This is a genomic window from Acinetobacter parvus DSM 16617 = CIP 108168, assembly GCF_000368025.1.
GTDB lineage: Bacteria > Pseudomonadota > Gammaproteobacteria > Pseudomonadales > Moraxellaceae > Acinetobacter > Acinetobacter parvus.
Window position 1 is genome coordinate 230,557 of sequence record NZ_KB849211.1, and the last position, 48,481, is coordinate 279,037.

41 protein-coding genes, 1 tRNA gene and 14 pseudogenes are annotated in these 48,481 nt (G+C 41.4%); 27 read left to right on the forward strand and 29 right to left on the reverse strand.

The features are described 5' to 3' along the window. Together F988_RS03265 and F988_RS03270 are read left to right on the forward strand one after the other, a co-directional pair. Positions 1 to 579, forward strand: a pseudogene (locus F988_RS03265) (IS3-like element ISAba14 family transposase); the annotation flags it as partial. A gap of 88 nt (positions 580 to 667) precedes the next feature. After that, positions 668 to 1,012: a hypothetical protein gene (locus F988_RS03270; RefSeq protein ID WP_004681027.1), complete on the forward strand. Its 345-nt coding sequence runs from the start codon at positions 668 to 670 to the stop codon at positions 1,010 to 1,012. Positions 1,013 to 1,070: 58 nt separating this feature from the next. Here F988_RS03270 and F988_RS03275 read toward each other — a convergent pair whose 3' ends face one another. Further along, positions 1,071 to 1,682, reverse strand: coding sequence for a glutathione binding-like protein (locus F988_RS03275; protein WP_004681028.1), 612 nt, complete (start codon positions 1,680 to 1,682; stop codon positions 1,071 to 1,073). A 261-nt stretch (positions 1,683 to 1,943) separates the two neighbouring features. On the opposite strand from F988_RS03275, the gene trmB reads away from it, so the two are divergent. After that, positions 1,944 to 2,660 carry a tRNA (guanosine(46)-N7)-methyltransferase TrmB gene (gene trmB / locus F988_RS03280; RefSeq protein WP_004681029.1) on the forward strand — a complete coding sequence of 239 codons (717 nt, stop codon included), beginning with the start codon at positions 1,944 to 1,946 and terminating at the stop codon, positions 2,658 to 2,660. 62 nt (positions 2,661 to 2,722) lie between these two features. Here the strand turns inward: trmB and F988_RS03285 are convergent, their stop codons facing one another. The 10 genes and pseudogenes from F988_RS03285 to F988_RS03320 form a co-directional block, all read right to left on the reverse strand. Beyond that, positions 2,723 to 3,664, reverse strand: coding sequence for a Dyp-type peroxidase (locus tag F988_RS03285; RefSeq protein WP_004681030.1), 942 nt, complete (start codon positions 3,662 to 3,664; stop codon positions 2,723 to 2,725). Between the two features lie 87 nt (positions 3,665 to 3,751). Next, a pseudogene (locus F988_RS14970) lies at positions 3,752 to 3,861 on the reverse strand (formate dehydrogenase accessory sulfurtransferase FdhD); the annotation flags it as partial. Between the two features lie 229 nt (positions 3,862 to 4,090). Further along, positions 4,091 to 4,873 (reverse strand): Rossmann-like and DUF2520 domain-containing protein, encoded by a 783-nt coding sequence (locus F988_RS03290; protein ID WP_004681031.1) that lies wholly within the window; start codon positions 4,871 to 4,873, stop codon positions 4,091 to 4,093. A 128-nt stretch (positions 4,874 to 5,001) separates the two neighbouring features. Continuing rightward, positions 5,002 to 5,964: a hypothetical protein gene (locus F988_RS03295; RefSeq protein WP_004681032.1), complete on the reverse strand. Its 963-nt coding sequence runs from the start codon at positions 5,962 to 5,964 to the stop codon at positions 5,002 to 5,004. Next, positions 5,912 to 6,571, reverse strand: a complete 660-nt coding sequence (locus F988_RS03300) for an IS1595-like element ISAba36 family transposase (protein ID WP_000782406.1) — start codon at positions 6,569 to 6,571, stop codon at positions 5,912 to 5,914. The genes F988_RS03295 and F988_RS03300 overlap by 53 nt, the downstream gene beginning before the upstream one ends. A gap of 35 nt (positions 6,572 to 6,606) precedes the next feature. After that, positions 6,607 to 6,774: pseudogene (locus F988_RS14975) on the reverse strand (DUF1311 domain-containing protein); the annotation flags it as partial. Between the two features lie 274 nt (positions 6,775 to 7,048). Next, entirely contained in the window at positions 7,049 to 7,621 is a 573-nt protein-coding gene (locus F988_RS03305) for a hypothetical protein (RefSeq protein WP_004681034.1), read from the reverse strand. A gap of 184 nt (positions 7,622 to 7,805) precedes the next feature. Further along, entirely contained in the window at positions 7,806 to 9,038 is a 1,233-nt protein-coding gene (locus tag F988_RS03310; protein WP_004681036.1) for a dihydroorotase, read from the reverse strand. A 12-nt stretch (positions 9,039 to 9,050) separates the two neighbouring features. Then, positions 9,051 to 10,067 carry an aspartate carbamoyltransferase catalytic subunit gene (locus F988_RS03315; RefSeq protein WP_004681037.1) on the reverse strand — a complete coding sequence of 339 codons (1,017 nt, stop codon included), beginning with the start codon at positions 10,065 to 10,067 and terminating at the stop codon, positions 9,051 to 9,053. A 119-nt stretch (positions 10,068 to 10,186) separates the two neighbouring features. Continuing rightward, positions 10,187 to 10,561: a hypothetical protein gene (locus tag F988_RS03320; RefSeq protein WP_004681038.1), complete on the reverse strand. Its 375-nt coding sequence runs from the start codon at positions 10,559 to 10,561 to the stop codon at positions 10,187 to 10,189. A 248-nt stretch (positions 10,562 to 10,809) separates the two neighbouring features. On the opposite strand from F988_RS03320, the gene rlmKL reads away from it, so the two are divergent. Then, complete coding sequence (gene rlmKL / locus F988_RS03325) at positions 10,810 to 13,014, forward strand: bifunctional 23S rRNA (guanine(2069)-N(7))-methyltransferase RlmK/23S rRNA (guanine(2445)-N(2))-methyltransferase RlmL (RefSeq protein ID WP_004681040.1); 2,205 nt, start codon at positions 10,810 to 10,812, stop codon at positions 13,012 to 13,014. A 113-nt stretch (positions 13,015 to 13,127) separates the two neighbouring features. Here the strand turns inward: rlmKL and F988_RS03330 are convergent, their stop codons facing one another. Next, complete coding sequence (locus F988_RS03330) at positions 13,128 to 13,616, reverse strand: hypothetical protein (RefSeq protein ID WP_004681042.1); 489 nt, start codon at positions 13,614 to 13,616, stop codon at positions 13,128 to 13,130. A gap of 171 nt (positions 13,617 to 13,787) precedes the next feature. Beyond that, positions 13,788 to 16,367 (reverse strand): ATP-dependent chaperone ClpB, encoded by a 2,580-nt coding sequence (gene clpB, locus F988_RS03335; RefSeq protein ID WP_004681043.1) that lies wholly within the window; start codon positions 16,365 to 16,367, stop codon positions 13,788 to 13,790. A gap of 217 nt (positions 16,368 to 16,584) precedes the next feature. Here clpB and F988_RS14305 point away from each other — a divergent pair. Then, positions 16,585 to 16,722, forward strand: a pseudogene (locus F988_RS14305) (M23 family metallopeptidase); the annotation flags it as partial. Between the two features lie 62 nt (positions 16,723 to 16,784). On the opposite strand, the gene F988_RS03340 reads toward F988_RS14305, so the two are convergent. Next, the gene (locus tag F988_RS03340; protein ID WP_004681045.1) at positions 16,785 to 17,213 is read right to left on the reverse strand and encodes an OsmC family protein; all 429 of its coding nucleotides are present in this window, start codon (positions 17,211 to 17,213) and stop codon (positions 16,785 to 16,787) included. A 147-nt stretch (positions 17,214 to 17,360) separates the two neighbouring features. Here F988_RS03340 and crp point away from each other — a divergent pair, with 147 nt between their 5' ends. From crp to F988_RS03355, 3 genes are all read left to right on the forward strand, one after another. Further along, a complete protein-coding gene (gene crp, locus F988_RS03345; protein ID WP_004681047.1) occupies positions 17,361 to 18,068 on the forward strand; it encodes a cAMP-activated global transcriptional regulator CRP in 708 nt (235 codons plus the stop codon). Positions 18,069 to 18,284: 216 nt separating this feature from the next. Continuing rightward, the gene (locus tag F988_RS03350; RefSeq protein WP_004677951.1) at positions 18,285 to 19,061 is read left to right on the forward strand and encodes a M48 family metallopeptidase; all 777 of its coding nucleotides are present in this window, start codon (positions 18,285 to 18,287) and stop codon (positions 19,059 to 19,061) included. Positions 19,062 to 19,162: 101 nt separating this feature from the next. Further along, a complete protein-coding gene (locus tag F988_RS03355) occupies positions 19,163 to 20,191 on the forward strand; it encodes an IS701 family transposase (protein ID WP_082187168.1) in 1,029 nt (342 codons plus the stop codon). Between the two features lie 115 nt (positions 20,192 to 20,306). On the opposite strand, the pseudogene F988_RS14310 reads toward F988_RS03355, so the two are convergent. Then, positions 20,307 to 20,573: pseudogene (locus tag F988_RS14310) on the reverse strand (IS30 family transposase); the annotation flags it as partial. Positions 20,574 to 20,772: 199 nt separating this feature from the next. After that, complete coding sequence (locus F988_RS03365; protein WP_004681050.1) at positions 20,773 to 22,140, reverse strand: tyrosine-type recombinase/integrase; 1,368 nt, start codon at positions 22,138 to 22,140, stop codon at positions 20,773 to 20,775. A gap of 224 nt (positions 22,141 to 22,364) precedes the next feature. Between F988_RS03365 and mutS the strand changes: the two genes are divergently transcribed. The 5 genes and pseudogenes from mutS to F988_RS03385 all read left to right on the forward strand — a co-directional run bounded on the left by mutS (position 22,365) and on the right by F988_RS03385 (position 27,497). Beyond that, positions 22,365 to 25,037 carry a DNA mismatch repair protein MutS gene (mutS, locus tag F988_RS03370; protein WP_004681052.1) on the forward strand — a complete coding sequence of 891 codons (2,673 nt, stop codon included), beginning with the start codon at positions 22,365 to 22,367 and terminating at the stop codon, positions 25,035 to 25,037. Between the two features lie 9 nt (positions 25,038 to 25,046). Next, positions 25,047 to 25,211, forward strand: a pseudogene (locus F988_RS15675) (hypothetical protein). Positions 25,212 to 25,379: 168 nt separating this feature from the next. After that, the gene (fdxA, locus tag F988_RS03375; RefSeq protein WP_004639922.1) at positions 25,380 to 25,709 is read left to right on the forward strand and encodes a ferredoxin FdxA; all 330 of its coding nucleotides are present in this window, start codon (positions 25,380 to 25,382) and stop codon (positions 25,707 to 25,709) included. A gap of 130 nt (positions 25,710 to 25,839) precedes the next feature. After that, positions 25,840 to 26,559 (forward strand): M15 family metallopeptidase domain-containing protein, encoded by a 720-nt coding sequence (locus tag F988_RS03380; RefSeq protein WP_004681055.1) that lies wholly within the window; start codon positions 25,840 to 25,842, stop codon positions 26,557 to 26,559. Between the two features lie 269 nt (positions 26,560 to 26,828). Continuing rightward, positions 26,829 to 27,497, forward strand: coding sequence for an O-methyltransferase (locus F988_RS03385; protein ID WP_004681058.1), 669 nt, complete (start codon positions 26,829 to 26,831; stop codon positions 27,495 to 27,497). Between the two features lie 388 nt (positions 27,498 to 27,885). Here F988_RS03385 and F988_RS03390 read toward each other — a convergent pair whose 3' ends face one another. The 8 genes from F988_RS03390 to F988_RS03425 all read right to left on the reverse strand — a co-directional run bounded on the left by F988_RS03390 (position 27,886) and on the right by F988_RS03425 (position 33,592). After that, complete coding sequence (locus tag F988_RS03390; RefSeq protein ID WP_004681059.1) at positions 27,886 to 28,728, reverse strand: universal stress protein; 843 nt, start codon at positions 28,726 to 28,728, stop codon at positions 27,886 to 27,888. A 120-nt stretch (positions 28,729 to 28,848) separates the two neighbouring features. Continuing rightward, on the reverse strand, positions 28,849 to 29,460 hold the full coding sequence (locus F988_RS03395; protein WP_004681060.1) for an acyltransferase: 612 nt from the start codon (positions 29,458 to 29,460) through the stop codon (positions 28,849 to 28,851). Beyond that, entirely contained in the window at positions 29,453 to 30,052 is a 600-nt protein-coding gene (locus F988_RS03400) for an IMPACT family protein (protein WP_004681062.1), read from the reverse strand. Before F988_RS03400 ends, F988_RS03395 begins: the two co-directional genes overlap by 8 nt. Positions 30,053 to 30,204: 152 nt before the next feature. After that, the gene (lptB, locus tag F988_RS03405; RefSeq protein WP_004681065.1) at positions 30,205 to 30,951 is read right to left on the reverse strand and encodes an LPS export ABC transporter ATP-binding protein; all 747 of its coding nucleotides are present in this window, start codon (positions 30,949 to 30,951) and stop codon (positions 30,205 to 30,207) included. Then, positions 30,951 to 31,499 carry a lipopolysaccharide transport periplasmic protein LptA gene (gene lptA, locus F988_RS03410; protein ID WP_004677976.1) on the reverse strand — a complete coding sequence of 183 codons (549 nt, stop codon included), beginning with the start codon at positions 31,497 to 31,499 and terminating at the stop codon, positions 30,951 to 30,953. The genes lptB and lptA overlap by 1 nt, the downstream gene beginning before the upstream one ends. After that, the gene (gene lptC / locus F988_RS03415) at positions 31,483 to 32,031 is read right to left on the reverse strand and encodes an LPS export ABC transporter periplasmic protein LptC (RefSeq protein ID WP_004677979.1); all 549 of its coding nucleotides are present in this window, start codon (positions 32,029 to 32,031) and stop codon (positions 31,483 to 31,485) included. The genes lptA and lptC overlap by 17 nt, the downstream gene beginning before the upstream one ends. 40 nt (positions 32,032 to 32,071) lie before the next feature. Then, complete coding sequence (locus F988_RS03420; protein ID WP_004677981.1) at positions 32,072 to 32,611, reverse strand: KdsC family phosphatase; 540 nt, start codon at positions 32,609 to 32,611, stop codon at positions 32,072 to 32,074. Positions 32,612 to 32,614: 3 nt separating this feature from the next. Beyond that, a complete protein-coding gene (locus tag F988_RS03425; protein WP_004681067.1) occupies positions 32,615 to 33,592 on the reverse strand; it encodes a KpsF/GutQ family sugar-phosphate isomerase in 978 nt (325 codons plus the stop codon). Positions 33,593 to 33,929: 337 nt separating this feature from the next. Here F988_RS03425 and cysS point away from each other — a divergent pair, with 337 nt between their 5' ends. Both cysS and F988_RS03435 read left to right on the forward strand, forming a co-directional pair. Beyond that, a complete protein-coding gene (gene cysS, locus F988_RS03430; RefSeq protein WP_004681068.1) occupies positions 33,930 to 35,351 on the forward strand; it encodes a cysteine--tRNA ligase in 1,422 nt (473 codons plus the stop codon). 62 nt (positions 35,352 to 35,413) lie between these two features. Then, positions 35,414 to 35,489 (forward strand) — tRNA-Gly (locus F988_RS03435). Between the two features lie 245 nt (positions 35,490 to 35,734). Here the strand turns inward: F988_RS03435 and F988_RS03440 are convergent. After that, positions 35,735 to 35,983 carry a helix-turn-helix domain-containing protein gene (locus tag F988_RS03440; RefSeq protein WP_004644833.1) on the reverse strand — a complete coding sequence of 83 codons (249 nt, stop codon included), beginning with the start codon at positions 35,981 to 35,983 and terminating at the stop codon, positions 35,735 to 35,737. 116 nt (positions 35,984 to 36,099) lie between these two features. Here F988_RS03440 and F988_RS03445 point away from each other — a divergent pair, with 116 nt between their 5' ends. The 6 genes and pseudogenes from F988_RS03445 to F988_RS03465 form a co-directional block, all read left to right on the forward strand. After that, on the forward strand, positions 36,100 to 36,309 hold the full coding sequence (locus tag F988_RS03445; protein WP_004644831.1) for a hypothetical protein: 210 nt from the start codon (positions 36,100 to 36,102) through the stop codon (positions 36,307 to 36,309). Positions 36,310 to 36,321: 12 nt separating this feature from the next. Continuing rightward, positions 36,322 to 37,503 (forward strand): Arm DNA-binding domain-containing protein, encoded by a 1,182-nt coding sequence (locus F988_RS03450; protein WP_004644830.1) that lies wholly within the window; start codon positions 36,322 to 36,324, stop codon positions 37,501 to 37,503. After that, positions 37,496 to 37,744, forward strand: coding sequence for a hypothetical protein (locus F988_RS03455; protein WP_004644829.1), 249 nt, complete (start codon positions 37,496 to 37,498; stop codon positions 37,742 to 37,744). The genes F988_RS03450 and F988_RS03455 overlap by 8 nt, the downstream gene beginning before the upstream one ends. A gap of 191 nt (positions 37,745 to 37,935) precedes the next feature. Then, positions 37,936 to 38,472: pseudogene (locus F988_RS15680) on the forward strand (DnaA ATPase domain-containing protein); the annotation flags it as partial. Further along, positions 38,471 to 38,593, forward strand: a pseudogene (locus F988_RS15685) (ATP-binding protein); the annotation flags it as partial. The pseudogenes F988_RS15680 and F988_RS15685, both read left to right, overlap by 2 nt. A 74-nt stretch (positions 38,594 to 38,667) precedes the next feature. Next, positions 38,668 to 39,026, forward strand: a pseudogene (locus tag F988_RS03465) (replication initiation protein RepM); the annotation flags it as partial. 70 nt (positions 39,027 to 39,096) lie between these two features. Here the strand turns inward: F988_RS03465 and F988_RS03470 are convergent. From F988_RS03470 to F988_RS03485, 3 genes and pseudogenes are all read right to left on the reverse strand, one after another. Then, a pseudogene (locus tag F988_RS03470) lies at positions 39,097 to 39,312 on the reverse strand (type I restriction enzyme endonuclease domain-containing protein); the annotation flags it as partial. Between the two features lie 62 nt (positions 39,313 to 39,374). Beyond that, positions 39,375 to 40,519, reverse strand: a protein-coding gene (locus F988_RS14320) for an IS3-like element ISAba14 family transposase (protein WP_100834114.1) whose coding sequence is annotated in 2 segments (ribosomal slippage) — positions 39,375 to 40,255 and positions 40,255 to 40,519 — 1,146 coding nt in all. Because the reading frame shifts where the segments join, the coding sequence is not laid out codon by codon here. 40 nt (positions 40,520 to 40,559) lie between these two features. Continuing rightward, positions 40,560 to 41,645: pseudogene (locus F988_RS03485) on the reverse strand (type I restriction enzyme endonuclease domain-containing protein); the annotation flags it as partial. Between F988_RS03485 and F988_RS15690 the strand changes: the two are divergent. From F988_RS15690 to tnpC, 6 genes and pseudogenes are all read left to right on the forward strand, one after another. Next, a pseudogene (locus F988_RS15690) lies at positions 41,634 to 43,478 on the forward strand (VENN motif pre-toxin domain-containing protein); the annotation flags it as partial. The pseudogenes F988_RS03485 and F988_RS15690 sit on opposite strands and share 12 nt — an antisense overlap. Beyond that, positions 43,475 to 43,996 carry a hypothetical protein gene (locus F988_RS03495; RefSeq protein ID WP_004681077.1) on the forward strand — a complete coding sequence of 174 codons (522 nt, stop codon included), beginning with the start codon at positions 43,475 to 43,477 and terminating at the stop codon, positions 43,994 to 43,996. The pseudogene F988_RS15690 and the gene F988_RS03495, both read left to right, overlap by 4 nt. Before the next feature lie 104 nt (positions 43,997 to 44,100). After that, positions 44,101 to 44,427: pseudogene (locus F988_RS03500) on the forward strand (IS982 family transposase); the annotation flags it as partial. A gap of 85 nt (positions 44,428 to 44,512) precedes the next feature. Next, positions 44,513 to 44,896: a transposase gene (locus F988_RS03505; RefSeq protein WP_004681080.1), complete on the forward strand. Its 384-nt coding sequence runs from the start codon at positions 44,513 to 44,515 to the stop codon at positions 44,894 to 44,896. Then, positions 44,839 to 45,228 carry an IS66 family insertion sequence element accessory protein TnpB gene (gene tnpB, locus F988_RS03510; RefSeq protein WP_141629349.1) on the forward strand — a complete coding sequence of 130 codons (390 nt, stop codon included), beginning with the start codon at positions 44,839 to 44,841 and terminating at the stop codon, positions 45,226 to 45,228. The genes F988_RS03505 and tnpB overlap by 58 nt, the downstream gene beginning before the upstream one ends. 74 nt (positions 45,229 to 45,302) lie before the next feature. After that, on the forward strand, positions 45,303 to 46,949 hold the full coding sequence (tnpC, locus tag F988_RS03515) for an IS66 family transposase (RefSeq protein ID WP_004681082.1): 1,647 nt from the start codon (positions 45,303 to 45,305) through the stop codon (positions 46,947 to 46,949). Positions 46,950 to 47,056: 107 nt separating this feature from the next. Here the strand turns inward: tnpC and F988_RS03520 are convergent. Beyond that, positions 47,057 to 48,310: pseudogene (locus tag F988_RS03520) on the reverse strand (histidine-type phosphatase); the annotation flags it as partial. Positions 48,311 to 48,481: the final 171 nt, after the last annotated feature.

Sequence of the window (48,481 nt, forward strand, 5' to 3'; positions counted from 1 at the left end):
TTATATTGCAAACCAAATTTAAGCCAGGCTAATCAAGCTCACCGTAAATATCCATATCTGCTCAAAGGGTTGGCTATTCAGCGCAGTAATCAAGTGTGGTCTACGGATATAACGTATATCCCTATGGCAAAAGGCTTTGTTTATTTATGTGCTGTGATTGATTGGCATAGCCGCAAGGTACTTGCGCATAGGGTATCGATTAGTATGGAGGTGGATTTTTGTATTTCGGTTTTAAATGAAGCGATTGAAAAATATGGATCACCTGAAATATTGAATACAGACCAAGGCAGTCAGTTCACCAGTGATGCATTTATTGATGTATTGAAATCAAATGGCATTCAAATCAGTATGGATGGTAAAGGTCGATGGGTAGATAATGTGATGGTTGAACGATTATGGCGGAGCGTTAAATATGAAGAGGTGTATCTCAAAGCTTATAGCAGTGTCACAGATGCGAAAAAGCAATTAAGTGCATATTTTGAGTTTTATAATTTGAAACGACCTCATTCGAGTCTAGACAAAATGACACCAAATGAGTTTTACTATGATCAGCTACCCCAACAAAACAAGGTGGCTTAACTAGAGCGGAATATCACTTATAAATACGCTTTTAGTTGTTCAAACAAGTGGGACCACCTCTGGATGCCACAACGAAAAGGAACGAAAAATGAATAAATTACTTGTTACATTAGGTCTCGCTGCTACTGTTGCACTTGTGGGCTGTAATAAAGATAAAGCGCCTGAAACAGGTGCAACTACGGGTGAACATTTAGAAAACGCTGCTGAACAGGCTGGTGCTGACATCAAAGACGCAACAGCAACAGCAACTGACAATGTTGCGACCGCAGTTGATAATGCGGGTGATCAAATTGATGCTGCTGCCGATCATACTGCGAATGCGACTGCGGAAGCTGCTGCAAAAACTGAGGCTGCTGCCCGTGATGCAACCGCAAAAGTTGCTGGTGCGGTAGAGTCAGGCGCTGCTGATGTGAAAGAAAAAGCTCAACAATAAGATTTGTTGATGTAAAAAGCCTCTGGTCACAGAGGCTTTTTTTATGCGTATAGTGGAATTAAGCCAATAAGCCCTCATCACGCATGGCAATTTGTACAGACTGACGCTCAGCGACCTTGTTGCGCAAGGCAACAATATTTGGATATGGCGTTAAATCATGTTCGATATGATTTGACCAGTTTGTAATGACAAACAAATAGGCATCTGCTGGACCAAAATTATCATCCACCAGATAATCACACTCTGATTCAGCCAGATAGTTGTCAATATATTTCAATAAACGATCAACTTCAGTATAGGCCCTGTTTTTTTCATCATCGGTCAATTTGCCCGTGAAAAATACCGCATAGGCATCATGCAGCTCTGAGTTAAGATAACCCAGCCATTCAAGCACCTTTGCACGCCCCATGCCTGATGGAGGGATCAAGTCCTGTTTTGGATCGTGCTGTGCCAGAAACGGTAAAATGGCTACATTTTCAGTTAAGATCAAACCTGGGTTGATTTCCAATGCAGGAACATAACCTTTTGGATTGATTTCGTAATAGTCTGCACCTTTTGAAGTTTTATGTGTTTTTAAATCTACCCGTTCTAAATCAAAATCTACATTTATTTCATTTAAAATAATATGGGCCGCCAATGAGCAGGCACCTGGTGAATAATACAACTTCATGTTTGATCCTTGTTATTTAACATTAATGTTTTAAAATGCTTCATCCAAACTTTCAAGCTTTGTTTGTTACTGATTTGCAAAAAAGTATGTTTTTGTACTTTTCACGCATTTTAAGTTGCCATTGATGTGCTGTTTATAAAAATTCTATCCCGATGTTAAGCGCTAAACGTGACGATACCATGTCAAAATCTCACTAAAAATTTGACTTGATCAACTGAACACTTACAATACGGCATTTCTATAATTTATATCCCCAGAATCATGTCAAACGATCAGTTAGAAACGCAAATTACGGAACTTGACAATTTACCTGAGCATCGTGAAATTGTGACGTTTATGCGTCGTTCAGCTCCACTCAACACATCTCAACGCACTGCGCTCGAAGATTATCGTGGCTTAATTCTGGAATATCCTGTTGGCGACCTGCGTCAGCACTTTGAACAGCCAGAACGCCCACTGACTGTGGAAATTGGTTTTGGTATGGGCCGCTCACTGGTGCTTATGGCAAAGGCCAATCCTGAACGTAATTTTGTCGGTATTGAGGTGCACGTTCCTGGTATCGCACAATGTGTTTATGAAGCAGGTATGGCGGGATTAAAGAATTTACGGGTACTGGATGCAGATGCAATTCAGGTACTTCGTGAAATGCCTGACAATAGCATTAACTGTGTACAACTCTATTTCCCTGATCCGTGGCAGAAAAAGCGTCACTTCAAGCGTCGTTTCGTTATCCATGAGCGCATGCAGTTGGTTGAACAAAAGCTGGAGTTGGGTGGTACATTCCACGCGGCAACCGATTGGGAACCCTATGCGGAATGGATGCTGGACGTTCTGGATAATCGCCCGAATCTGGAAAATGTGGCAGGTAAAGGTCAAAGCTACCCTCGCCCTGACTGGCGACCAGTTACCAAATTCGAGCGCCGTGGTATTGAGTCTGGCCATAAAATTAATGATTTCCTGTTTAAGAAAATCAATTAACATCAGAATTTAATTCATAGCGGACAGATTACCGTCTGTCCCTACACCAAATGCAATATGCTTTAGTCACCCAAATCATCTAGAAAATCAAAGGTAGGTACAAAGAACAGGCTACCTGAAACGGCGGTACTAAAATCGAGTAAACGATCAATGTGACCATTTCCCTTACCGAGAAACATATTTTCCAGCATGGTCTTGGTAATATTGAATGAGCGCGAATAACCGATAAAGAACGTGCCATATTCCCCCTCGGTTGGATTGGAGAATGGCATATTGGCCCTTAGAATTTTTAACTCGTTGCCCTCTGCATCATGTGCCTTACTCACCACATTATGCGCATTTTGGGGCTTCACATCATCACCCAGTTCAACATCATCATATTTCTTTCGACCAATCACTTTTTCCTGTTCTTCAGTGGTCAGGCTTTTCCATATCTCCATGTTATGCAAATATTTCTGGATAAAGACATAACTACCACCAAGGAACTCGACATCTTCCTGTCCGACATAGGCAATATCCTTGGCAATTTCATGTTCAGGATTTTCCGTACCATCCACAAAACCAAGAATGGCACGACCATCAAAGTATCTAAAACCCTTGGTTTCGCTGATCGGATAGGTATGTTCCTTTAACTGATCATGCAGAATGGAAGCCAGTTCATAGCAAATCGCCATTTGGTTGGCACGAATATGAAAAAACAGGTCTCCTGTGGTTGCAACCGCTGTATGTCGAGGTCCCTTGAGTTCCTGAAACGGCACAAGCTCCTTAGGCTTATTCATTTCGGGAAATAAAAGGTCCCAGGCATGCGAACCAATCCCTACAGAAGCACTGAAATTTCCCTGCGGAAAACGGTTGGTCAGACTACGTACCAAAGCGGAGAAATTGGCCAAAAAGTCAATAATTTCTGAGTGATCAGGATTGGTATTGATGCCCAACACAATAAACAGGGCATTCTCACCTGAAAGATTATTGATCACAGGTTGTGGTCTTAAAGATATATTCATAATTTTTCGGAATGGATGAGTTCAGTTCGCTTATCCTACACATATCATTTTGTTTTAGGTATCAGCTCAAAAACAAATGTTTAAGATTTATTCAGTATATAAAACAAAACCATTGCCACGGCAGAAACTTGCCAAAGTGAGATTGACCTTTTTGCCATCTCAATTGTCATACTGGTTGGTGCAGAAATCGTTGCCAATGATGCATACAACACTGCTGAGCGTAGCCATTATTCTCTTGTTTATGCTTTTTTTGCTCTGAATTGTCCATGCGACCGTCCTCATCTGAGCTATTTTTATCTAAAATTCGCTTTAGATTGAACATGAAAAGGCAACATTTACTATGCTGAATATGTTCGATTGCATTAATGCATTCTGGAATATCCAAACGCCTCAGCCTAGATGACAGGCTTATTCATAAAGCTTAACTCATCCATTGATTTGGTGGTGTTTAAAAATCCCCTCACTCAGCAATACATAGATATTCTGTAAATCCTTACGATCTGCCTCAGCCAGCAACTGACCATGCATCTGTAGAATATTCTGGTCACCCCGCATGGCAGGCCCAGTTTGCATGGTTTTCGGATCATGCTTTGTGGCCTTGTCCGCAGTTTCCAGAATCAGGGGATAAAGCAGGCTAAAATCAACTTGTTCAGCCTCAACAATCTGCTGGGCCATGTCATAACAATAATTACTGAAATTACATGCAAACACTGCCGCCAGATGCAGGGTCTGACGCTGCTTGGAACTGTATTGATAAACTTGGCTACTTAGGCTATTTGCCAATTGTGTTAAAGCTTCCAAGTCTTGCTGCTCAGTTGCTTCCACAAACAATGGCGTTTCCAGCCAGTTCACTTCACGCTCAAAGCTAAAGGTTTGCAGTGGATAAAATACACCTGCCCGCGAATGTGTGTGCTCAATGACTGCTAGGCTGGTACTACCAGAGGTATGAACGATCAAATTTTGTGGTAAATATCCAGTAATTGAATAAATGACTTGGGAAATGGCCTGATCACTTACTGCAACAATTACTAGATCAACCTGTGGATCAAGCTGGCAGGGACTGTCGATTGCCTGTGCATCAAGCTGCTGCGCCAACTTTTGCGCATGGGCCAGCTTAGGGCTAAAGACCTGTACAATCTGATGTTGGTTCTGTAATGCCAACGCCAAATGGGTTGCCACACGCCCAGAACCAATGAGGGTGATTTTCATAGCAGCTCTCTATCAGGAAATTTGCTCAAGCATAGCAAAATGAAATACAAGAAATAAAATCGAGCTATGGATAGCTCGATTTTATGCAGAAATCTCAATCAACCCGTTTAAAAGTTAAAAAAGACCTGTTAATTAAACACATTATTCAAGTAAACCACACGCTCAACCGTACGCTTGGTGAAACATTGCGTATATTGCATATCCTGATTCTGCTGACGCATTGCATCATTCCAGTACCGTGCCTGCTTTTGATAGGTTTCCATATCTTTTTCAGCAATATCATAGACACTCTTTTGTGACAGCACCTTACAGTCCACATCGCGTTTTTCAAACCAGTCGGACTGGTCTTGCTGCAACTGTGCTTTTTGCTCAGGCGTAAATTGATCCCAAGCTTGATTTAAACGCTCAACCTGTTTGGCTTTTTCAGCATCTAACTCTTTTTTACGCACATCCATAGCTTTTTGTGCCAAGTCAGTTTGAGCAGACTCATTGGCATCATACTCTTGTTGATATGCTGCCCCTTCTTTTTCAATCCGCTGATTTTCCTTTAAATAAGCAACATACTGCACCGCCCTTGTTGCCATAAACACCACACCCTCAATCACAGAGTTCTGACTTGGGATATTAAAGACCAAACCATCTTTATCCGTTTTGGTGAGGTCATACAAGAACTCGCCTTTTAATTGGTCATCTTCAAGACTTAGTGGATATTCGCTATCGGAAAAATGATCATTCAGGGTATATGGCTTACAACTCTCTTCACACTCCCCATCACCCTGATATTTTTGTTCTTCAAAATAGGCATTTTCTGCACGTTTCTGTAAGCCTTTCGGGAAAGAAATCACCAACTGGCTTTCGCAGTTTAATTTGGTTGTTGATGCTTCCCCACTCTCAGCCTCTAAAGTACGCACATTGGTAATTTCAAACTTGAGTCCCTTGTTGATTTTATCAAGAATGTCATAGTCAGACTGGTAGTCACTTTGTCTTAAACTACGGTCAATCTGTTTTAAATATTCTTTGGGGCTGTAGTAGATAAGGTCAAATACCCGTCCAATCCAACAGTATTTCGAGCTGTTGTTTTGGACTCCCATAGTTAAATCTAAACTCACATTCTTTAATAAACAATGGAAAGGCATTTCGGTCAATCCCATTGTACTTCCTTAGGATGCGTTTAGCTTGATTCCAGAAATTTTCTACACCATTAATATGATTTCGACCTTTTGCAAAATCTTTAGAATGGTTAATTCGCTCATGATAAAAACAATTAACATCAAGCACATTGTAGCTTCGATAGCTATCAGTATAAACCACACTATCAGGCGCTACTTTACGTGTAATAACAGGCATTAATGTATCAGACTTGGTATCAGGGACAACCTTGACATAAACCATACCACCGCGCTTTAGTATACCAAATACAGCCACTTTTCCACCAGCACCACGCCCACGCTTTCCCTTACGAGTGCCACCAAAGTAGCTTTCATCTAACTCAACCTCTCCCTCAAAAATATCATCGGCAGTTTGGTCAAGGTGGTACATGATTATTTCACGTATTTTTCTATAAAATAGTGCCGCAGTATTAGGCTGAATATCCAGCAAATTGGCCGCAGTTCTAGCTGTTACCTCAGCAACAAAGAACTCGACAAGCTTTCTTTGGGTATTTTTATCTAATTTACAACGATTTATCTTCATTTTCATAGAGTAGCACTTCTGCTAATCTACTACAGCCCCTATTCTTTTTTCAACGCCGCCTGAATATGGTTGAGATTTTCCTGATTGGTACAGCTCCACTCGGAAGCAGCCGTTGCGGTGTCTTCGGCTTTCTCAGTTGGCTTTAATTTATTACAACCCACCAATAACATTGTCGTTGTCAAAGTTGTAAATATAAAAAACCTGTTCATTTAGAATCACCCTCTTGTCTTGTTTTTTTCTGGCGTATTCTACTCAATTTAAAAGCATATTTTCGAGTTTTTTCTTTATTTTACTTTAAACAGTCCTATTTATAATTAAATAGCTAAAGTAAATGGTCAAAATAAAAAAAGTTATGTCGCCATAACGCTTTTCAAGCATTGCTTAAATAACTGGTTAAGGGCTTACTGAAAATTCAATACTGCGGTTTTTAAAACGCCACTCTTCTGTTGCATTATCTGCCAGTGAATCACATGTCCCCATCTTTCACCTCACTAACTGGTATAACCAAATGAGTGAAAAACTGGCAACAAACAGGGCAAAAAATGGGAAAATTCGATGATGCCTATGAGGCTCAGGTGGCATTTCTGGCAAGGGTTCTTCTGACTGTTCAGGTTCGTTTAATTTAAGCTGATTTAAAGGTAAAAGCACCTCGGCACTCCAAACAGGCAACAGTGCCTGAATCGACACACTATGCTCCCTAAGATAATGAATAATATAGATGGCCTCATGGCCAACCTCAGCTGAAAGCACAGCCAAGCTTTTAGGAATTGCTCGATTTAAGGTGGTCTCTACTTCTGTAACTGAAAGTTTTCCAGCGGCAAGATGTATAAGCAATGAATTGATCACCTGATTATTATTTTCCAGTAAATCAGATAGACAAGGCCTTAGCTTTTCCTTAAGTTGATCAATCAGTTCTGGATTTGCTAAAAAACGACTTAAGAGAATTGGGTAGAATCTTGATAAGATGGCATTTTTTTCATTGACCAGGCAAGTTTGGTCATTGACGATGACCGATGAAACTTTCTGTTTAAGTAACTCGATTGGATTTATAGACATATACTTTACTCCAATTTCCATTCAACCGCTTTATCGTATTAGCCGAGCCTTAGATATTTGTTATTACTTTAATGAATTTTTCTTAGTTTTAATCTGTTCTATAAACTTTCAATACAACACTTACATCACATTTTACAAAGCAGAATAAGGTGCAGTCAACTTATTCTGCCTTTTATGATAATTATCAGGCAAATATACCAATCACCTTACCTGTCAGTTGCTGTCCAATCAATGGGGTGTTTTTCCCCTGGGAAAGAATTGAGGCTTTGGAAACTACCCATTGCAATGATGGATCAACCAGCACCCAGCCTGCCTCCTGTTGCCAGCGCTGTGACATATTCGCCACCTGTGCAGGAATCGAAGTGACTTTTTCCACCCATTCCAGTGGCTCAAATACACCCTCGTTTACCAGTTGCACACCCAGTGCCACATAAGTATCAAAAGCGGTGATTCCAGACTGTGTTTCGGCAAAAGGTGCCATTTTCGCAGAACTGCTTAATGGTTCATGATGGGTACAGATCGCATCAATCACGCCCTCTTTCACACCCTGACGCAATAATGCCTTGTCCTGTTCGGAACGCAGCGGTGGACGCACATGCGCAAGTGCATTAAAACCATCTGTTAGTTGTTCAGTTAAATGTAACTGATGCATGGCGACATCGGCAGTCACAGGCAATCCTTTGGCCTTGGCAGCTCGGATCAACTCCACAGACGCGCCACAGGACAACAGGCCAAAATGAGCCCTAACACCTGTCGCTTCAATCATCAGTAGATACTTGGCAATCGCCACTGTTTCTGCAATCGCAGGAATCATTGGCAGGCCCTGACGTGAGGCAATAAAGCCCTCATGCGCACAACCATCTTTGGCAATTTGCGGTTCTTCCGCATAGAACACCACCGTCAGCCCCAAACCAGCAGCATACTCAAGGGTACGAATCACCACATCATCATTTTCAAAGGCTGCATTGGCATTGGAAACGGCTGTACAACCACCTTTTTTTAAACCCGCCATATTGGCTGGCTGTTTTCCATTTAAACCCTGGGTCTGTGCGCCAATGATCTGCAAATAGATACCGCCATCGAGTTGTGCCTTTTCAATGAGACCATGAATCAAGGCACCATTATCCTGCACAATTGGCTTTGAATCTGGTGGGGTAATCACATGCAGAATCCCATTGGCACGGGCTGCCTTGCCTTCCGACTTCAAGGTGCCATGCTGCTGCTGACCTGGTTCACGCAAACGCGCACACAAGTCCACCATGGTTGGCATCAACCATTTACCCTGCCCATCAATGCTTTCATCCACCTGATCAACGGCTTCAACCAATTTTCCGTTTTCAATAAAAACTGTTTTAACCAGATCAGTTTTTTGAATTGGATCGAGCACACGGACATTTTCAATTTTTACAATACTCATGTGAGCTATCCCTTACAGTGCAATCACATCAATTAAACCCTGTTCCTGTAATTGTCCTTGCATTGCAAGTGCCAATACAGCCATACGAACCGCAATCCCGTTGGTGACCTGCTTGAGAATCACGGACTGGTCACCATCGGCAATGCTGGAATCAATTTCAACACCACGGTTCATCGGCCCTGGGTGCATCACGATACAATCAGGTTTTGCCAAAGCCAGACGTTCTTTGTTAAGTCCGTACATTTTATAAAATTCAGACTGTGACGCTAAGGCAGGTGAATCAATCCGCTCGTTCTGGATACGCAAGGCAATAATCACATCACAGTCTGTCACGCCTGCATCCATCTGGTTAAATAAACGCACATGATCACCATACTCATCAAAACCCACAGGTAGCAAGGTATTCGGCGCAATCACACGAATATCCTTACAGCCCAGCGTTTGTAATGCCGCAACGTCTGAACGTGCCACCCGTGAATGTTTAATATCACCGATAATGGCCACACTGAGTTGTTCAAATGGTTTCTTGGTTTCACGGCGAATGGTCAGCATGTCCAGCATTGCTTGGGTCGGATGTGCATGGCGACCATCACCCGCATTAATAATGGCAACTTTAGGGCAGATATCTTTGGCAATAAAATGTGCGGCACCTGAAGATGAATGACGTACCACAAAAATATCGGCCGCCATCGCCTCCAGATTCCAAAGCGTATCCCGCAGCGTTTCACCTTTTGAAGTACTTGAGCGTGCAATGTCAATATTCAGGACATTTGCAGATAAACGTTTTGCCGCAGCCTCAAAGGTGGTTCGGGTACGGGTCGAGTTTTCAAAGAAAAGATTCATCACCGTCAAACCCTCTAATAAGGGACGGTTGATCAGGTTATTATTGTCATCTAAAAAGCTTTGTGCTGTATCTAAAATCTTGGTCAGGCTTTCCCTTGAAAGGCCCTCAATGGTTAAAAAGTGTTTTAAATTTCCTTGCTGATTCAGTTGAACCTGACTCGGTTGATGCAGGGCTGCAATATGCATAATGGATTCCTATGGGTCGAATCACCAAAACCTGCATAGTGTAGCCCAATTCTTGTATTTTCGCAGAACAACTTTTCACCGTTATGTTGCATTAAATGAGAGAGTTGCAACAGATTCGGCTAGCGCAGCGCACCAATATAGTGATGATGAACCTGTGCCTGATAAATCTCTTCGTCAGTCACCTCTATTGAATAGTAGTCATTTTCCTCAACAGGCTGTTCTTTCTCAGCTTCCACCTTAGTTTCAACCAAGGCGAGAGCTGGCTCAGGATATAGGTCAATTAACGGACGCAAGCGCTCAACATAATGGGCCAGCTCGGCATCCTGTGTTGCCAGGGCAATATCCACAATATGTTGTGCATATTCCTTGTTATGCACCAAGTACATCACGTCAATCACGCGACTGGATACCCGTCTTAAACGGACATACATTTGGGTTGCGGTTGCAAAAGCCTCGGCACTGACCATCACTTCATTATTCATGCTTTCTTTCATAACGTCCTCACATCGTTGGGAGAAGTATTTAACGATAATTTATCTAAAGAAATGCAAAATCTGTACCAATTATTAAAATGAAGTAAAAAATGCCCTGCCCCACGTGCAGAAATTATAAACAAACATCAGATCACTTTAAAAAAACCTCTTAATAGATGATAAAGCTGACGATCACACAAATATGCGCCGACAGAACAGGTAAAAATCAGTTAAAATAGCCGATTGCTAAAACCGCTTTGGAACATTGAATGAACGCTAAACCACGTCTAACAGAATATTGGGTGACCTGTGCGGATGGACTGGAAACCTTATTACAACAAGAATTGGAAAGCTTTGGTATTCATGACATTCAACGTTTTGCGGGACGTTTGATTTTTAAGGACACACTGGAACAGGCGTATCGGGTCTGTATGTGGTCACGCCTTGCCTCACGAGTCGTTTTGCCCATTCATAGACATGAGTTGGAACATTCGCATGATGCCCGTGATGTGGCGGAAGAACTCTATGAGGGTGCAATCAGTTTTGACTGGTCTTTAATTTTTGCTCCACAAAGCACCTTTGCAGTGCGCCTGCATGTTGAACGTGAAATTAAGGTCAATACCCAGTTTGCCACCTTACGGGTTAAAGATGGCGTTGTAGATTCCTTTATGGAAGCAGTGGGTAAACGCCCAAGTATTGATATCAAGCAGCCTGAAATTACACTTTATGTGTTGGCAGGTAAAACTGAACACACCTACTGTCTGGATTTATCTGGTGATTCTCTGCATAAACGTGGCTATCGCCGTTTTATGACCGATGCGCCAATTAAAGAAAATCTGGCAGCGGCAATTCTACAAAAAGCTCAATTAGCACAATATCAACCCGATATTATTCTTGACCCAATGTGCGGTTCAGGCACATTCATCATTGAAGCCCTCATGATTTTAACAGATCGTGCGCCAGGCCTAGTTCGACGTTTTGGTTTTAATGGCTGGCATGGGCATGACCGTGATCTCTGGTTATCACTTAAGGCTGAAGCAGCGGAACGCCATGAAAAAGCTTTGGAACAGGCTTTACCTAAATTCTATGCTTACGATGCAGACTGGGAAGCAGTCAAGGCCACCCGCCAAAATATCATTGCTGCGGGTTTTGAAAAACTGCTTGACCAAATCCAGATTGAAGAACGTACCTTAGCGGACTGGGATGACTTTCATGCCGAGGGCAAGAAAGCCTTTATTGTGACCAATCCTCCTTATGGGGAACGTTTGGGAGATAAAGCATCAAACCGCTCTTTATATCTGGGTTTATCGGCTCTATTACAGAAGAATTTTCCAAACCAGCGTGCCGCAATTATTGCCGCACAGGTTGAACAGGCAGATGTACTGGCATTTAACGACCCACAAACCTTACGTTTAATGAATGGTAAATTACCAATCTACGTGCGTTTTGGCACCATCAAGCCAGCAACTGTCACCCAACCCTTTTTGGCAACATGGCAACCACAACAGTTTGAAAAAATCGAGGGTGCTGAGGATTTTACCAACCGTTTGCAAAAAAACATGCAGGCCTTAAAAAAATGGGCAGTTAAAGAAAATATCTACTGTCTACGTCTGTATGATGCCGACTTGCCTGACTTCAACGTTGCCGTTGATTTATATGGGGATAGATTGCATGTTCAGGAATATGCGCCACCTAAAACCATTGATCCTGAAAAAGCCAAAAAACGTTTTAACCTTGCACTTGCCGCAATCCGTGCTGTGACTGGCTTACAACGTGATGCCATATTTATTAAAACCCGTGCAAAACAGACAGGTACCAATCAATACACCAAACAAAGTACCGCCTCTAAACGCTTTATCGTTCAGGAAGGTGATGCCAAAATTTTAGTCAACTTAACCGATTACTTGGATACAGGTCTATTTTTAGACCATCGCCAGATTCGTCTTCGAATCGCCAAGGAAGCGCGTGGCAAGCATTTCCTGAACCTGTATAGCTATACCTCAACTGCAAGCTTGCATGCCGCATTGGGTGGCGCAGCCAGTACCACCAGTGTTGACTTATCCAACACCTATCTGAGTTGGTCTAAAGAAAACTTTGTACTGAATGGCTTAACCGTAGACCATGCAGATGAACAGCATATGTTTTTTGCCAGTGACTGTTTTGAATGGTTAAAAGAGGGTCATGAGCAATATGACCTGATCTTTATTGATCCACCGACTTTCTCAAACTCAAAGAAATTCTATGGAACATTTGATGTACAGCGTGACCATGTTTCACTGCTTAAACGGGCAATGAACCGTCTAAACAGTGAGGGAACACTATATTTTTCAAATAACTATAGAGGTTTCGAATTGGATGAGGAACTTGAAGCCCTATACGATGTTGAAGAAATTACCTCTGAAACCATTGGACTAGATTTCAAACGTAATCAAAAAATTCATCGTGCCTGGAAAATAAAACACCAACAACTTTGAAACTGAAAACAAGCCACCATTTTGTCTTAACTCGAATGGTGGCTTCACTTATCAGTTTAAAATTTTGAGTATTATATCATGTACAGAAAAAATAAATTCTCGAATAAATTGTATTATTTCTTATTTAAAGTCACGGTACCTGTAACACGCCCCTCAATATCTACCTGATTGCCAGCAGTATTATAGGTATCAGAAAACTCATAGGTGTGTACATTATCTGAATTAAACTCATAAATCATCAAACGATCTGGAGCGACTGCATGAGGTTTAATGGTTGCAGCTTTTTTATCTCGCCCATCCGAAACAGTGTTTCTTTTCTGCTCTTGATAAGGTGATAAAACGCTTTCTGATAGAATTTTAATCCGTACATCACGGAGATTTTGATCGCTTAGTACACGTTGTGCACGCCAGCGTTCTTCCTCTGGCTTTAATACATCCTGCTGGGCTTTTACAATGATGCTCGGCAATGCGTTATTCAGCACGCCTGTTTGTAGTGCCAGATTTACTTCATTCAATGGTTGTGCAGCATGCCCCATTGAAGATAAAGCGATCATAAACAAAATTACACAGCGGTCCGTGTAATGATGTTGCTTATTTTCCATTGCAATTCATCCTGAATTTTTTTCTTATTTGTTCTGAAACTATCAAGTTTTTCATCAAGCCGCAATGTTATTGGTACTTTTCCCCAAAAAATCTGACCAGTTGCACTCATATAAAAAAAGATGGTGATTGGCATCACCATCTTTTTACACATTGGCCGTTAAATTTTTTGCCTAGCTCAACTTGAGTTTCTCAAACACCAAATGACCATCCTCAGCTTTTATCAGGATGTTATCTCCAGGCTGGAACTCACCAGATAAAATCTTCTGCGCCAGAGTATTTTCCACCTGTTGCTGAATTGCACGTTTTAACGGACGTGCACCATACACAGGGTCAAAGCCAGCCTCAATCAATAGATCAAATGCCGTGTCATCCACAGTCAAGCCTATATCACGCTCATTGAGGCGGGAACGTAAACGTTCCAGTTGAATATCCGCAATAGCACGAATCTGGTCTTTTTGCAGTGGATGGAAAATCACCACCTCATCAATACGGTTGATAAACTCTGGACGGAAATGCTGGCTAACCGCATTCATCACCACTGCCCGAATCTCATCATCAGTGGCCCCCTCACCCAGTTCTCGTACATCTTGTGAACCCAAGTTCGAGGTCATCACGATGACCGTGTTTTTAAAGTCCACCACGCGGCCTTGTGAATCCGTCAAGCGACCATCATCCAACACCTGTAGCAAGATATTGAACACATCTGGATGCGCTTTCTCCACCTCGTCAAACAACACCACGCTGTATGGTTTACGGCGTACCGCTTCGGTTAAAACACCACCCTCTTCATAGCCCACATAGCCTGGAGGCGCACCAACTAAACGGCTCACCGAGTGCTTTTCCATAAACTCAGACATATCAATCCGAATCATGGCATCATCACTGTCAAACAGGAAGTTAGCCAATGCCTTGGTCAACTCGGTTTTACCCACACCTGTCGGGCCAAGGAACAGGAATGATCCACTTGGGCGGTTCGGGTCAGACAAACCTGCGCGTGAACGGCGTACCGCATTGGAAACCGCCACCACCGCCTCATCCTGACCCACCACACGTTTATGCAGAAATTCTTCCATCTGGAGCAGTTTTTCACGTTCGCCCTGCAACATTTTCGTTACAGGAATACCTGTTGCCGCACTGACCACCTCAGCAATCTCATTCTCGGTCACTTTGGTACGAATGAGTTTAGGTTCCTCATTTTCCTCAGCAACTTCCGCCTGTTCCAGACGCTTTTGTAACTCTGGAATCACACCATATTGTAGGCGTGCTGCTTCCGCCAAATCACCCTCACGTTTGGCTTTTTCCAAAGCAACCCGTGCTTGATCCAATTCGATCTGGGCTTTTTTATCACCCTCAACCAGTGTTTTTTCAGCTTTCCAGATTTCTTCCAGATCATTGTACTCTTTCTGCTTTTCAGCAATTTGCTGCTCAAGATGATTGACTTCAGCCTTACTGCCTGCATCTTCATCTTTTTTCACCGCTTCCAACTGCATTTTCAACTGGATGAGACGGCGATCAAGCTTATCCAGTGCCTCTGGCTTAGAGTCGATCTCCATTTTAATCCGTGAAGCCGCCTCATCAATCAGGTCAATCGCTTTATCTGGCAACTGACGGTCAGTGATGTAACGATGTGACATTTTCGCCGCCCCAATAATCGCGGAATCCAAAATTTGTACACCGTGATGGGTTGCATATTTCTCTTTAAGACCACGCAAAATCGCAATGGTATCTTCCACACTTGGCTCATCCACCAACACTTTCTGGAAACGACGCTCAAGCGCTGCATCTTTCTCAATATACTGGCGATATTCATCTAGAGTGGTAGCACCAACACAGCGTAGTTCACCACGCGCCAACGCAGGTTTAAGCATGTTACCTGCGTCCATTGCGCCATCGCCCTTACCCGCGCCTACAAGGGTATGCAGCTCATCAATAAACAAGATGATTTCGCCTTCATGTTTGGCAAGGTCTTTCAGCACCGCTTTTAAGCGTTCCTCAAACTCACCACGATATTTTGCACCCGCTAGCAACGAACCCAAGTCCAGTGAAAGCACACGTTTATTCTTTAAGCTTTCAGGCACCTCACCATTGACGATGCGTTGTGCCAAGCCCTCTACAATCGCGGTTTTACCGACCCCAGGTTCACCAATCAGCACAGGGTTATTTTTGGTACGGCGTGACAACACCTGAATGGTACGGCGGATTTCATCATCACGCCCAATCACAGGGTCTAGCTTGCCTGCCAAGGCACGCTCGGTTAAATCAATGGTATATTTACTGAGTGAGTCACGTTGATCTTCATGGTTATTGGTGGTCACTTTTTCTGTTCCTCTAATTTTTTCAATGACTGCACGTAATTTCTGTGCAGTTGCACCTGAGCTTTCAATAATTTTTTTGGTTTCACCCTGTTCAGCCAATGCCAATAGCACCCAATCAGTGGATAAAAATTCATCCCCTGCTTTTTGTGCATAACTATCAGCTAAATTTAAAATGCGTACCGCTTCTGGATTTAAATTGACGTCACCCGTCGGATTACTAATCGTTGCAGCATCATTTAATGCCTGATTCAGTTTTTGCATTAAGGTGGGTAAATCAGCCCCTGCTTGCTGCAACAGACTCTGGTTAGCAGGTTCTTCCAGCAATGTCATAAGGATATGAATCCCTGCAATTGCGGTATGGTCCTTGCCTATTGCCAGTGACTGTGCATCTGAGAGTGCTTGCTGTAGGCGGTTTGTAAATTTTTCAAAGCGCATTCTTGTTATTCCTCACAACAAATTTTTAACTTATCACTAAGATGCGAACAGTTTTTAGATTTTCAAATAAAATTTATATGTTTTTCCAAAATCTTATAAAACAAAATATGGATAACACTCAGTAACAATATGGGTCTATAAATAATATATTTCAAGTATGTTTTGTATAAATTTTCGGTCTTTTCCAATTTGCACAGAACCTTTATTGTACTTTTATGTGGAAAAAGGACAGCATATTCGTCAGGGTGAACAATTTGGACTGGTCGGGAAAACTAGGCGTGTGACGGGCGCGCACCTACATTGGGGAATGAGCCTGAACAATGCTCGGGTAGATCCACAATTGTTCATAAAGTAAAAACATAAACTTATAAAAAAGTAATCTATGGCAATAGATCACTTTTTAGAAATATTTAACAATCAGGCATTATCCACTTCAATAATTTCAAAGTCATGGGTAATTTCCACCCCACCATCCGAAAGCATTTTACTTGCTGAACAGTATTTTTCCGCTGACAGTTCAACTGCCTTTTCAACCTGCTTGGCTTTTACCGCTTTACCTGTCACAATGAAGTGTAGATGGATTTTTGTAAACACGGCTGGGATTGCATCTGCCCTTTCGGCTTTTAAGTGACATACAACATCTGTGACATCTTGACGGGATTTCTTTAAAATGGTCACAATATCAAACGAAGCACAACCACCAAGTCCCATTAAAATCAATTCCATAGGACGTGGACCACGGTTTTCACCTCCATATTCTGCGGAACCATCCATCACCACACTGTGGCCACTTTCCGATTTCGCTTCAAAAGCAACATTCTCTAACCAATGTACACTTGTTTGCATTGCAACTACCCAAAAAACGTTATAAATTTACCTAGTTCTTGTACACTAACATAAAATGAGTTGATAAGGAATTTCATCTCTTCTGTGTAGAAAAGGCTTTAACAAAGCCTGTGCGATCGGTTTCATCCAAATTCGGAAATTTTAAGCATGACTTCAAATTTTTCACAACTTAGCACTGATGCTTTATCTCCAGGCCAACTGCCTGAGTCAGTAAAGGCTTTGCTAAAACGTGCTCATATTAACAGATACCCTAAACGCACCACGATTATTGATGCTGGAACTGAATCAAAATCACTGTATTTAATTTTAAAAGGTTCAGTGTCAATTATATTACGTGAAGATGATGAGCGTGAAATTGTTGTCGCCTACCTCAACCCAGGCGACTTCTTTGGTGAAATGGGTCTTTTTGAAAAGAATCCTCAACGTACCGCAGAAGTACGTACCCGAGATGTATGTGAGATTGCTGAAATTTCCTACGACAATTTCCATGAGTTAAGCAAGCAATACCCTGACCTAAGCTATGCAGTATTTGCCCAGTTGGTACGCCGTCTCAAGAACACCACACGTAAAATGACTGACCTTGCGTTCATTGATGTGTCTGGTCGTATTGCTCGTTGCTTAATTGATTTATCTGCTCAACCTGAGGCAATGATTTTACCAAATGGTCGTCAGATTCGTATTACCCGTCAGGAAATTGGCCGTATCGTGGGCTGTTCACGTGAAATGGTTGGCCGTGTGCTTAAAACGCTTGAAGATCAGGGCATGATCCAGACTGAGGGTAAGGCCATTTTAATTTTTGATACGTCTTTAGAAGAAAATGCTTTTTCTGAAGAGGAGTTTGACGACGAAGATTGATTTCATCAGGCTTCTGTCTCACTATCAAAGCCAGTGCAAAAACACTGGCTTTAATTTTATCAATTTATGTGAAAATTCATGCAATATGACAAAATAGTGATTACATAATTACAATGATTATAGAGCCATTCGGAATGTAAAGCGTTATAAACATTTTTTTATAATCCTCCTTAATCATGACGATATTCATAAAATACTGATTTGGAGCAAATAAGTATGAAAAAATTGGCTTTAAGCTTTTGTGCGATCACTGTAATGACCATTTCAGGCTGTGCCTCATTTGCAGATATGGCGGGTGCAGACAGCGCAACCCTGAATGCGCAATCTGCACAAAGTTTTGCAAAAATGACTCAGGAAGCACGTGCCAAAAACCAGTTGGATACCAGTTCAAGTACCTATCAACGTATTAATAGTGTGTTCCTGCGCCTGAAACCTTATGCTGATCAACTCAATCAAACAGGTCAACGTTTTGACTGGCAACTGGCGGTATTAAAGTCTGATAGCGTCAATGCCTATGTGGCACCAGGCGGTAAAGTGGTGTTCTACACAGGTATTGTCAACAAGCTAAATTTGAGTAATGATGAAATTGCAGCAATCATGGGCCATGAAATGACCCATGCACTTGAAGAACATGCAAAGAGTAAGATTGGTGCGCAGGCACTGACCAACCTTGCGATTGGCATTGGTACGTCTTATGCGGGTACCAATATCGGCGATCTAGGCAATGCCGCAATTAATTTGGGCAGTCAAATTGGTATTGGTCTGCCTTATTCGCGCAATCTTGAAAGCCGTGCCGATTATGGCGGTTTAATGCTGATGGCAAAAGCGGGCTATAACCCAAATGCAGCCATTAGTCTCTGGGAAAAAATGAATCGTTTAGATGGTGCGGGCGGTGCTTCATTCTTGTCAACACACCCATCGAATACACAGCGTATTGGCGATATGCGTAAAAACCTGCCAGCTGCGATGGCGGTGTATAACAAACGCCGTTAATAAGCATTATGGCCTTTCTTACAAGAAAGGCCTATTTCAAGATACTAGGACTTACGCATTGACGGATTCAAAAAAGTATTAAAATAGTTTATAAAGTATCTGTGATCAGACGAACTAAACATGCTTCTACAGCAACTTGTACATTACCCATTTATATGGGCTTTCTCATGACAGAACCGAACTCTATTAGCTGCACACAACTTGCCGAGACTTATAATATCTCGCATGATAGTGTAAATCGCTTTCTAGAGCGTGAAGACTACACACCTCACGACCTATATCAAGAAGCAATTCAACATATTGATAATAATAAACTTATAGTCAGTATTGATGATACTGTTTTAGATAAACCATATAGTCAACATATGGACTTAGTTAGCTATTTTTGGTCAGGCAAACACCACCGATCCGTCAAGGGGATTAATCTCATTACCTTGTATGCGACAGATCAGAATGGTCAAAATATTCCAATTAATTTCCGAATTTATGACAAATCTGAGGGTAAAACCAAGAATGATTACTTTATGGATATGTTAAGTGAAGTACTTAGTTGGGGTGCAAAGATTCAATTTATTACAGGTGATAGTTGGTATTCATCGACTGGAAATCTAAAAACCATAAGAAAACATGGTATTCGATTTATGTTTGGTATCGACTGTAACCGTAAGGTTTCCCCAGAAAAAGGACAATGGTTTCAACTGCGTTTATTGCCAGATTTCCATCAGGGTCAAGTGGTCTGGCTCAAAGATTTTGGCTTTGTACAATTATTTAAGACTCAGTTAAAAGAACAGCAGAGGTTTTATATTGTGCATCAAGATGAAGATGATTTATTGTCCTTTGAGGGTTTTCATGAATTACATTCAAGTCATTGGAAAATAGAACAATATCACCGAGTGATTAAACAGGTTTGTCATATTAAAAAGTTTCAAGTAAGACGGTCTAAACTGATTTTGAATCATATTTTTTCAGCCTTGATGGCCTACGTCGAGATACAAAAGAACCAGTTTGAGGGGATCTTTGAAAATGTATATCATTGGCAGAAGAAATTATTTAGACCAATGATCAAAAACTTCATTGATGACTTTATTCTCGATAAAAATCATCTGCTACCACAGAGAGTCTATAAATAACAGTGCGTAAGTCCTAGATACTATAATTGTTCTATTTTCTGGACAGTTGGCGAATTCTAACATGATGTTCGACAGTTTCAAAAGCCTTATGATAATCAACAAGCTGAGCAAATTACTCTAATGGTGTAAGCCAATCTAACGCTTTTCTAGGACGAGTATTCAGTGACATGGCAACTTGATTTAAATAATGCTGATCCGCCTGATTTAAATCAATCCCTTTAGGTAAATATTGCCTAATTAAACCATTCATATTTTCGCATGTGCCTTTTTGCCATGGTGAATGTGGGTCACAGAAATATACATCTATGCCTAAATCTTCTTCAAGTATTTTATGTTCTGCCATCTCACGTCCACGGTCATAGGTCAACGTTTTACGCAGTTCTGTTTAATGAGTTCAGCAAATTTTCTGGCTGAAAAGCTGCCATGAATCGCTTTAGTATCATGTTTGAAGAGCGTGTAACCAAGTATTTTTAAAACTGTATTTACACAGAATTATTTACACCCTCCTGTATTTACACAGAATTATTTACACCCTCAATTGTGCGCGAGTGTAATTAACTCTCGGTAATTCTCAACAGACCCTAGTCTAGAGCCTTATTATTTATAATTTCATCCAGATAATCCGCCCACTTCTGCAACCACTCTGCACATTCGGCTTCATAATTATGTAGGTTGTATGTTCCCTCAATTCCCTTTTTGGAATGTCCCAAAACTGCTTCTGCAATATCTGTAGAACAGCCTAATCTGGATAAACCTGTTCTCACTGTTCGGCGTAAATCATGCGGATTCCAGTCATCAATATCTGTTAGCCAAAGCTGTTCAGGACGAAAATTAGTCTTAACTTTATCTGGATTTTTCATTTGCCACTTTATTTCTGTTAGGGACTTTTGTTGGATGGGCAACCCTGTTCGAGACGAAGCAAACAAATATTCCTGATCTGGTTTATATAGATTCCGTAAAAAATTGACACATTGCCTTGATAATTGAACATAACGCTCAGTGCTATTTTTTGAAGCTTTCAGATGCCATGTTCCTTGATCCAAATCAAAATCCCTCCATTGAGCATCACACAATTCTCCAGTACGGCAACCTGTCCATAGCGTTAAATAAAGGATATGTTTTTGATGGGTAGTAAATCCTGATGTGGGCAGCCAGGCCAATACACGTTTTAATTCCTGATCATTTAAAACCCGTGTGCCCTTTTTACAGGTTACTTTCAGTCTTGACTGCTTGATACTCATTTTGGCTAATAGAGCAGGATTAGCAAAATTGGCTGGAAATCGCTCCAAGCCAATGGCATATTCATACGCCAACGTCAACTCGGACAATACTCGTCCAGCCTGCACATTAGAACCACGATCAATAATTTCCTTGGTTAAAGCCACCACATCTTTTCGGGTCACTTCCAAAGCAATACGATTACCCAAAACCCGTACAGCATCTCCATACAGGGTTCGTCGTGTTTCAGATTGACCTTTTGGCTTACGCACACCCAAAACTTTTTTTCGTTCACCTGTTCGAGGATCAGTAATCCAGTGATCTTCAATCACCTCAGTCAAATACATCTCTATCATTTGGTGTACAGTGAGTTGAGACATATCTTTTTGTGCAAGCTCGTGTTCAATCTGTTGCTGAAGCTTTTCTTGTTCTTTTTTATATTTTGGACAAATCCCCTGATTTCGTTCAGCTTTTAAACGAGTGAGTTCTATCCTTGCCTCTGCCAGTGTAACTTGGGGGAAATTTCCGATCTTGTATTGTTTGATGGAATCATCCACAGGACTACGATAACGGTAGAAAAAAGTCTTCATTCCCGTTCTACCACAATGTACCCGTAATCCTGTGTACTCACCGACATCAGCCTTGTCAGGATCACCCACTTTCATCTTCTCAATGGCTTTCGCTGAAAGTGCTTTTTTTATTGTCGTTTGTTGATCTATTGAGCGAACCACTTTAAACCTCACAAGAAGATTGAATTATTTGTTATCCTTTCAAGCTGTCCATTTTCCAATATTGATAAGGAATGATGGCTAGTTTAAACTAAAACAACCCACACTAAAACCTACACTAATGTTTTGGCTTAGGCTGTATTTGCTTAGATTTCATCCAAAACCCTCGGATACTCTGTTTATGTTATACACTATTAAACACATTGAAAACAAAGGATTTAATACCAATGAAAGATAATAATAGCATAGCAGACTTTTCCAACCACACACCAATGATGCAGCAATACCTCAAAGTCAAAACAGACTATCCACATGCGCTATTGTTCTACCGTATGGGCGACTTTTACGAATTATTCTTTGAAGATGCCCATCAAGCAGCTAAACTTTTAGGTATTACCCTCACCCATCGTGGCAAAGCCAATGGCGAACCAATCCCAATGGCAGGTGTGCCCTATCATGCTGCTGAGGGTTATCTTGCCCGTCTGGTTAAAGCAGGCCGCACCGTTGCCATTTGTGAACAGGTTGGTGAAGGCGAGAACGCAGGTTCTCGCGGTAAAGCACCTATGGAACGTAAGGTTGTTCGCATTCTCACTCCAGGCACATTGACTGATGATGCATTACTTAGCAGTTATCAGTCTTCAAATCTCGTTGCTTTATGTATTCAACAAAATCAAATTGGGTTTGCATTACTTGATTTGAGCGCGGGTATTTTTAAAGTTCAACAACAAGACTATAAGCCAGAACAATTAGCGATTGAGCTAGCTCGTTTAATGCCGAGTGAAATCCTGATTGATGAAGACCTGATTGACCAAAACATCATTGAACAGATTAAGAAAAATCTGGAATGTCCAATTACCAAACGTCCAAACGTTGATTTTAACTTAAATAATGCACAAAAGACCTTATGTGACCAGTTTGCAGTTTCGACCTTGTCAGGTTTTGGATTGGACCCAATTCCACTGGCAAAAGCAGCGGCGGCGGCATTAATCCATTATGCCAAAGAAACCCAAAAAACAGCCTTGCCGCATATTCGCTCCATTCAGATTGAGCAAAGTACCGACTTTATTGCACTTGACCCAATTACACGCCGCAATCTGGAAATTATTGAGCCTTTGTTTGATCATGGCACATCACTGTTTCAACTGATTAATGACTGCCAAACCGCAATGGGTGGTCGTTTACTAAGCCGAACGCTGATGCAGCCGATTCGTGATACTGCTATATTAGATGCTCGATTAGATGCCTCAGAGCAATTATTAAAAGGGTTTCATGAGTCTCCTGTACGTTTAGTATTAAAAGAAATTGGTGATATTGAACGGGTACTGAGCCGTGTTGCTCTGGGTAGTGCACGTCCACGCGATTTAGTTCAACTGCGTCAAGCATGTGCACAAATTCCATTTTTACGACACGCTTTAACACCTGTTTTAAAAACACAGCAATCCAGATTATTGACTCAACTTGATCAGGAACTTGGCGATTTTAAGAGCCTACACCAACATTTAATGGCGGCGATTGTTGAGAACCCACCTGTGCTGTTGCGTGATGGTAATGTCATTGCTGAGGGTTATGATGATGAGCTGGATGAGTTACGCAAAATTCGTGATCATGCTGGGCAGTTCCTGATTGACCTTGAGATTAAGGAACGTCAACGGACAGGCATCAATACCCTAAAAATCGGCTATAACCGTGTCAGTGGTTATTATATTGAGTTGACACGCGTTCAGGCCGAGCAGGCACCTGCCGATTATATTCGCCGTCAAACCTTAAAAAATGCCGAGCGTTATATCACTCCAGAGCTCAAGAGCTTTGAGGACAAGGTACTTTCGAGCGAATCCCGTGCATTAGCGCGTGAAAAACTCCTATTTGAATCATTGCTGGATGAGTTACGCCAAAATATTGCCCATCTACAAATGATGAGTGCAGCAATTGCCCATATTGATGTTCTCGCCAATTTTGCCCATCAGGCACGTCTCAATAACTGGGCTCGACCTGAATTTACCCCAGAAACCAGTATCAAAATTCAGGGTGGTCGCCATCCTGTGGTTGAAGCCTTAAATAAGACACCTTTTACACCAAATGATACATTCCTTGATTCCCAGCATCGTATGGCCATTATCACGGGGCCAAACATGGGTGGTAAATCAACGTTCATGCGTCAAACAGCACTGATTAGTCTACTTGCCTACTGCGGCAGTTTTGTTCCAGCCAAATCAGCAAAATTAGGTTCGATTGACCGTATCTTTACCCGTATTGGTTCTGCTGATGACCTTTCTACAGGCAAATCTACTTTTATGGTGGAAATGACTGAAACCTCACAAATTTTACATCATGCAACCAGTCAATCTTTGGTGCTGATGGATGAAGTGGGTCGTGGTACGAGTACTTATGATGGTCTCTCTTTAGCTTGGGCATGTGTGCTTGACTTGACCAAACGTGTGAAATGCCTGTGCCTGTTTGCAACACATTATTTTGAATTAACTGAACTGGGTGGTGAAGCAGGTATTGATAACTATCATGTTACGGCGCAGGAATTAAACGGCAATCTAATCTTGCTGCATAAGGTTCAGCATGGCCCAGCGAGTCAGAGTCATGGTTTGCAGGTGGCAAAACTGGCGGGTATTCCAGCCAATGTGATTAAAGAAGCACAAAAACGTTTAAAGATTCTGGAAAAACAACAGCACCAGCATTTGCAAAATACTGTACAGACTGATTTATTCAGTGCAATTGACAATAAAATCGAAACTCACTTTGTTGAGCGCATCATTGAAGTGCAAGCCCATTCACCTGCACTGGAGTTGTTACAAAACATTGATGTCGATGAATTAACCCCACGTCAGGCACTTGAACAGCTTTATCAATTAAAGGCATTATCTAAGACAGCTCAAACAGTTGAGAGCTAATCCATCAAAATGTCACGTGGAGATAAATCTGCCTACACAGCAAAACATAAAAGATAGGCGAAGCATATTGAGGAAAACGAACTGGATCAAGGGCGCTAAGATGCTGAACGTATAGCCTGGGCAACGGTCAATAAACAAGATGGTGATGGTGGGCTAAAGAAAAAGCATAAATAAGTCGATTAACCTTGTTGTTGAGACTTATTATCAACAAAAGTCATATAAATAAGTCCATTTCATTGATACGAATAATAAATATCAATAAAAGGAATTGTTTCTATCGGTCTTTTTTGCCTAAAATACGCTATTCAAAATGAAAACCATATTTTTTAGGTAGCTGCCGCCATGACGTTTGTTGTCACCGAAAATTGTATTAAATGTAAGTATCAAGATTGTGTTGAAGTTTGTCCTGTAGACTGCTTCTATGAGGGGCCAAACTTCCTTGTGATCAATCCAGATGAATGTATTGACTGCGCATTGTGTGAACCTGAATGTCCAGCAAATGCGATTTTCTCGGAAGATGAACTACCAGAAGGTCAGGAAGTGTTTATTGAGCTGAATGCTGAACTATCTGAAAAATGGGCAGGTAATAACATCACTCAAATTGGTGAACAACCTGCCGATCGTGAAGAATGGAATGGCAAGCCAAATAAATTGCAATATTTAGAAAAATAATCATAGAAAAGACCAGTATTAACTGGTCTTTTTTTATACTCGAATCACACATTTCTTTGCAATTGCATCATTATTCATGCGCTATTTTGCATTAAAATGATACACATATCGTTTGTGAAATTTCTTTTTTATGATTCAAAATAAATTACAGGGTCTTTTTTCATTTTTTATCATCCCTGTGATGATGGTTGCTTGTGTCAGCTCAACCACCAAAGTGCCCCAAAATAACAACATCGGAAAAAGAATTTATATTCCTCAGGAACAGGTCACCATTACCCGCCCTATTCCCAATAAGATTGAACCTGCCTCTTATCGCATCTGGCTCAATCAGGACGAGAACTATGCACGCGTTCGTGAATATGAGCAGTTTTTAACACGCAACAATCTGGCACATATTATTCCAAGTTTTGAATTACTGCGTACCGCACGGGACTGGCAAAAATGTGGGCGCTCTGAATATATGGTGCCTAACCGTGAGTTATGGAACAACTCACTTTCAACCTTGCGTGTGTTTAAGTACCTGATTGCAGCCAAAATTTTGACAGATTTTGAAGTGACTTCGGTTTACCGTGATCTTCCCCTGAATCAATGCGCTGGCGGAGCCAGCTCGTCCAGACATTTATTCAACTCAGCCATTGATTTCCGTATTGGTCCTGAATTTCCTCAACCACAGGATTATGCTTTTATTGAGCAAAGCAAATTCAAGCTTTGCCAGTTCTGGGCACAGCATGGTCAAGGTCTCAATCTGGGTATTGGTCTATATAGCTCAGGGCAAATCCATATTGACACACAGGGTTATCGAACATGGGGGCCTGACCTAACCCGCAACAGTTCAATGTGTAATTTTTAGCGTCAGAAAAATGCTTTCTTTAAAGAAGCATTTTTATTTAATTGATGGTTTGTAATTGTAACTTACCTCAGTCAAGCATTTTATTTCGTTTAATTTTATTGATACAAGCAAAGATCATTTTATGGATCATCGTGGTGAGTTCCACTACATATAATATGTTCAATCATTAAACATAAATAAACTTTGATTTCTCATTTATCCCTAATCAAATTGCACTCTAGATATAAATGTTTAAAATGCAGCTAACAGATTTATAGGTAAACCTGATTATGCAACAGATGTGGACAGACATTGATGAATATATCAATTCACATTTAATTCCCACTGACCCAAAACTTCTACATGCATTAGACAATACCGATCAGCAGGGTTTTTCTAATCATCTGGCTGTTGCACCCAATCAAGGTATGTTTTTACAAATGCTGATTCAGATGAATCAGTGCAAGCGCGTGTTGGAACTGGGAACTTTTGCGGCTTATAGCACCATTTGGCTGGCAAAGGCCTTACCCGAAGATGGTTATCTACTGACCGTTGAAGGACGTGATACCCACGTCATCTTGGCGCAGGAAAACATTGATTATGCCAATATGCCCACCACGATCGAACTGAAAAAAGGTCGTGGTGCAGATGTGATGAAACAGCTTATTGCTGATGGCAGCGAAGCTTTTGATTTTATTTTTATTGATGCCGACAAACAAAGTTATCCTGAATATCTGGAGTTAAGTTTACAACTGTCCCATTCTGGCACCATTATCGTACTGGATAATGTCATTCGTGCAGGTGCAATTCTGGATGAAAACAATAAAAAACCAAGCATTGAAGGTATTCGGGATGCCTTTACGGCATTAAAAGATCATCCAAAGCTTTTATCCTGTACAGCCCTACAAACTGTGGGGTCAAAAGGCCATGATGGTTTTGCAATTGCGATTGTGAAATAGAGATTAAAAAACAACCTGAAATTTTTAATTATTTAATATCAATTACTTATATTTATACACAATGTTTTTCCATATAGTTATCCACAGTATTTGCGGATAACTAGTAGAGGGTCTATTAACACTTCACAGATGCTTGCGACAGCGATCATTTTTTAGGCGGAACAAGGCATGTATTGTGAAATTTAGTCATTCTAAATGAACAAGACATAACGCAGTAACGACAAAAAATGCTCCTGTCCCGTAGGGTTATGGCTAAAATATCCACAAACTTCGTTATGAAACTTGACAAGGGTCGCGCCATTGCCTACGTTTCATGCCTTGTTTGAGTCATTTTAGCCTATAACGCAATGCATGGCTGAAGTGTAATAGACCCTCTTATAAAAATGAATTACTTAGCCACAAGCAAAGGCACATTGGCATTACGGAAAATTGTGGTGGTAATGCTACCCAAAAAGAATTGATGGATTTTACTGTGGCTGAAAGCCCCCAGCACAATCAACTGAATCTTATGCTCTGCCTGATATTCAAGAATATTTTGTGCCACATCTCCATAACGGTAGACAGGTACAACCTCTATACCAGCATCCTTTAAATACTTTTCAGGTTCGGTCAGCATTTCAGGATGATCACCAACATAAAGTAAGTGACATTGCAGTGTTTTCAATAAATCACTTTGGGCAATGCGTTGCAGCATTTTTTGACAGGTCGGTGAATACTCATAAGCGAAAATAAAACGTTTCGGTGCTTCAAAATGCTCGCCTACTGTAATCACTGTACAGTTTGCACCACGAATAAAGTTTTCTACGTTACTGCCAATCGGCTTATTCTTCTCGGCCGCCCGTTCACCCACACGCCCAATAATGACAACATCATTCTCTTTTAGAATATTAAAGCTCTGTTCAAGAAAATCGCCCTTTTCCTGAATCTTGGTACTGGTTAAACCATATCGTTTTTCAATCAGTTCAGAAATGTGTTTCAGTAAATTATTGCTGTAGTCGAGCGCGAGTTCGCTTTGCTTTTGCTCAAGCTCTGCCAACTCCTTGAGCAGCATCGCATTACTTTCAAAACCAATGACACCGCTGATTTCACCTAAATGATAGCTTGCTGGATAATAGTCTAGGATTTGCAACAGTACTAATTCTCTTTGCGTTTGCTTCGCCACCCATGCGGCTGCTTCAGCGACCGCCTCGATACAAGGTGAAGAATCAATACATGCAATGACACGGTTCATGTTCGCCTCTCTTTAGGTCTAACACCTTAGGTCTTGTACTTGTTTTTAACTTAACACAGATAAAACCAGGATAGGTTAAATTTATGTATCGAATCTTCTGAACTTTTTCATGCTATTTTCTTATTTTCGATAACGGATCAAGCGAGCTGGATTACCTGCAACAATGGCATGCTTTTCAATGTCTTTAGTCACCATACTGTTCATTCCAATGACGGCATGATCTCCTATTTTTACACCATCTTTAATCCCAACATGCGCCCCCAGCCAAACATCCTGTCCAATCTCAATGCCTTTTGAAGTCACTGCCTGTTGGTAAATCGGACGTTCTAAATCCATACCATGATCGAAAGCATATAAATGGCTATACGCTGCGATACGCACCTGATCATGCAGTTTAATGCCTGCACGTCCACCATCTAAAATACAGTGGTGGTTAATTGCTACCTCATTGCCAATCTGCAACGGTCCATGCAAAGTACAATCCGCCGCAATAAAGGTGTTGTCACCAATGCTGATCTTACGACCACGCTCTGCAAAAATATGGGCTAAAGGAGAAATGAAACAGTTCTCTCCAATCTCTACCGTTTCCATTTCCAGCAGGTAGGCTTGATATTCCGCCTGCCATTGTTCCGCCCATTCCCGATGTTTGGGTTTCAATGACCAATATAGCCAAGGCATATAATTTAAACGATGTTTATGCTGCTCCCGATACTTTAATAATGGATCAGTCATCTACAGATTCCTCAACAATCTTAACCTGCTCACGTCCTCTCGTCAGGTCCTGAAGTTTATGCCTGAGTGGTTCAATTTGCTGAACTTGTACACGCGCCTCAATCATCACCCCATTTTCAGTATAGCTTTCCTGATATTCAATCTGTTGCTGCATCAACTCATACTGGATAATCGCCCATTCATTAAACAGGCAGGCAAACTGTATTGCTTTTTTCTCAATTAGCTCAATTTTCTCAGCCAATAGCAAACATTGTCCAGCACAGCCACCATAAGCCCGTACCAGTCCACCTGTGCCCAGCTTGATTCCGCCATACCAACGGTTAACCATGACAATCACATTGGTTAAATCATTGCCCTCTATGGTTGCCAGAATAGGACGACCTGCTGTTCCAGAGGGTTCATCATCATCATTAAAGCGTACATGGTGTCCAATCTTCCATGCCCAGCATTGATGGGTGGTTGATGTATCTTTAGTCTGCTCTAAAAAGGCTTTGACCTGTTGTTCATTTTCAACAACCGCAGCAATCGCCTGAAAACGACTTTTTTTAATTTCTTCTTCAAAAGTAATCGTATGAGCAATGGTGAATGGCATAAAAATCTAGATAAAAGCAAAAAAGAAATTATATCAATTTTTGTAGATGAGAGAGGTATCTCCAATTCGGAAAAGAATACATGTTTACTTTTTAATGATAACTTATAAAAAAGAACCCGCAAGTTCTTTAGGATATAAACAACTGTTCAAATTTAAACCACAAAATCGTCACCCAAATACACTTTACGCACCTGCTCATTATCCAGAATTTCCTGTGGAGTGCCTTCAGCAATCACCGATCCTTCACTCACGATATAAGCCTTTTCACAAATGGCCAAAGTCTCACGCACATTATGGTCGGTAATCAACACCCCAATCCCACGTTCTTTTAGGGTTTGGATAATATCCTTAATATCACCCACGGAAATCGGGTCAACCCCTGCAAATGGCTCATCCAGCAGCATAAATTTTGGATCGGCAGCCAATGCACGTGCAATTTCAGCCCGACGGCGTTCACCACCAGAAACACTCATACCCAGTGAATCCTTAATATGATTGATCTTAAAATCATTCAAAAGCTCAGTCAGGCGTTGCTGGCGCTGCTGCTTATTCAGGCCCTTACGTGTCTCCAAAATTGCCATAATATTTTCAGCAATGGTCAGCTTTCTAAAGATAGACGCTTCCTGAGGTAAATAGCCAATTCCCTTACGCGCCCGCTCATGCATAGCCAGATCGGACAGGTCAAGGTCATCGAGGTGAATCTCGCCCTTGTCCATACGCACCAGACCAACAACCATATAGAAGCTGGTGGTTTTTCCCGCACCATTCGGCCCAAGCAGTCCGACAATCTGACCACTTTGCATGGTAAAAGAAACATCTTTCACAACCCAGCGCTTGCTATAATTTTTCGCCAAATACTTAATGCACAATGTCTGTGGTTGCTGACCTGACTGTTCCATTAATCACGTGCCCCTGGAAAGCTTTTTGAACTTGATGGTGGAATGATAATCTGAATACGATTAGATGATGAACCCTGCGCCTCAACATCGCCCTTGTTCATACTGTATTTCAACCTGTTGCCGCGAATACTGGAACCATCCTGATAGAGATAGGCATTACCAGTCAACGTGATAATCCCTGTGTCTGCGTTGTAGACAATATTCTGCGCCTCACCGCGTGCCAACCCCTTGTTGGCTTCTATTTGCTGCTGGAACTTGGCAGGTTTGCCTTTGGCGGTAATGGTCTGAATCTCGTTTTTACTGTTCAGTGTGGCAACCAGTGAGTCCGCCTGAAGCTTCATGGTGCCCTGTTCGATCACCACATTGCCCGTATAAGTGGTAATACCCGTTTTACTATTATAAGTCGCGTTTTCAGCCGCCAGAGAAAGTGGTTGGTTACGGTCTGACGGTAAAGCAAAACTTGAGGCAGAAGAGAGTGCAACCACCGCAACACAAGCCACCTGTTTCAGGAAAGATGAACGATACTGGGTATTAAGGTTTTGGCGCATACTTTCCTCGAACTTTGAAAAATTCATATTGACCCTGATTGAGGTCTGCTTTTAGTCCCTGACTCACAAACTCAGCCGTTGGTGACTGCACAATGACCTGATGCTGCGTTTCCAGTTGTCTGGTTTTCGGATAGCCTGTGAGTTCATCCGTATGAAACTCCATTTTACCCTGTTCAGATAATTGTGTCGCAACCACGTCTCCAGTCAGGACTACTTTGCTATTGTCATCGTAACCATTTGCCTGTTTGGCAAAAAAGGTCGCATCAGGCTTGCCCTGTTTGTACATCACCGCATTGAGCTGATCAAGCTGTGATGTTTTCTGTTGCATATCCTGTTGCAACTGCTTGATTTCGGCACGAATATATAAATTCCCCTGCTCATCTGTTTGCGTAAGATGAACGCCCTGTGCTGAATATGTCATATTTTTAGCTGAATCAACTTCCAGCTTTTTTGCCTTGCCGCTGTAATAGTAATAGCCGCCACTGATCGCAGCAACAATTACAGCAACAACATATAAAACCTTGGTATCCATAAACAGGGTGCCCTAACCTTGGGGGAGTTTAATACTGATATTAATGTGGTACAGTCAGGTATTTTGCAAGTAGCTCTTGGTAAACACCTTTTGCCATCAGCAACATATCACAGGCCTCACGTACTGCCCCACGTCCACCCATCGCTTGGGTGACCAGATTTGCACGGCGACGCACTTCCTCATGGCCATTGGGCACGGTAATGCTCATACCTGCAATTGCAAACGCAGACAGGTCAGGCCAGTCATCGCCCATATAGACACAGTCCTCAGGCAGGATATTGAGCTGTGCACAGGCTTCACGCAATGCCACACCCTTATCCTCACGTCCCTGAAACACCAGATCCACACCCAAGTCAGACATGCGCTTTTCAACAATCTGGCTTTTACGTCCAGTGATGATAATCACTTTCATGCCTGCCTGCTGCACCAACTTCATTCCCAAGCCATCACGGATATCGAAAGACTTGACTTCATCACCTGAGTTGGTCAAGGTCACAAAACCATCGCTTAGAATACCATCCACATCCAGCACCAGTGCCTGTAAATGACGCGCTTGCTCTAAAAGTGCATACGATGCCATGACTTAACTCACTCCCGCTTCAATCAGATCATGCATGCTAATTACCCCAATTACCTTATGGGCATCATCAACAACAACAAATTGGTTAATCTTTTTCTCATTCATTTTTTCCAACACTTTGACAGCACGAACTTCCTGCGAAATTGTCATCGGGTTTTTGGTCATCACCGCAGAAACAGGCAGGTTAATGTCAAAACCCTGTTGATGGTCAATCATACGACGTAAGTCACCATCGGTGAAAATACCTAACAGAATGTCATTTTCATCCACCACCGTGGTTAAACCCAGACGCTTTTCGGTAATCTCAAACAGGGTTTTATTCATCGGCGTATCAGGGGTTACCTTTGGCAACTCTGCACCTGTGTGCATTAAATGTTTCACATGCAGAAGCAAACGCTTACCCAGCGCACCCGCAGGATGGGAACGGGCAAAATCATCTGCGGTAAAGCCTCGTGCTTCCAGCAACGCAACCGCTAAAGCATCCCCTAGAACCAGTGTTGCGGTGGTACTTGATGTAGGCGCCAATCCCAGTGGGCATGCTTCATCTGCCGCACCCAGCGTCAGGGCAATATCAGCATTCTGTGGCATTGGTCCCTTGTCATCACGGCTAATGGTGATTAAAGGCACTTCCAAGTGTTTAATCAGTGGCATCAGCATCATAATTTCATCACTCTTGCCCGAGTTTGAAATTGCAATCAGTACATCACCGCGCACCAGCATGCCCAGATCACCATGCCCTGCCTCACCAGGATGCATAAAGAATGAGGGTGTACCTGTGGAGGCAAAGGTTGCCGCCATTTTGCGGCCAATATGACCAGATTTACCCATTCCTGTAACAACCACACGCCCCTTGCATTGCAAAATCACTTCACAGGCGCGGTCAAAGCGTTCATCAATTTGTGTTGCAAGTACTTCTATCGCTTGTTGTTCAATGCGCAAAGTTTCCAGCGCACTTTTTTGGAAATTTATCGTTTGTGACATGCAGGTTTAACTCAAAATAATATGCGATCTACTGGAGGTAGATGATTGTAATCAAAAGAATGATCGAGATTCTAGCATAACTAGAAGTTATACACGTTTCTAAAATGTGTAAGATTTTTGGGAAAATGGAGAAAAATAAAGATCAATGAACCGCAAACTCCAGACGCTGATCGCTACACACTACAACCCATGTTTCAAGAACAGGGATAACACCCCATCCCAAACAACATAATCATTAAAATTGATCTGGTCCATTATTTTTTGCCCGATAACTTTATGAAATACAATGCATACGTTATGATGAATAACGATTTTTGTAGAGTGTTTGAAAACCCTTATGCAACCTTTTGTTCTATATAATTCTGAGCAACGTAAAAAAGTTGAATTTGTGCCACGCAAAGAGGGACAAATCGATATGTATGTCTGTGGTATGACGGTTTACGATTATTGTCATATTGGACACGCTCGGGTTATGGTTGCATTTGACTACATCATTCGCTTTTTGCGTAGTCAGGGCTGGAAAGTTCGCTATATCCGTAATATCACTGATATTGATGACAAGATCATTGCCCGTGCCAATGAAAATGGTGAAACCATCCAGCAACTCACTGCACGCTTTATTGATGCAATGAATGAGGATGCAGCCAACCTTGGCTGTGTGCTACCCGATGAAGCACCCAAAGCGACCGAATATATTGACCAGATGCAAAGCATGATTGCTACGCTGGTGGATAATGGCACAGCCTACCCTGCTGCCAACGGTGATGTTTATTTTGAAGTGACCAAGTTTGACAAATACGGTCGCTTGTCGGGCCGTAAGCTTGAGGATATGCAGGCGGGCGCATCTGAACGTGTCGATGTCGAAGTTGAAAAGAAACATCCTTTTGATTTTGTCCTTTGGAAACACGCCAAGGAAAATGAACCTGCATGGGCTTCACCTTGGGGCAATGGCCGTCCAGGCTGGCATATTGAATGTTCAGCGATGTCCACCTGCTGTCTGGGTAATCATTTCGATATTCATGGTGGTGGTTCGGACCTGATGTTCCCACACCATGAAAATGAAATTGCCCAAAGTGAGGCTTCAACAGGCGAACAGTATGTGAATTACTGGATGCATGTGGGTTTCATTAATGTCGATGGTGAGAAAATGTCGAAGTCCTTAGGCAACTTCTTTACCATTCGTGATGTAATGGAAAAATTCCATCCAGAAGTGATCCGTTACTTTATTGTGTCATCACACTACCGTAGTCCAGTCAACTTCTCTGACTTTGCCTTGAAAGAGGCGAAAACCGCACTCAGCCGTTTTTATCATTCATTTAAAGCCTACCAGCAAATGTATGGGCAAAAAACAGTTGAGACTTTAGAGCAAGGTTTTGTTAAACGTTTTAATGCCGCAATGCGGGATGACTTTAATACTGCGGAAACAATGGCAGTTTTATTTGAGCTAAATAAAGAGTTAAACCGTGCTGTTAAGGAAGAAACTGCTGAACAGGCAACTGTCCTCTACTCAACCTTACGCTATTTAACCAATATTCTTGGCTTGGTTCAGCATGATGTAGATGAGTTTTTAAAATCGGATATTGGTCAGGAAGCACTCTCCCTTTCTGACACAGAAATTGAAAACTTTATCCAGCAACGTGTTGATGCTAAAAAAGCCAAAGACTTTGCTCAGGCAGATGCCATTCGACAGTCTTTATTGGATCAGGGTGTTGTGCTTGAGGATACCCGTCAGGGAACTATTTGGCGACGTGCTGATTAAATCAACACTTAGCAACATAGAGAGTTGACAGTTTGATTAAACTCTCTATAATGCGACCTATTGCGGGAATAGCTCAGTTGGTAGAGCATAACCTTGCCAAGGTTGGGGTCGCGAGTTCGAGTCTCGTTTCCCGCTCCAGAATTTTAAAAGCCTCAGTCGAAAGATTGGGGCTTTTTTTGTTGATTTTAAATAGTATTATTATTTATCAGAATTTCTGATACTTAAAAAAGCAAGTTAACAGAACATTACATTTAAAATTGGTGACCAAATGGTGACCAAAAAGTGACTCTATTTTTTTACGCGCTACTTTCTAAGTTGGCCGAATCTGTATGACCAAGCCCCTATCATGTAATTACACAAAAAATTATTGATTATCTATTTTATTATTCATCATCGGTATCTCTATTATTTGACTGCGCTAACAAATCATTAGTCCGCTCAAATATAAATAACTCCCCAACCTGTATATCTAAAAAATCACATACCCGATCAATAGTATCAAAATCTATTCGTGTCAAATCTCCATTATAAAGCTTATGCAATGTGGTTTTATTAATACCAGTACCACGGATAAGATCTGCTACCCTCATCCTTCTTTCAGCCAAAAGAGTTGGAAGTTTACAAATAATCACAATAAATTCCTCTAATCCGATTACTTTTTCATTGCATTTGAGCAATTTTAGAGTTAATTTATCTTCAAGGATGTAATTTATCTCCACATCCGATGAAGTTTTACAGGAATATCATTATGACATACACCTATATGACAGCCCAACAGTTGGCTGAAAAAATTCATTACGACCCACGTACCATCCGTAACCAACTTAAGGACAGTATTTTCCTTGAGGGCATTCATTACATCCGCCCATTCGGTGGACGCAAAATTTTGTTTGTATGGGAACGTATCGAAGAAGATATGTTGAAATTCACCAGCCTAGGGCTAACCACTTTGCAATAAGGAGTCCTGCATATGGCGAATATTCAAGAACGTTATGGAAAGCTCGTTGTCGACTTCCGCTATCAAGGTGTACGGTGCAGAGAAACAACCAATCTCGAAGATACGGCCCAAAACCGTAAACTTTTAAAGAAACGTTTAGAACAGCTTGAAGCAGAAATTACTTTAGGGACTTTCGAGTATGCAAAGTATTTTCCTAAAAGCAAACGAGTTGCACAGTTTAGTGAGATACAGCAACGTAAAGCTGTACTGAGCTCATCAACACCCCTATTTAAGGATTTTGCGCATATTTGGTTTGATGAGAAAAAAATTGAATGGCGCAGTTCCTACCAGGAAAAGGTACTGATTATTTTAAATAATTATTTGATCCCTGCATTAGGCCATCAGTGCTTAGATCAGATAAAGAAGCCAGACTTGCTTGAATTCCGTTCCTCTCTCGGCAAAGTGAATTACGGTTTAAAACAAGCAAGCCTGAAGGCATCCCGAATCAATCAGATCATGACACCTTTACGTATGATACTTAATGAAGCAGCGGAACGATACAACTTTGTTTCGCCTTATAAAAATATTAAGAATCTCAAGGAAAGTCGCATTGACGTTACACCTTTTACCCTACAAGAGGTGCAAAAGATCATAGAGACTGTGCGTGATGACTTTAAACCGTACTACACCGTTCGCTTCTTCACAGGTATGCGTACCAGTGAAATCGATGGTCTACGTTGGCAAAACGTGAATTTTCAACGGCGTGAGATCTATATCAAAGAAGCATTAGTCAACGGCAAACTTGGTGATACCAAAACCTTTGGATCAGACCGTGGCATTCAAATGAGTGAGCGTGTGTATCAAGCACTCTTAGAACAAAAGAAAATGGTCAAGAACCGCTCTGAATTCGTTTTTTCTATGCGAAATGGCAACCCATTGGACTATCGCTTAGTGAATCGACGCGTATGGCATCCATTATTAAGATTTTTAGGTTTGAAAAGTCGTCGTGCATATCAAACACGGCATACTGCAGCGACATTGTGGCTCTCAGCTGGTGAAAATCCGGAATGGATTGCCAAACAACTAGGACATTCTACGACTGAAATGCTGTTTCGTGTTTACAGTCGCTATGTTCCTAATATTACCCGTCGTGATGGCAGTGCTTTTGAGCTGATGCTAGAAAAGCTCAATGAGATGGAGAATGAATATGACTAAATCATTCTTTGGTGGGGTTGTGGTGTCACAGGAAGTTGATGCAATTGCACGTGAGCTGATTGAGGAGTTTCAAATTCCCAAACTGCACAACCTCGCTTTCATGCTCAACGTCAACAAATGTTTTAATGATCATCAGGCTTTAAGGCTTTGGTTACAACGACAATTGGATGATGGGCAAGCCAATTATGCAAATTTGGCAATGAAAGCCCGCCTTTACTTAACCAATCTTGCTTACACATAAATCAAAAAACTAAGGTCATCTAATTGATGACCTTAGCCCTTTTACACCAATTAAAAGGTAGAAAACAAATAAGAGTTTTTCGTTTGGAAACCTGTCGACATCGGTGATCTCCAATAAAAAGATGATGATCTTTTGGAGAGAAGAAAAGATTTATATTTTTAAAAATTCAAAATGGATTTAGGAGAATAAACATGAATCCTTTGTTTAAAACACTCCAAATTCCAACAGAAGCAACGAAAACAGTATGCCCTATACACCAAATACCTGTAATGGAAATTGCTGGTCATAAGCTCTGCAAATTATGTGCAAAAGAAACTATACATCAATCGCAGATCGCTTATGAAGCTGAATTACAACAGTGCTTACTACAACAAAAAATCAAAAATTCAGGTCTAAATAAACGCTATCTAGACTGTGGTTTTAAAAATTATGTGATTTCATGTCCCCAACAAGACAATGCCATCCAACTATGCCAAGCCTTTGCACAACAGATTATTTCAAATCTGCATCCAAACCTTTTGCTCATCGGGACACCAGGTATTGGTAAAACACATCTGAGTGCATCAGTCATTCGTAACATTCTGCACAATACTAGACGATCTGCACGCTACACGACCAGTGCAGATATTGCCCAAAGAATGATGGACACATGGGCTGATACTGCCCATTCTGAAAATGAAGTGATCAAGCACTTTTCTAGCTTTGATTTACTGGTTATCGATGAATACGTTGACCGCTGCGATGTTAGATCGGTTGCTGCATCACTGTCATGTGGTACAAATATCGGGTGAGAGTTATCGTTTGAAGGATAAAAAAAGAATTGGGATTCAGCCCCATGTTGAAATTTAATACGAGATCAAAGGGGTCAATTTTACTTTGCCATTTGTAAGGTAAAAGGGGTCAATTTTAGAATGCCGTTGACAATGGCGAACTTTAAGGTTCGAGTACTAGATATAGCATTAAACCAGATCAATGAACTGACTGATATCACAGCTTCTTACGAACAACACAAAGTAGGGCGTACGATTAGTGGTTTCTCTTTTTCATTCAAACCTAAGCAACCTGTGGATGCAATTACGCATAATAAACCTAAGAAATTGACAGATAAACAGATTCAATTCTTTGCTAACAAGCTAGCTCACCATGATCCATTTGCAAGCAAAAAAGCTGCAGTAGGGGAAAGCTATGCTGATCTAGAGAAAAGGCTTCTGATTGAACTACAAGATGTCGGTTTGTCAGAAAGTATGCTGGGGTTCTCAAAGAGTTAGGCCTCGAGGTATGATATGCAACTAGATTAGTTGTTATATAGAACTAATCTAGTTTTGTAATAATTTCAATTTGATTGCAAAGAATTAAGCGGCAGATAACTCATCTGCCAACTGCTCTGCCTGTTCCAAGACAGTCTCTGTTGCAAGCAAAGCCATATCAGGTGGATAGCCATACTTCTTGAGTAATCGCTTCACGATGACTCGTAGCTTCGCTCTCGCAGATTCCTTAACAGTCCAATCCAAAGTTACATTCTTACGAATAGACTCAGTCAGAACAACAGCAAGTTCGCGCAGGATCTCCAGAGGTGGTCCCACTTGTTTGAACAACTAAAAGCGTATTTATAAGTGATATTCCGCTCTAGTTAAGCCACCTTGTTTTGTTGGGGTAGCTGATCATAGTAAAACTCATTTGGTGTCATTTTGTCTAGACTCGAATGAGGTCGTTTCAAATTATAAAACTCAAAATATGCACTTAATTGCTTTTTCGCATCTGTGACACTGCTATAAGCTTTGAGATACACCTCTTCATATTTAACGCTCCGCCATAATCGTTCAACCATCACATTATCTACCCATCGACCTTTACCATCCATACTGATTTGAATGCCATTTGATTTCAATACATCAATAAATGCATCACTGGTGAACTGACTGCCTTGGTCTGTATTCAATATTTCAGGTGATCCATATTTTTCAATCGCTTCATTTAAAACCGAAATACAAAAATCCACCTCCATACTAATCGATACCCTATGCGCAAGTACCTTGCGGCTATGCCAATCAATCACAGCACATAAATAAACAAAGCCTTTTGCCATAGGGATATACGTTATATCCGTAGACCACACTTGATTACTGCGCTGAATAGCCAACCCTTTGAGCAGATATGGATATTTACGGTGAGCTTGATTAGCCTGGCTTAAATTTGGTTTGCAATATAACGCCTGAATACCCATTTTCTTCATTAAAGTACGTGTATGACGTCGTCCTATATGATGCCCTTGACGATTCAACAAATCACGCATCATACGACTGCCTGCAAAAGGATATTGCATATGTAATTCATCAATACATCGCATCAGCTTCAGATCTGATGAGCTAACAGGTTTTGGGCGATAATAATAACAACCACGGGAGACTTTCAGCAGCTTAGCTTGCTTAGATACTGAAATCTGAAGTGAGTCGTCGATTAACTTTTGTGGTTGAAGCGGCCCAGTTTCTTCAACACACCTTCTAAAAAATCAATTTCTAATGCCTGCTCACCGATTTTTGCATGTAACTTTTTAAGATCAATGGGGGGTTCTGATGGAGCTTTTGATTGATCGAAAGCTTGCGAGGAAGCTGAGATCAATTGATTTTTCCAGTCAATAATTTGGTTTTGATGAACATCAAACTCAGCACTCAATTCAGCAAGTGTTTTTTCTGCTTTAATCGCAGCAAGTGCTACCTTAGCTTTAAAATCATTTGAATGATTTCTTCTTGGTCTACGTGCCATAAAATACTCCATATATTGATGTTTATAACATCATTTGAGGAGCAGAATATCACTTATAGGAGTTGTTCAAATTTACGGATCCATCTCTCTCCTTCTGCATTAACTCTCTAGCACTGTCATTGTCTGCAACTGCTGAATAGAACGCATATTCATATTCAGTCAGGTTGAGTTCCTCTGCCATTTTGTCTGACTCTTGGATTGCCTTAGCCAACTTGATGAGTTCATCAATCACTTCGGCTGCAGTCAGTACCTTGTTCTGATAGCCGTTGATCGCAGAGCTCAGCATCTCCATGAGCTTTTTACCTTGCGTGACACTGCGCTGCTCTCGCATCTTGATCTCATCACTTAGGAGCTTCTTGAGTGTCTCAAGGGCAATGTTCTTGTGCTTGTAGCCTTTCATCTCCTGCATAAACTCATCTGAAAGAATTGAGATATCAGGTTTCTGAATCCCTGCAGCATCAAAGATGTCGACCACCTGTTCAGTCACCAGTGCCTGGTCAATGGTCTGTTTGACCTTGGCTTCTAATTCAGCATTGCTCAGTCCTGAGATTTTGCCTGAACCATCACTGAACTTGGCCAGTCGTGCTTTCACAGCCTGAAAGAATGCAACCACTGGCGCTGCTTCCATCGCATTTGGATGAGGTACAGCTAATGCAAATGCCTGTGACATCGCTGATACTGCATTGAGGAATCGTGTCTTACCTTCACCCTGGTCCACACCGAGGATGTGTTCCTCAGCTTCAAGAATGATGTTCAGCTTACGAGAGGTATCTGCTGTGAAGTATTCCTGGTAATTGAAGCCATGCATAATGCCATCAAGGACTTCGAGCTTCTCTTGCAGGATGGTTGCAGCTTCGTCTTGAACCAGTGCAGGATCACCCTTACCACCTGCCTCAGAGTAGAATGACAGAGCCTCTTTCAGATCTGAGGCAATACCGAGGTAATCCACTACCAAGCCACCCATCTTGTCCTTGTAGACGCGGTTTACTCGTGCAATCGCTTGCATGAGGTTATGGCCTTTCATTGGTTTGTCGATGTAAAGCGTGTGCATACTCGGAGCATCGAAACCAGTCAGCCACATATCCCGAACAATCACGAGCTTCAGCTTGTCGTCATTGTCCTTCATACGGTTAACGAGCAATCTGGCATTTTTGCTGGTGATGACGGCTACCAAATCAATGTTAAAAATAACACGGATCTAAAAGGTGCAATAATTACCTCTACGCAACAAGCAGAAGATCTAAAGAAAAATAGGCTTGATACAGGGACTTTGACTTATTCAAACATTCAAAATGAAAGTGAATATGATGCCAAAGGTATCAGTTTAAGTGCAGGATTAAACGCAGGAAGAACTGATTCAACAGGACAAAAACAGCCGAATACAGTGCCTTCATCGGCAGGTGAAATCGATCAACATGCATCAAGTATTACAGGTGTAAGTAAGTCGATTGGTTTTGGTTTAGACAGTGATAAAGATAGTAGTGTGACTCGAAGTGGAGTCAATACTTCAAATATTACGATACGAGAAACAATTCGTCAGGAAGAGCTGACAGGTAAAACAGCAGAGCAAATCAAATCTGAAATTTTAACGGATGTAACGACTGATACAGCACGAGAAAATAGTGGTACGCTGAAGAACAACTTTGATAAAGAAAAAGTTCAAAGTGAAATTAATTTACAGATGGATGTGACGAAGAAGTTTGATGCGAATCGTCAGGAAGTACGTACGGAAATTAATAAAAGGTTAGATGAAGCTAAAAAAGCCAAAGAAGCAGGCACACTGAGTGAAATTGAGTTTAACAAGAAACAGCAACAACTTCAGACCTTAGGCATATTGGTAGATAGTATTTCAGCGGGCTTGTCAGCACCAACAACAAGTGGATTGGGCATAGCGGCAGCTACATTAAGCCCTGCAGCAAGTCACGAGATTGGTCAATACTTTAAATCTAATGATGCGGAAGGAAGTGCAGCGCATATTTTAGCGCACACTGTGTTGGGTGCAGCAGTTGCAGCAGCAGGTGGCAACGATGCATTGCTTGGGGGAGTTTCTGCAGGTGGAGCAGAAAAGGTAGCTCCTTTACTTTCAAGCTATTTGTATGGCAAAGAGGCAAAAGATTTAACTGCAGATGAAAAATCTACTATTAGTTCAATCACTGGTTTAGTTGCATCTGGTATAGGTGTAAGTACTGGTGATGTGGCTTCTACAGTGCAAAGCGGGCAATTGGCTCAGAATGCAGTAGAAAATAATAATATGGATATTCCATTCCCTATTAATCAGGAGTGGGGGAAAGGAGCTCAGTCATTAGCTGAAAACTTACATGAAAAAAATTATAGTAATGAGGAACTTCTAAAAGCGTTAGATAGCTATACACGTGGAACTTTACCAGATAATGCAGACATCATTAAGCATGGAGGTAAAGCATGGCTTAATCTTATTGCAAGTGCTATTCCAGTATCTGGAGGATATAGAGTTTATCAAGGTGGGAAGTGGATATTTTTTTCGCTATCACAGACAAAAAAATTAAATGAGGCTGCAAAGGCTGCTGGGTTTAACGGAGCAATTTCAGGTACTATCTCAGCCGTATCAGGTGATGATAAAGAAGGTATTATGGCTAATACAGTCGCGGGTGCTGGATTTGGTAGTGTTTCATCAATTTTTAAGCCATTACAAACGCTTAAGGGGCAAGTTGTTGGAGGAAGTTTGACTAATGTGGGTGCTCAAAGTATAGCTAACATATATAGAGAATATAATGGGAAAGAGTCATTAGAACTTAATAAATCTAATGCAGTTGCTGCAGGGCTAATTAGTGGTGGAGCTAAAAAATTAGAAGGACTTGGGATTAAAAGTTGGCAACCTGTAGTTATTGGCTCTTCTGCTAGTATTAATGCTGTTACGTCTGGTAATAACCCGTATAAGGATGTAAATAAAAGGATTGAATCTGATAAATCACAAAAGGATAAGACAAAGTGAATAGTATTTTATTTGAAAAGACTAACTACTATAACACTCAAAATAAAAGACGTGAGTTTGATGGTAATATAATTTTATATATAAGTCTTAGCGTATTATCTTTTGTATTGGGGTTTTTTGTAATTAAATACCTAAGAGTAGATGAGTTTTCTTTTAATGAAAAATCGTTTGATTATATGCTTCAATTAGTAGTCGCACTATATTTTATGTTATATATTCCAATAGCTTATTGGTTTAAGATTTTTTTATACTCTAAATCTATAATAACAATAAAATATAGAGACGACTGCCTAGAAATTCAAACTTTTTTCTTACATAGAAAAATAGAAAACTTTGAACTTTTTTTAGGAGCTGAAATGTATGCTCAAAATATAAATTTTTTATGGTTTAGGGGCAATAAATATTTAGAGCATGAAGAGCCTCTTTTTGTCAATAGTGGTGAAAATTATACGATTCACGATATAGACCGGAACAAATATTATCTAATTACTTTGGCAAAAAAAGAAAGTGAAATTTAATTTTCTCTAAAATTAACCATGAATTAGAGAAAAGAAATTCAGTTGAAAAAAGATGACTGCGTTGATAAGTGAGTTACCACACAAACTATTCAACCAGCCATCCTATGTTCGAGTTTACAAGTTTATTCTGCACAATTGATGATTTTTTTCAAAAAAATGAAGCGGTCTATTGGCAGTATCTAAAACAAGAAAATCCTAAAGTCAGACAGCGATCAGGTGTTCTATGCTTATCTGAAATTATCTTTATCGCAGTTTGGTATAAAAACTCTCAACTTCATCATTTCAAAGCCTTTTATGGAATGATAAAGCGCTTTCACTCCAAGCTTTTTAAAGGCTTGCCGTCCTATCAGAGGATCGTGTATTTGATCAACCAACATCAACTCGCACTTCAAGCATTACATATTTCTTTAGCTTCCAATGCTCAAACAACGTAAGCGTCCGCTGAACACACCTTATGAATTCATCCTATAAGCCTTAATTTAGTCCCCACTTAAAAACAAGTGGGGACTAAAATTTATGACTACAAATCACCAGACATCCATCGCATCTCTTGCGAAAAAACGAAGAACATACAGTGCTGAATTTAAACAGCAGATCGTTCAGGCGTGTAAAGCACTGGACGTTTCAATTGCTTCGGTCGCTTTGCAACATGGATTGAATACAAATCTTGCATCCAAATGGATTCGCTTAATTGATGGTAAGCCTGGGAATGATCGCTCACCACTACCGAATAAACCTGCATTTATTGCCTTATCCTGCTCTGCACCATTAGATCCTACTCCTACTGACATGTTAACGGTTCAAATTACTTTACCCCACTCAAAAGCAGAAATTGGCTTGAAATGGCAAGTATCAGAAATATCTGCTTTAGCAGAATTACTCAAGGCACTTGCAACATGATCCGCATTGATGAAATCTGGCTTTCTACCCAACCTCTGGATATGCGAGCAGGAATGGATACTGTCATGGCTCAGGTGGTGAGAGCCTTTGGCTACATCAAACCGCATTGCGCCTACCTGTTCTGTAATAAACGTGGTCATCGTATGAAAGTGTTGGTACATGATGGACTGGGCATCTGGCTGTGTGCCCGGCGTTTGGAACAGGGTAAATTTCACTGGGCTCAAGTTCACCAAGGTGAAACCGTGGCCCTCAGCCCGGAACAGTTACAGGCACTGATCCAAGGTTTGCCCTGGCAGCGCATTGGACGACAGCAGGTGGTGACGATGCTTTAAACCAGGCTGTTCCATTCTGCTATTCTCCAAACGTTCTATTTCCTCTGCGTCATGACCTCAGGCATACTGAGGTCATGAATACGCTGCCTGACTTAAGCCAACTGACCCATGAACAACTGCTGGAATTTACCAGACAGTTGGCAATGCAGCATCAGTCTCTGGCACAATCAAATCAAGAATTAGAAAAATCAAACCAACAATTAGATACCAAAGTTCAGCATCTTGAAGTATCCAATCAGCAATTAGATGCTCAAGTTCAACATCTTTCTATTCTCAACCAAAAATACGAGCATGAACTGGCGCTGTTTAAAAAGCACAAATTCGGCAGTAAAAACGAACATCTCACCGCAAAACAAATCCATCTCTGGGATGAAGCGGTCGAAGAAGATATTGCCGCTGTTGATCTAGAATTAGAACGATTAAATGCAGATAAAACCGATGCAGCGACACAGAAAGCCACAGTCAACAAACCTAAACGTCGACTGCTGCCCGATCATCTACACACCATCCGTATTGAGCATGAACCTGCATCAACCCAATGCAGTTGTGGCTGCCAGTTACGTCGTATCGGCGAAGATATCAGTGAAAAACTGCATTTCAGACCGGCACAGTTCTACAAGGAACAGCATGTCCGTGGCAAATGGGTCTGTGATCAGTGCGACACTCTGACTCAGCAAGCGATGCCTGCCTATGTGATTGATAAAGGCATTGCTTCACCTGAATTGCTCAGCCATGTGTTGGTATCGAAGTATGCCGATCATTTGCCGCTGTACCGTCAGCGCCTGATCTATCAGCGGGCTGGCATTGATCTGTCCAGATCCACGTTATCTGACTGGATAGGTCGCTGCGGTGTAGAACTGGAGCCTCTGGCCAATGCCTTAAAAGAGGTGGTGCTGCAACAGCAGGTGCTGCATGCAGATGAAACACCAGTCACCATTATGCGGATGGGTGATGATGAGAAAAAACCGAAGAAAGGTTATGTCTGGGCCTATGCCACTACACAGTACAATCCAGTTCAAGCGGTGATCTATGACTTTCAGGATAGCCGTTCAGGTCAGCATGCAGAAGCGTTCCTGAATGGCTGGCAGGGCCATCTGGTCTGTGATGATTACAGTGGTTATAAAGCACGCTTTAAATCAGGCGATGTCATTGAGGTGGGCTGCATGGCGCATGCACGTCGTAAATTCCATGAGCTACATGTGACTGGGAAAAGTCAGATCGCTGAACAGGCATTACTGATGATTCAGAAACTGTATGCGATAGAAGCAGAACTCAGGAAAAAGACCGATAGTACAGCAGAACACCGCCGCGAATACCGACAACAGCACAGCCAACCGGTGATGCAACAACTGTATGAATGGCTTAACCAACATCAACTGACTGTGCCATCGAGTTCTCCAACCGCCAAGGCCATCAATTACACGCTGAAGCGTTGGCCAGCCTTAAGCCGCTATCTGGATGATGGCAATTTGCCTATAGATAATAACTGGATTGAAAATCAGATGCGCCCCTGGGCGTTGGGACGTAAGAACTGGCTGTTTGCTGGCTCGCTGCGCAGTGGTCAGCGAGCAGCCAATATCATGACTTTAATCCAGTCAGCAAAGCTGAATGGGCTGGATCCGTATGCCTATCTCAGTGATGTGCTGAAAAGGCTGCCGACGCATAAAGCGACCCAAATAGAAGAATTACTGCCACATCGCTGGAAATCCAACTCAAATTAAAAAATAGGCATGGGGTTCAGCGGACGCTTACTTTTATTCACCCATTATGAAGAAATAAAAATGGGAATAGCAACTCTATTCCCATCCTAAAAAATTATTAAATTAGATTATTGAATTTGATAGCATTGTTTAAGCTTCAAATAGTCATAATAAAAGCTATTTGTACGGTATCTTGCATAATCACAAGCGGGTTTAAATAAGGTTTCTTTTTCATTGTAAAACATTTTTACCAAAGTGCTGCCTTGCGCATTTTGATAGATATCCCACTGTAAATTTGCTGCCATAGGTGATACCAACTCACCTCTCCATGCACTATTTGTATAGTTATAGGTTTGGCGTAATGGCAAAGTTTGCATCATGTTATACAACTCTAAAGTCGTCGCAAGTGGAATAATGATTTCAGCATGCGCAAAACGTAAAACTGCACGATGTGATTGTTGTTTATCGACAACCGCGTCGACCTGCTTAAACAGATCTTGTTTCAATCCCTGTGCAATTGCACTGGTGACTTGATTCGACTCGCTAAAACTTGGCCCTTTTTCATAGAAATCATTGGCATCATTGAATTCTGCATAGAACTTTGCTGCATCTTCAGGCATATATTTATCAAAATCGACACCTTTGAGTTCACTCTGCATACCTCCCATGATTGAATAAAGCTCATATAAATACGCGGCTGCATCCACAGCACTAGTAATGCTATTTTTACCCTTACCTTTTTCAGTAATGGTTTCACCTTTCGGTGCGACTACGCTATATGAACCATTATTGCTAAAGGTATAAGTCTCATTCGTCCCTAGTTTTTGAATAAACTCAGTTTTGAAAATTGGTTTAAGCACTTGCATTGCAACCGTTTCAGCCCGTATATCACCTGCCAGCGCTTTCAGTTTTTGAGCCAAATCATGATCTTCTTCGGCAAATTTCTGGTAAGCCCGGCTCGCATCATAAACGGCTTTTTCTTGCTCAGATAAAGATTGAGTTAAATCTTGATCTGCCGTTAACTTATGGAAATAAAGCTTGAAGCGATCTACGCCACCATCTTCAACTGTTGGCACACTTTCACTGGCTAGGCTAGTATAAGAAATTGGTGTAATTTTATCTTTAAGTTTATGGTTTTGTTGAATAAGTTCATCAGTAAAAAACTTAGCACTATCCACGGCACGGTCAACACCTGAGCTCTGCACCAAAATAGATGACTGTTGGTTTTCTGCTGCTTTAAATAAACTCGGTAGACGTTGTAATAATCGATCAGCAATTCCCCTATGTTCTAATATCCCTGTCAGACTTACATTACCATAACCATATTGGCGAATACCTTCTACACCATAGCCTAACAGAATATTTGCTTTCATCATGCTTTGATGTGGGTCTAGGATTTTAGACCACGTCTATAAGTGATAATCTACTCCCCAATAAGCATGGGAAATGCTTGTTTTAGGAGTCAACCATGACACGAAGAAAACGTCGTAATCATTCAGCAGAGTTTAAAGTTAAAGTTGCTCTCGCAGCAATTAAAGGCGACCACACACTCG

What these genes read in the sequence shown, in the direction of transcription:
- F988_RS03270 (WP_004681027.1), top strand. Translation starts at nt 668, where the DNA reads ATGAATAAATTACTTGTTACATTAGGTCTCGCTGCTACTGTTGCACTT.
- F988_RS03275 (WP_004681028.1), bottom strand. Translation starts at nt 1,682, where the DNA reads ATGAAGTTGTATTATTCACCAGGTGCCTGCTCATTGGCGGCCCATATT.
- trmB (WP_004681029.1), top strand. Translation starts at nt 1,944, where the DNA reads ATGTCAAACGATCAGTTAGAAACGCAAATTACGGAACTTGACAATTTA.
- F988_RS03285 (WP_004681030.1), bottom strand. Translation starts at nt 3,664, where the DNA reads ATGAATATATCTTTAAGACCACAACCTGTGATCAATAATCTTTCAGGT.
- F988_RS03290 (WP_004681031.1), bottom strand. Translation starts at nt 4,873, where the DNA reads ATGAAAATCACCCTCATTGGTTCTGGGCGTGTGGCAACCCATTTGGCG.
- F988_RS03295 (WP_004681032.1), bottom strand. Translation starts at nt 5,964, where the DNA reads ATGGGAGTCCAAAACAACAGCTCGAAATACTGTTGGATTGGACGGGTA.
- F988_RS03300 (WP_000782406.1), bottom strand. Translation starts at nt 6,571, where the DNA reads ATGAAAATGAAGATAAATCGTTGTAAATTAGATAAAAATACCCAAAGA.
- F988_RS03305 (WP_004681034.1), bottom strand. Translation starts at nt 7,621, where the DNA reads ATGTCTATAAATCCAATCGAGTTACTTAAACAGAAAGTTTCATCGGTC.
- F988_RS03310 (WP_004681036.1), bottom strand. Translation starts at nt 9,038, where the DNA reads ATGAGTATTGTAAAAATTGAAAATGTCCGTGTGCTCGATCCAATTCAA.
- F988_RS03315 (WP_004681037.1), bottom strand. Translation starts at nt 10,067, where the DNA reads ATGCATATTGCAGCCCTGCATCAACCGAGTCAGGTTCAACTGAATCAG.
- F988_RS03320 (WP_004681038.1), bottom strand. Translation starts at nt 10,561, where the DNA reads ATGAAAGAAAGCATGAATAATGAAGTGATGGTCAGTGCCGAGGCTTTT.
- rlmKL (WP_004681040.1), top strand. Translation starts at nt 10,810, where the DNA reads ATGAACGCTAAACCACGTCTAACAGAATATTGGGTGACCTGTGCGGAT.
- F988_RS03330 (WP_004681042.1), bottom strand. Translation starts at nt 13,616, where the DNA reads ATGGAAAATAAGCAACATCATTACACGGACCGCTGTGTAATTTTGTTT.
- clpB (WP_004681043.1), bottom strand. Translation starts at nt 16,367, where the DNA reads ATGCGCTTTGAAAAATTTACAAACCGCCTACAGCAAGCACTCTCAGAT.
- F988_RS03340 (WP_004681045.1), bottom strand. Translation starts at nt 17,213, where the DNA reads ATGCAAACAAGTGTACATTGGTTAGAGAATGTTGCTTTTGAAGCGAAA.
- crp (WP_004681047.1), top strand. Translation starts at nt 17,361, where the DNA reads ATGACTTCAAATTTTTCACAACTTAGCACTGATGCTTTATCTCCAGGC.
- F988_RS03350 (WP_004677951.1), top strand. Translation starts at nt 18,285, where the DNA reads ATGAAAAAATTGGCTTTAAGCTTTTGTGCGATCACTGTAATGACCATT.
- mutS (WP_004681052.1), top strand. Translation starts at nt 22,365, where the DNA reads ATGAAAGATAATAATAGCATAGCAGACTTTTCCAACCACACACCAATG.
- fdxA (WP_004639922.1), top strand. Translation starts at nt 25,380, where the DNA reads ATGACGTTTGTTGTCACCGAAAATTGTATTAAATGTAAGTATCAAGAT.
- F988_RS03380 (WP_004681055.1), top strand. Translation starts at nt 25,840, where the DNA reads ATGATTCAAAATAAATTACAGGGTCTTTTTTCATTTTTTATCATCCCT.
- F988_RS03385 (WP_004681058.1), top strand. Translation starts at nt 26,829, where the DNA reads ATGCAACAGATGTGGACAGACATTGATGAATATATCAATTCACATTTA.
- F988_RS03390 (WP_004681059.1), bottom strand. Translation starts at nt 28,728, where the DNA reads ATGAACCGTGTCATTGCATGTATTGATTCTTCACCTTGTATCGAGGCG.
- F988_RS03395 (WP_004681060.1), bottom strand. Translation starts at nt 29,460, where the DNA reads ATGACTGATCCATTATTAAAGTATCGGGAGCAGCATAAACATCGTTTA.
- F988_RS03400 (WP_004681062.1), bottom strand. Translation starts at nt 30,052, where the DNA reads ATGCCATTCACCATTGCTCATACGATTACTTTTGAAGAAGAAATTAAA.
- lptB (WP_004681065.1), bottom strand. Translation starts at nt 30,951, where the DNA reads ATGGAACAGTCAGGTCAGCAACCACAGACATTGTGCATTAAGTATTTG.
- lptA (WP_004677976.1), bottom strand. Translation starts at nt 31,499, where the DNA reads ATGCGCCAAAACCTTAATACCCAGTATCGTTCATCTTTCCTGAAACAG.
- lptC (WP_004677979.1), bottom strand. Translation starts at nt 32,031, where the DNA reads ATGGATACCAAGGTTTTATATGTTGTTGCTGTAATTGTTGCTGCGATC.
- F988_RS03420 (WP_004677981.1), bottom strand. Translation starts at nt 32,611, where the DNA reads ATGGCATCGTATGCACTTTTAGAGCAAGCGCGTCATTTACAGGCACTG.
- F988_RS03425 (WP_004681067.1), bottom strand. Translation starts at nt 33,592, where the DNA reads ATGTCACAAACGATAAATTTCCAAAAAAGTGCGCTGGAAACTTTGCGC.
- cysS (WP_004681068.1), top strand. Translation starts at nt 33,930, where the DNA reads ATGCAACCTTTTGTTCTATATAATTCTGAGCAACGTAAAAAAGTTGAA.
- F988_RS03445 (WP_004644831.1), top strand. Translation starts at nt 36,100, where the DNA reads ATGACATACACCTATATGACAGCCCAACAGTTGGCTGAAAAAATTCAT.
- F988_RS03450 (WP_004644830.1), top strand. Translation starts at nt 36,322, where the DNA reads ATGGCGAATATTCAAGAACGTTATGGAAAGCTCGTTGTCGACTTCCGC.
- F988_RS03455 (WP_004644829.1), top strand. Translation starts at nt 37,496, where the DNA reads ATGACTAAATCATTCTTTGGTGGGGTTGTGGTGTCACAGGAAGTTGAT.
- F988_RS03505 (WP_004681080.1), top strand. Translation starts at nt 44,513, where the DNA reads ATGACTACAAATCACCAGACATCCATCGCATCTCTTGCGAAAAAACGA.
- tnpB (WP_141629349.1), top strand. Translation starts at nt 44,839, where the DNA reads ATGGCAAGTATCAGAAATATCTGCTTTAGCAGAATTACTCAAGGCACT.
- tnpC (WP_004681082.1), top strand. Translation starts at nt 45,303, where the DNA reads ATGAATACGCTGCCTGACTTAAGCCAACTGACCCATGAACAACTGCTG.